Consider the following 55,147-nt stretch of genomic DNA (forward strand, 5'->3'; position numbering starts at 1 on the left):
GCGCAAGCAGTCCGTCACCGTCCTTCTGAAGGCTCTCGGCTACACCACCGAGCAGATCCTCGAGGAGTTCGGCGAGTACGAGTCCATGCGCGCCACCCTGGAGAAGGACCACACCCAGGGCCAGGACGACGCGCTGCTCGACATCTACCGCAAGCTGCGTCCGGGCGAGCCCCCCACGCGTGAGGCCGCGCAGACGCTGCTCGAGAACCTCTACTTCAACCCCAAGCGCTACGACCTCGCGAAGGTCGGCCGCTACAAGGTCAACAAGAAGCTGGGCGCGGACGCTCCGCTCGACGCGGGCGTGCTGACCGTCGAGGACGTCATCTCGACGATCAAGTACCTGGTCAAGCTGCACGCCGGCGAGACCGAGACGGGCGCCGACAACGGCACGACGATCGTCGTCGAGACCGACGACATCGACCACTTCGGCAACCGTCGTCTGCGCAGCGTCGGCGAGCTCATCCAGAACCAGGTCCGCACGGGTCTGGCGCGTATGGAGCGAGTCGTCCGCGAGCGGATGACGACCCAGGACGTCGAGGCGATCACGCCGCAGACCCTGATCAACATCCGGCCGGTCGTCGCCTCCATCAAGGAGTTCTTCGGCACCAGCCAGCTGTCGCAGTTCATGGACCAGAACAACCCGCTGTCGGGTCTCACCCACAAGCGCCGTCTGTCGGCGCTCGGTCCGGGTGGTCTCTCCCGTGAGCGGGCCGGCTTCGAGGTCCGTGACGTGCACCCCTCGCACTACGGCCGCATGTGCCCGATCGAGACGCCCGAAGGCCCGAACATCGGTCTGATCGGCTCGCTCGCCTCCTACGGCCGCGTCAACGCGTTCGGTTTCGTGGAGACGCCGTACCGCCGGGTGACCGACGGTGTCGTCACCGACGAGGTCGACTACCTGACGGCCGACGAGGAGGACCGCTTCGTCATCGCGCAGGCCAACGCCACGCTCGACGACGACATGCGCTTCACCGAGAACCGCGTCCTGGTCCGCCGTCGTGGCGGCGAGGTCGACTACGTCCCCGGTGACGACGTGGACTACATGGACGTCTCGCCGCGCCAGATGGTGTCGGTCGCGACCGCCATGATCCCGTTCCTCGAGCACGACGACGCCAACCGTGCCCTCATGGGCGCGAACATGATGCGTCAGGCCGTGCCGCTCATCAAGAGCGAGGCCCCGCTCGTCGGCACCGGCATGGAGTACCGCTCCGCCGTCGACGCCGGCGACGTGGTCAAGGCCGAGAAGGACGGTGTGGTCCAGGAGGTCTCCGCGGACTACATCACCACGACCAACGACGACGGCACGTACATCACGTACCGCCTGGCCAAGTTCTCGCGCTCCAACCAGGGCACCTCGGTCAACCAGAAGGTCATCGTCAACGAGGGCGACCGGATCATCACCGGTCAGGTCCTCGCCGACGGCCCGGCCACCGAGAACGGCGAGATGGCGCTCGGCAAGAACCTGCTCGTGGCGTTCATGCCGTGGGAGGGTCACAACTACGAGGACGCGATCATCCTGTCGCAGCGCCTCGTGCAGGACGACGTCCTCTCCTCGATCCACATCGAGGAGCACGAGGTCGACGCCCGTGACACCAAGCTCGGCCCCGAGGAGATCACCCGGGACATCCCGAACGTCTCCGAGGAGGTCCTCGCCGACCTCGACGAGCGCGGCATCATCCGCATCGGCGCCGAGGTCGTCGCCGGCGACATCCTGGTCGGCAAGGTCACGCCCAAGGGCGAGACCGAGCTGACCCCGGAGGAGCGCCTGCTGCGCGCGATCTTCGGAGAGAAGGCCCGTGAGGTCCGTGACACCTCGCTGAAGGTGCCGCACGGCGAGATCGGCAAGGTCATCGGCGTCCGCGTCTTCGACCGCGAGGAGGGCGACGAGCTGCCGCCGGGCGTGAACCAGCTGGTTCGCGTCTACGTGGCGCAGAAGCGCAAGATCACCGACGGTGACAAGCTCGCCGGCCGTCACGGCAACAAGGGCGTCATCTCCAAGATCCTGCCCATCGAGGACATGCCGTTCCTCGAGGACGGGACCCCGGTCGACATCATCCTCAACCCGCTGGGCGTGCCGTCCCGAATGAACCCGGGACAGGTGCTGGAGATCCACCTCGGCTGGCTCGCCAGCCGCGGCTGGGACGTCTCCGGTCTCGGCGAGGACTGGGCGCAGCGCCTGCAGGTCATCGGCGCCGACCAGGTCGCCCCGGGCACCAACGTCGCCACCCCGGTGTTCGACGGCGCCCGTGAGGACGAGCTCGCGGGCCTGCTGAACCACACCATCCCGAACCGCGACGGCGAGCGCATGGTGCAGCCGACCGGCAAGGCGAGGCTGTTCGACGGCCGCTCCGGCGAGCCGTTCCCGGACCCGATCTCCATCGGGTACATGTACATCCTCAAGCTCCACCACCTGGTCGACGACAAGCTGCACGCCCGTTCGACCGGTCCGTACTCGATGATCACCCAGCAGCCGCTGGGTGGTAAGGCGCAGTTCGGCGGTCAGCGCTTCGGCGAGATGGAGGTGTGGGCGCTGGAGGCATACGGCGCCGCGTACGCCCTCCAGGAGCTCCTGACCATCAAGTCCGACGACGTCACCGGCCGCGTGAAGGTCTACGAGGCCATCGTCAAGGGCGAGAACATCCCCGAGCCCGGCATCCCCGAGTCCTTCAAGGTGCTCATCAAGGAGATGCAGTCTCTCTGCCTGAACGTGGAGGTGCTGTCCAGCGACGGTATGTCCATCGAGATGCGTGACACCGACGAGGACGTCTTCCGCGCGGCGGAGGAGCTCGGCATCGACCTGTCCCGGCGCGAGCCGAGCAGCGTCGAAGAGGTCTGACGGGAGTCCGGTCCGGAGGTTCGGCGATGAAGATCCCTGAACCTCCGGCCGGCCCCGGGACCCCCGTATCAGACCCCAAGACTTACAACCCTGAGAGGGATTGACGCATAGTGCTCGACGTCAACTTCTTCGACGAGCTCCGGATCGGTCTGGCTACCGCTGACGACATCCGTCAGTGGAGCCACGGCGAGGTCAAGAAGCCCGAGACCATCAACTACCGCACGCTCAAGCCCGAAAAGGACGGACTCTTCTGCGAGAAGATCTTCGGTCCGACCCGGGACTGGGAGTGCTACTGCGGCAAGTACAAGCGTGTCCGCTTCAAGGGCATCATCTGCGAGCGCTGCGGCGTCGAGGTCACTCGCGCCAAGGTGCGTCGTGAGCGGATGGGCCACATCGAGCTGGCCGCTCCCGTCACCCACATCTGGTACTTCAAGGGTGTCCCGAGCCGTCTGGGCTACCTGCTCGACCTGGCTCCCAAGGACCTCGAGAAGGTCATCTACTTCGCGGCGTACATGATCACGTACGTCGACGACGAGCGCCGCACGCGTGACCTGCCGTCGCTGGAGGCGCACGTCTCCGTCGAGCGTCAGCAGATCGAGAACCGTCGCGACTCCGACCTCGAGGCCCGCGCCAAGAAGCTCGAGACCGACCTGGCCGAGCTCGAGGCCGAGGGCGCCAAGGCCGACGTGCGCCGCAAGGTGCGCGAAGGCGCCGAGCGTGAGATGAAGCAGCTGCGCGACCGCGCGCAGCGCGAGATCGACCGTCTCGACGAGGTGTGGACGCGCTTCAAGAACCTCAAGGTCCAGGACCTCGAGGGCGACGAGCTGCTCTACCGCGAGCTGCGTGACCGCTTCGGCACGTACTTCGACGGCTCCATGGGCGCCGCTGCCCTGCAGAAGCGTCTGGAGTCCTTCGACCTCGACGAGGAGGCCGAGCGCCTCCGCGAGATCATCCGCACCGGCAAGGGCCAGAAGAAGACCCGTGCGCTCAAGCGCCTCAAGGTCGTCTCGGCATTCCTGCAGACCAGCAACAGCCCCAAGGGCATGGTGCTCGACTGCGTGCCGGTCATCCCGCCGGACCTGCGTCCGATGGTGCAGCTGGACGGTGGCCGCTTCGCGACCTCCGACCTGAACGACCTGTACCGCCGTGTGATCAACCGCAACAACCGACTGAAGCGGCTTCTCGACCTCGGCGCGCCCGAGATCATCGTGAACAACGAGAAGCGCATGCTCCAGGAGGCCGTCGACGCGCTCTTCGACAACGGCCGTCGTGGTCGCCCGGTCACGGGCCCCGGCAACCGTCCGCTGAAGTCGCTGTCCGACATGCTCAAGGGCAAGCAGGGCCGCTTCCGTCAGAACCTGCTCGGCAAGCGTGTGGACTACTCCGCGCGTTCCGTGATCGTCGTCGGTCCGCAGCTGAAGCTGCACCAGTGCGGTCTGCCGAAGGCGATGGCGCTGGAGCTGTTCAAGCCGTTCGTGATGAAGCGCCTGGTCGACCTGAACCACGCGCAGAACATCAAGAGCGCCAAGCGCATGGTGGAGCGCGGCCGCACCGTCGTGTACGACGTCCTCGAAGAGGTCATCGCCGAGCACCCGGTGCTGCTGAACCGTGCGCCCACCCTGCACCGCCTCGGCATCCAGGCCTTCGAGCCGCAGCTGGTCGAGGGCAAGGCCATCCAGATCCACCCGCTCGTCTGCACCGCGTTCAACGCGGACTTCGACGGTGACCAGATGGCCGTCCACCTGCCGCTCTCCGCGGAGGCGCAGGCCGAGGCCCGCATCCTGATGCTGTCCTCGAACAACATCCTCAAGCCCGCCGACGGCCGTCCGGTGACGATGCCGACCCAGGACATGGTCCTCGGTCTGTTCTTCCTCACCACCGACGGCGAGCTGCGCGACACCAAGGGCGAGGGCCGGTCCTTCGGCTCCACGGCCGAGGCGATCATGGCGTTCGACGCCGGTGAGCTCGCGCTGCAGTCGCCGATCGACATCCGCTTCCCGGTGGGCACCATCCCGCCGCGTGGCTGGACGCCGCCCGCGCAGGAGGAGGGCGACCCCGAGTGGCAGCAGGGTGACACCTTCCGGCTGCGGACGACCCTGGGCCGCGCGCTCTTCAACGAGCTGCTGCCCGAGGACTACCCGTTCGTCGACTACTCGGTGGGCAAGAAGCAGCTCTCCGAGATCGTCAACGACCTGGCCGAGCGCTACCCCAAGGTCATCGTGGCGGCGACGCTCGACAACCTGAAGGCGGCCGGCTTCTTCTGGGCGACCCGTTCCGGTGTCACCGTGGCCATCTCCGACGTCGTCGTCCCCGAGGCGAAGAAGGAGATCGTCCGCGGGTACGAGGCGCAGGACGAGAAGGTCCAGAAGCAGTACGAGCGCGGTCTGATCACCAAGGAAGAGCGCACGCAGGAGCTCATCGCGATCTGGACCAAGGCGACCAACGAGGTCGCCGAGGCGATGAACGCGAACTTCCCCAAGACCAACCCCATCTTCATGATGGTTGACTCGGGCGCCCGAGGAAACATGATGCAGATGCGGCAGATCGCCGGTATGCGCGGTCTGGTGTCGAACGCGAAGAACGAGACCATCCCGCGTCCGATCAAGGCGTCCTTCCGTGAGGGCCTGTCCGTGCTGGAGTACTTCATCTCCACGCACGGCGCCCGTAAGGGTCTGGCGGACACCGCCCTGCGTACCGCCGACTCGGGTTACCTGACCCGTCGTCTGGTGGACGTCTCGCAGGACGTCATCATCCGCGAGGAGGACTGCGGCACCGAGCGCGGTCTGAAGCTGAAGATCGCGATCCGCGGCGAGGACGGCGTCCTGCGCAAGACGGACGACGTCGAGACCAGCGTCTACGCCCGCATGCTCGCCGAGGACGTCGTCATCGACGGCAAGGTGATCGCGCCGGCCAACGTGGACCTGGGCGACGTGCTCATCGACCAGCTGGTGCGCCACGGCGTCGAGGAGGTCAAGACCCGCTCGATCCTGACCTGTGAGTCGCAGGTCGGCACGTGTGCTATGTGCTACGGCCGCTCGCTGGCCACCGGCAAGCTGGTCGACATCGGTGAGGCGGTCGGCATCATTGCCGCCCAGTCCATCGGTGAGCCCGGCACCCAGCTGACGATGCGTACCTTCCACACCGGTGGTGTGGCCGGTGACGACATCACCCAGGGTCTGCCGCGTGTCGTCGAGCTCTTCGAGGCCCGTACCCCGAAGGGCGTCGCCCCGATCTCCGAGGCCTCCGGCCGCGTGCGGATCGAGGAGACCGAGAAGACGAAGAAGATCGTCATCACGCCGGACGACGGCAGCGACGAGACGGCGTTCCCGATCTCGAAGCGCGCCCGTCTCCTGGTCAGCGAGGGCGAGCACGTCGAGGTGGGCCAGAAGCTCACCGTGGGCGCCACCAACCCGCACGACGTGCTGCGCATCCTGGGTCAGCGTGCCGTCCAGGTCCACCTGGTCGGCGAGGTCCAGAAGGTCTACAACTCGCAGGGCGTGTCGATCCACGACAAGCACATCGAGATCATCATCCGGCAGATGCTGCGCCGTGTGACGATCATCGAGTCCGGCGACGCCGAGCTGCTGCCCGGCGAGCTTGTCGAGCGCTCGAAGTTCGAGGTCGAGAACCGTCGTGTGGTGCAGGAGGGCGGTCACCCGGCCTCCGGTCGTCCGCAGCTCATGGGTATCACCAAGGCCTCGCTGGCCACGGAGTCCTGGCTGTCGGCGGCGTCGTTCCAGGAGACGACCAGGGTCCTCACGGACGCGGCGATCAACGCCAAGTCCGACTCCCTGATCGGCCTCAAGGAGAACGTCATCATCGGTAAGCTCATCCCGGCCGGTACGGGTCTGTCCCGCTACCGCAACATCCGGGTCGAGCCGACCGAGGAGGCCAAGGCCGCGATGTACTCGGCCGTCGGCTACGACGACATCGACTACTCGCCGTTCGGCACGGGCTCCGGCCAGGCCGTTCCGCTGGAGGACTACGACTACGGTCCGTACAACCAGTAAGGCGTACGTACGTCTGAGGTACTGAAGGGCGGTCACCCCGGTTGCGGGGTGGCCGCCCTTCGGCGTGAGCGGGTGGGACGCAGCGGGGGAGGACGCATCGGCGGAAGGGGGAGGGGGAGGAGCTCAAGCGCGCGCTGACGGGCCACGGGCGCTCTGACGGGCGGCAAGGCGGCAGGGCCCGGCCGGGGGAGAGCCGTGCCGCCTCCCCAAGCCCCGACGGGGAGCCCCGGGGCTCTTGGACGCCGCTCGCGCTCGCCGCCGCGTCAGGCGCGGCCGTCGTGCCCCGCAGCGGCTACGGGATTCCCAGCTCGAAGATGACGTAGTGCGCGTACCACCCGGACGCGAGCGCCGCCGTCGTGAAGAACACCGCCAGGCTCGGCCACTTCAGCCGGCTCATCGCCGCGGCCGGCGCGAGCAGCAGGGGAAAGGCCGGCAGCAGGTAGCGGCCCGTGTTGCCGAACATCTGCTGGGTGCCCAGCACGGTGATCACGCTCGCCAGCGTGTACGCGACCAGGACAAGCGGCGGCTTCTTGCGCAGCATCAGCGCGATGAGGAACGGCAGTGCCAGCACCACCTGGACGGCGAGAAGGTCCGGGACGGAGAACGCGAACAGGTAGTCGTGGCGGCCGACCGCGGTGTTGGCGAGCACGTCCCAGGTGTACGCGCCGAAGTCGAAGTAGTGCGCCCACCCCTCGCGCTGGAGCGTGAAGTACGCGGTGAGGTCCCCCGAGCTGAGACCGACCCAGGCGACATAGGTGAGCAGGCCGAGCGGGGCGGCGAACATGGCGTAGACAGGCCCCGCCACCCCGTGCTCGCGCCTGCTCTCGCGCCGGGCGAGGGCCACGATCGCCGCGAGGCCGACGGCGCCGATGAGCGCTGCGGACGTGGGCCGGTTGAGCCCGGCCAGGAAGGCGAGCAGTCCGGCCGCCACCCAGCGGCGCTTCATCACGCAGTAGCAGCACCAGGTCGCGATGGCGACGAAGACCGACTCCGAGTAGACCGCCCATTCCACGCCGGCGCCGGGCGCCAGCGCCCACAGGCCGGCCGCGATCGTGCCGGCCCGCACGCCGGCGAGCGTGGAGATCACCGCGTAGACGCCGGCGGCCGCGACGAAGGACGCCGCCACCGACACGAGGATCCCGGAGCCGTACAGCCCGAGGCCGGTGACCTCGGAGACGCTGCGGATCAGGGCCGGGTAGAGCGGGAAGAAGGCGACCGAGTTCTGCTTGACGGTGAACAGCCCGCCCGGGGCGAGCCGCTCCAGCGGGCCGGGGTCGTAACCCTTCTCGGCGACCTGGAGATACCACCAGCCGTCCCAGGTGGCGAGCACGTCCCACCAGTGGGCGCCGCCGCCGAAGCGCGGGTTCTTCTTCTGGTACTCGTCGGCCCACTCCAGGAGCCAGGCGAACACGGTGAGACCCACGAGCTTCGTCACGCCGTAGAGGAGCAGCGGGGGGAGGTACGGTCGTACACCGTCCGGCAGGGTGAGGCGGCGCAGGGTTCCTGACCGCTTCTCCGGCCCGTCGGGCACGGCGGGGTCCGTCGCCGTGTCGCTGGAAGCCGTGCTCATGGCTGGGGTCCCCCCTCGGCCGACCGCCGGGCGTCCAGGGTGGCGGCGCGGCTGTCCGGATGATCGTGAAGTCTGCTCACAAGAGTGTGGTCATAAGATCGCAACAGAGTCGCACATGCGCACCACAGGTGGGGGGAGGACGGGTGTCCGAAGCGCCGAAGACCACGGCGGCGGGGACCGTCTTGTCGGTCGTCATACCCATGTACAACGAGGAAGAGGTGCTGCCCGCGCTCGTCAGCCGGCTGCGCCCGGTCCTCGACGGACTCGGCGTCGAGCACGAGGTCGTGGCGGTGGACGACGGCAGCACCGACCGGACGGCGGAGCTGCTGGCCGCGTTCCGGCTCGGCTGGCCGCAGCTGCGCGTCATCGGCCTGCGCCGCAACTCCGGCCATCAGGCCGCCCTGACCGCCGGGCTGGACCGGTCGGTCGGCGCGTACGTCGTCAGCATCGACGCCGACCTCCAGGACCCGCCCGAGAAGATCCCCGAGATGCTCTCGCTGGCCCGCGCCGAGAGCCTGGACATCGTCTACGGCATCCGGGCCGACCGGGCCAGCGACACCGGCTTCAAGCGGTGGACGGCGGGCCTGTACTACCGCCTCGTGCGCCGTCTGGCGGGCCCGTCGGTGCCGGCCCAGGCCGGTGACTTCCGGCTGCTCAGCAGGGCCGCCGTGGACGCCCTGAAGGCGCTGCCTGACCAGCAGCGCGTCTACCGTCTCCTCGTGCCCTGGCTGGGCTTCCCCAGCGGCGAGGTCACCTACGAGCGGGCGCCGCGGCCGGCCGGGCAGAGCAAGTACCCCCTGGGCCGGATGATCCGGCTCGCCGTCGACAGCGTCACCGGCTTCTCGGCCGCGCCCCTGCGCATCGCCACCTGGCTGGGCGGCTTCGCCTTCCTGGTCTGCCTCGCGCTGATGGTGTACACGCTCAGCGCCCACGCCTTCCAGCACACCGTGCCCGGCTGGACGTCCCTCTTCATCGGCGTGCTGTTCATCGGCGCCGTGCAGCTGGTCTGCGTCGGGCTGCTCGGCGAGTACGTGGGCCGCATCTACACGGCCGTGCAGAACCGTCCGACGTACTTCATCGGCCACGACACGGCGGCGGGCGGCCACCGGTCGGCGGCCGGGACCGGCACCGGCACCGGGACCGGCACCGGCACCGGGACCGGCACCGGCACCGGGACCGGGGCTGGGACCGAGGTCGGGGTCGGGGCCGAAGGGGGCGCCGGCGCCTGCGTGCCGTCTCCCGCGGGGCCGCCGGAGGGGTGCGAGGACGCCGCGGCACGCCGGGAGCAGGGGCTGCGACAGCGTTCGTAAACCTTCGGCGTGTCGGTGACAGGGCCTTTGTTTTGACCGGAGTCGGTGCGCTAGGTACGCTCAGACCTTGTGCCTGGGGTGTGCCCTGGCCCATGTGCGTGTCTTCAGCCGCACCGGGGCCGTAGCAATGGCCACCGTGATCTGCGCCTATTTCTGCCTCGCGGCGGAAGTCCGCGGGTTCGACACACCCGACCGCGTGGGTCGGCGAAGTTCCAGGTTAGCTGTACAAATCGGCACACAGAAACCGGAGAAGTAGTGCCTACGATCCAGCAGCTGGTCCGTAAGGGCCGGCAGGACAAGGTCGAGAAGAACAAGACGCCCGCACTCGAGGGTTCCCCTCAGCGCCGCGGCGTCTGCACGCGCGTGTTCACGACCACCCCGAAGAAGCCGAACTCGGCCCTGCGTAAGGTCGCGCGTGTGCGTCTGACCAGCGGGATCGAGGTCACCGCTTACATTCCGGGTGAGGGACACAACCTGCAGGAGCACTCCATCGTGCTCGTGCGTGGTGGCCGTGTGAAGGACCTGCCGGGTGTTCGCTACAAGATCATCCGCGGCTCCCTCGACACCCAGGGTGTCAAGAACCGCAAGCAGGCCCGCAGCCGCTACGGCGCCAAGAAGGAGAAGTAAGAAATGCCTCGTAAGGGCCCTGCCCCGAAGCGCCCGGTCATCATCGACCCGGTCTACGGTTCTCCTCTTGTCACGTCGCTCATCAACAAGGTGCTGCTGAACGGCAAGCGCTCCACCGCCGAGCGCATCGTCTACGGCGCCATGGAGGGCCTGCGCGAGAAGACCGGCAACGACCCGGTCATCACGCTGAAGCGCGCTCTCGAGAACATCAAGCCGACCATCGAGGTCAAGTCCCGCCGTGTCGGTGGCGCGACCTACCAGGTTCCGGTCGAGGTCAAGCCCGGCCGCGCGAGCACCCTGGCGCTGCGCTGGCTCGTCGGCTACTCCCGCGCCCGTCGCGAGAAGACCATGACCGAGCGCCTGCTCAACGAGCTTCTCGACGCGTCCAACGGCCTCGGCGCCGCTGTGAAGAAGCGCGAGGACACCCACAAGATGGCCGAGTCCAACAAGGCCTTCGCGCACTACCGCTGGTAGTCGCTACCCACATCGAGACCGAGAGAAGACGAAAGCCTTATGGCTACCACTTCACTTGACCTGGCCAAGGTCCGCAACATCGGGATCATGGCCCATATCGACGCGGGCAAGACGACCACCACCGAGCGGATCCTGTTCTACACCGGCGTCTCCTACAAGATCGGCGAGGTCCACGACGGCGCCGCGACCATGGACTGGATGGAGCAGGAGCAGGAGCGTGGCATCACGATCACCTCTGCTGCCACCACCTGTCACTGGCCGCTTGCCGACGTCGACCACACCATCAACATCATCGACACCCCGGGTCACGTCGACTTCACCGTCGAGGTGGAGCGTTCGCTGCGGGTGCTCGACGGCGCTGTGACGGTGTTCGACGGCGTTGCCGGCGTCGAGCCCCAGTCCGAGACCGTGTGGCGTCAGGCGGACCGTTACGGCGTCCCGCGCATCTGCTTCGTCAACAAGCTCGACCGGACCGGCGCCGAGTTCCACCGCTGCGTCGACATGATCAGCAGCCGCCTCGGCGCGCAGCCGATCGTCATGCAGCTCCCGATCGGCGCCGAGGCCGACTTCAAGGGCGTCGTCGACCTGGTCACGATGAAGGCCTTCGTGTGGTCCGCCGAGGCGGAGAAGGGCGAGATGTACGACGTCGTCGACATCCCGTCCACCCACACCGAGGCTGCCGAGGAGTACCGCGGCAAGCTCGTCGAGACCGTCGCCGAGAACGACGACGAGATCATGGAGCTGTACCTGGAGGGCCAGGAGCCTTCCGTGGAGCAGCTGTACGCCGCGATCCGTCGCATCACCATCGCGTCCGGCAAGTCCAAGGACACCACCGTCACCCCGGTGTTCTGCGGCACCGCGTTCAAGAACAAGGGCGTTCAGCCCCTGCTCGACGCGGTCGTGCGCTACCTCCCCTCCCCGCTCGACGTCGAGGCCATCGAGGGCCACGCCGTGAACGACCCGGAGGAGGTCGTCAAGCGCAAGCCGTCCGACGACGAGCCGCTGTCGGCGCTGGCGTTCAAGATCATGAGTGACCCGCACCTCGGCAAGCTCACCTTCGTCCGGGTCTACTCGGGCCGCCTGGAGTCCGGCACTGCCGTGCTGAACTCCGTCAAGGGCAAGAAGGAGCGCATCGGCAAGATCTACCGCATGCACGCGAACAAGCGTGAGGAGATCGCGTCGGTCGGCGCCGGCGACATCATCGCCGTCATGGGTCTGAAGCAGACCACGACCGGTGAGACGCTGTGCGACGACAAGCAGCCGGTGATCCTGGAGTCCATGGACTTCCCGGCTCCGGTCATCCAGGTCGCCATCGAGCCCAAGTCGAAGGGCGACCAGGAGAAGCTGGGCATCGCGATCCAGCGCCTGGCCGAGGAGGACCCGTCGTTCCAGGTCCACTCGGACGAGGAGACCGGCCAGACCATCATCGGCGGCATGGGCGAACTGCACCTCGAGGTGCTGGTCGACCGTATGCGCCGTGAGTTCAAGGTCGAGGCCAACGTCGGCAAGCCGCAGGTCGCCTACCGCGAGACCATCCGCAAGGCGGTCGACCGGGTCGACTACACGCACAAGAAGCAGACCGGCGGCACCGGCCAGTTCGCCAAGGTGCAGATCGCGATCGAGCCGATCGAGGGCGGCGACGCCTCGTACGAGTTCGTGAACAAGGTGACCGGTGGTCGTATCCCGAAGGAGTACATCCCTTCGGTCGACGCCGGTGCGCAGGAGGCCATGCAGTTCGGCATCCTCGCCGGTTACGAGATGACCGGCGTGCGCGTCACCCTGCTCGACGGCGGCTACCACGAGGTGGACTCCTCCGAGCTCGCCTTCAAGATCGCCGGTTCGCAGGCCTTCAAGGAGGCCGCGCGCAAGGCCAGCCCCGTGCTGCTCGAGCCGATGATGGCCGTCGAGGTCACCACGCCCGAGGACTACATGGGCGAGGTCATCGGCGACATCAACTCCCGCCGTGGTCAGATCCAGGCCATGGAGGAGCGGGCCGGCGCCCGTGTCGTCAAGGGCCTGGTGCCCCTGTCGGAGATGTTCGGCTACGTCGGCGACCTCCGCAGCAAGACGTCGGGTCGCGCGAGCTACTCGATGCAGTTCGACTCCTACGCCGAGGTTCCCCGGAACGTCGCCGAGGAGATCATCGCGAAGGCCAAGGGCGAGTAACGCACCGCGTTCACACGCTTTAGGCTTGACTCCGGAGCCTCTGGGGCAACCACCCGCATTCGTCAAGGATCGTGGGTGTTTGCCCCGGCCCCGGGATTTGACAGCAAAGATCACCTGGCGCCGATGAAGCAAGGCGTTCCAGAACCACTCCCAGGAGGACCCCAGTGGCGAAGGCGAAGTTCGAGCGGACTAAGCCGCACGTCAACATCGGCACCATCGGTCACATCGACCACGGTAAGACGACCCTCACGGCCGCCATTACCAAGGTGCTGCACGACGCGTACCCGGACCTGAACGAGGCCTCGGCCTTCGACCAGATCGACAAGGCTCCTGAGGAGCGCCAGCGCGGTATCACCATCTCCATCGCGCACGTCGAGTACCAGACCGAGACGCGTCACTACGCCCACGTCGACTGCCCCGGTCACGCGGACTACATCAAGAACATGATCACGGGTGCGGCGCAGATGGACGGCGCCATCCTCGTCGTCGCCGCCACCGACGGCCCGATGCCGCAGACCAAGGAGCACGTGCTCCTGGCCCGCCAGGTCGGCGTTCCGTACATCGTCGTCGCCCTGAACAAGGCCGACATGGTGGACGACGAGGAGATCCTGGAGCTCGTCGAGCTCGAGGTCCGTGAGCTCCTCTCCGAGTACGAGTTCCCGGGCGACGACCTGCCGGTCGTCAAGGTCTCGGCGCTCAAGGCCCTCGAGGGCGACCCGGAGTGGGCCAAGACCGTCCTGGAGCTCATGGCCGCGGTCGACGAGTCGATCCCGACCCCCGAGCGTGACGTCGACAAGCCGTTCCTCATGCCCGTCGAGGACGTCTTCACGATCACCGGCCGCGGTACGGTCGTCACCGGCCGTATCGAGCGTGGTGTCCTGAAGGTCAACGAGACCGTCGACATCATCGGCATCAAGACCGAGAAGACCACCACCACGGTCACCGGCATCGAGATGTTCCGCAAGCTGCTCGACGAGGGCCAGGCCGGTGAGAACGTCGGTCTGCTGCTTCGTGGCATCAAGCGCGAGGACGTCGAGCGCGGCCAGGTCATCATCAAGCCGGGTTCGGTCACGCCGCACACCGAGTTCGAGGCCCAGGCCTACATCCTGTCGAAGGACGAGGGTGGTCGTCACACCCCCTTCTTCAACAACTACCGTCCGCAGTTCTACTTCCGTACGACGGACGTGACCGGCGTCGTGACCCTCCCCGAGGGCACCGAGATGGTCATGCCGGGTGACAACACCGAGATGAAGGTGGAGCTCATCCAGCCCGTCGCCATGGAAGAGGGCCTGAAGTTCGCCATCCGTGAGGGTGGCCGGACGGTCGGCGCCGGCCAGGTCACCAAGATCAACAAGTAAGTCCTGTTGATCGACCTGGTAGCTCCAGCCTGAGCTGAGCAACCTGAGAGGGCCCGTACGACTCCGGTCGTACGGGCCCTCTCGCATGACGGGCTCCGGGGGTGCGGCCCCATGTGGCCGGGTGCCGGGGATGCGGGTGCGTTCGCGGCGGGGACAGTCGTGGGCCTCCAGCTCGCGCAACGCGGCGGCGATACGGACCGCCCCCTCGGGGAGGCGCGCGGTGGGGCTTTTGATGTCGACGCGGAAGCCCGCGGGCGCGAAAGTGCCGACCGGGGGCACCGTCCGTGAGGGGACGGCGGTGTCGGCGGCCGGCTGGGTCACGAGGAGCGCCGGCCCGGCGCAACGGAATTGCCCAGAAGGTGAGTTCGTGACGTACGCGTCAGGCGGAGACCATCGCGGCCAGTAGCACCAGCAGTCCCACCGGAAAGAGCGTGATCAGCAGCGCCGCGCCCGCCGCCAGGATGCGGGGCATCCGGAGCGAGAGACGGTGCGGCAGCGCCCAGGCGAGGGCGTACAGGCCCATGGCCGTGTAGATCATGCCGCCGTACTGGCCCAGGCCCTCGTGGGCCCGGGTGACGGCGTACTCCGTCGCGAGAATTGGAAGCCCGAACACGGAAGCCGCGAAGGGGGCTCTCCACCACGTCTTGTGCGGCTCGGGGAGCTGGGCGGCTGCGGTCTGCGTCGTCATGGGTGCCATTCCACCGGCGGCGGTGGAACGGCGGTATCGGGGCGCCTACTCATTCACCCGGGACGTTCCACGTGAGTAGCGGTACCCGGGTCGACGTCATGAGCCGAGCCGTGCCCCTGCCGGCCTGATCGGTGGCAGGGGCGGGGCGGGCGCAGGCACGGCTCGAAGCAGAGTCAGTCCGCGGACGTGGGACGTGTCCAGGCGGCCCAGGGACGAGGTCAGGCTGTCGAGGAACACCACCCTGCCCATGTTGTTGTGGGCGTAGAGGAGGTTGCCCGTGGCCTCCTGTCCGCCGATCTCCCGGCGCACCCAGATCACGCCCCTGGTGTCCGGGCCGGGTTCCGAAATCGCGTTGATCACGTCGTCCCAGGTGTCGGCGGGGGTGTGGGCGAAGTCGGCGAAGTAGCGCCGCGTCAGGCGGGCCACCCAGCCTGGGGCCTCGTCGGAGGGGCGCCAGGGGAGGGGCGTGGAAGGGGCGCCCGAGATGGCAGTGTGAAGGGCGACGGTGCAGCCGCGGGCGTTGATGCGGCGCGGCTGGCCCTGGACCCGGGCGACCGCTTCCGACAGGGAGGCGGGTGGGGTGAGATCGGCGAGCGGGTCGGCGGGGGCCGGGTGGAAGGGCGCCGTGCCGTCCTTGGGGACCACGAGCGAGGCCGCCAGCATGGGCGTCCGCGGATATCCCGGTTGGGGCACCGTCCGGCAGGCCAGCATCCAGGCGTATTCCGTCTCGTGCACGGGCTGTGGCGTGGCCGGCTCGACGAGACCGCCGTAGGTGTGCCGGAGCCAGTCCGTCGCCCTTTGTGCCGGCTGCGGAACCTCAGCCATGGCCACGGCCGCCACGAGAGCCACCGGAATCACGCGAGCCGCGCGAGGCCACGCCCGTGTCCCAGGGATAGACCATCATGCGGATCCGCTCACGGTGCTCCACGCCGCGGGACCAGGCAGGCCAGGCCGCCGCGCCCACCGAAGCCCCGGCGAACGCCCCCGACAGCGCCGCGATCGAGTCCGAGTCGCCCGACGACCATGCCGCCCGGCGCAGCGCGGTCACCGGTTCCTCGGGAAAGAGAAGGAAGCAGTACAGGCCCGCCGCGAGCGCTTCCTCGGCGATCCAGCCCGCGCCGACCGCCGCGCACGGGTCCCGCTCCGGATCCGGGGCGCGCAGCGCCGCCTCGAGGGTGTCCAGGGCGCGCAGGCACTCGTCCCAGCCGTGGGCGATGTACGCCGCGGGGTCGGCCGCCCCCGCTCGCTGGGCCAGGTCCCCGAGCCACGCGGCGTGGTAGGTCGTCCGCGACTTCAGGGCGTAGTGGCGCAGCCAGTGGAGGAGTTCCACCGGAGCGCAGTTGTGGGTGAGGAGCCAGACGGCATGGGCCGTCAGGTCGCTCGCGGCGAGCGCGGTGGGATGGCCGTGCGTCAGCGCGGCCTGCAACTGGGCTGCTCCGGCTCGCTGTTCGGCGCTCAGGCCCGGGACCAGACCCACCGGAGCGACCCGCATGTTGGCACCGCACCCCTTGGACCCCAGCACGCTCGCCGCCTGCCACGGCCCGCCGCCTTCGAGCGCGGCACAGGCGTTCAGGCATGTCTGTCCCGGCGCGCGGTTGTTGTCGGGGGAGCGCAGCCACCGCACGAAGTGGGCCCGCAGGGCCGGTTCCAGCGTCTCGGCGGAGAAGACCGCGTCGGCGTCCCGGGTGACGTCCACCAGCGCGTCCCCGACGGCCAGCGCCATCTGGGTGTCGTCGGTCACCAGCGCCACACCGTCGGTGAAGGACAGTTCCAGGTCCCGCCAGGCGCCGTACCGGGAGGCCATCTGCTCCAGCGTGAGGAACTCGGTCGGGTAACCCAGCGCGTCCCCGACGGCCAGGCCGACCATCGAGCCCGTCGCTCCGTTCTTGACCCGGTCCTGGCGCCATTCCTTCCCGGCGAGATCGTCGACGACGATGATGCTCGGCGCCTCGGCGAGGGAGTCGGGAACGACATGGCTGCGGGGACTGAAGGGCGAGTCCCGGATCATCTCGGCGAGGGCCTGGGTGGGCGGAATTCCCCGCCGCTTGGCGTCGCGCAACCGCCTTCCCCACACCCCGAACTCGTTGTGCGCCGCGGGGCTCGCGTCGCTGCGGATCCGGACGCCCCCGGCCGCGTCCTCGTCGTTGGCCCACACATAACCGATCACCCGGTTCTCGGTGTCGGCCACGGCCAGATACCGGACCGGCTTGCCCGTGTGGCGGGCGTAACGCGGCGGCCCGCCCGTCACCACGAACGCCATGTCGGCCTCGAAGCGGGGGTTCTTCTTCGGTTGCGGTTCCATCAGCGTCCGTTCCTAACTACCCGGCAGTACTTCGCCGTAGATCTGATACTGACCGTTTTCGTCCTTGAAAGCCCGGGTGATTTTGTAACTCATCCCCCGACCGAGCAACAACTCCCGTTCGGTCACCCCGAAATCGCTGACCTTCTCGATCCAAGCACCGTGTGTGCCTTCGGGAACACGCAAACGCAGAATCGCGTCCTTTCCCTCGAAACTGGGCACCGGATGGTTTCCGAGCGAACTCGACGTGTATCCCTGATCGGTTATTTTCCGGCCGACGAGGTCCTCGACCCCGTCGAAATCTATGTGGCTGATTCCGGTGCCTCGTACCACCATGACATCCTCCGGAATCGGACTGCCCGCGAGCGCCCGGTCGACCTCGCCGATGTTGCGCAGTACCTCCGGGGTGCCGAAGTCGGCATTGCCACGCAGAAAACCGTTCATCTCCTGGTAGGTGGCTGAGCCGGGCGCGCCCGGGAAGGGCGGCTCCTTGCTGTAGTCCCGCAGGGCGTCCTTCGCCGACTCCGGAAGGTTCTCCACATAGTGATTCCACTGGTCCCGGCCGTAGGAGATCGCCGCGTCCGGATCCTTGAACGACACCGCGCCGTCCGCCAGCTCGGCGGCGCCCACCTCGTGGCGCTGTGCGTCGGTGAGGCCGTCCCAGACGTCGTCCGTGACGTGCGGGGAGTGCCGAAAGCCGCTCCCCGGCGTCCCGCCCTCGAGGTCGCCTATTCCCGGATAGCTCTCGTCAAGGAATTTCTGCGCCGCGGCCGGGTCCACCGCGTCCGCGTGGAGCGCGCGACCGGTCGGTGTCAGGTCCTCGCCGACCCGCATTCCCTTGGACGCCAGGTTCGAGGCGCCGGCCTCCAGCCCTTCCTTCAGCCCCAGGCGGACTCCGGTCCGCGCCAGTCCCGCGCCTTTTGTTCCGAGCAGTTCGGGCAGGAGTCTGCCGGTGAACTCGGAAGGGTCTTTCTTGAAACCGTCCACCGTCGCCTGGACGACGCGTTCGGGATGGGCGGCGGTGGAGACGAGGCCGGCCAGTGTCATGTTGACGTTCTGGATGTATTCGGCCGGATGCGTGAGGTTGTACGGGTCCGTGGGGTTGAGCCCGCGCACGAAGTTCAGCAGCCCCGCCGTGCCCTTGAGGGCTCCGCCGACGACATGCGTGAGCTCCGTGTTGTAGGCCTGATATCCGTCGATCAGGTCGTTGCCGAGCCGGTCCAGCGGCGGTGGTTCGGCGGGGGCGTGGGCGAGCGCCGCCTGGACCTGGGTCTGCGCCTCGCCGGCGATGAGATTGCGCTGCTTGCGGGCCTGGGCGAGTCTGGCCCGCGCCGCCCGCATCGCGTCGATTCCCGGATCGTGGAACGGCTCGGGCTGCGGTCCCGGATCCTGGTCGGCCTTGATCTTGGCGTTGTAGGCGTCGACCTTCTTGTTGTACGCCTCCACGGCGTCCACGGAGGCCTTCTTGCCCTTCTTGTACTGCTCGACGGCCTCCTGGGCCTGCCGCTGGGCCCACTCGACGGTGTCCGCGTAGGCGTCCAGCGCCACGCCGGCCGCCTCGCAGGCGTCGGCCGCGTGCAGCCACTTCATGGGATGCACGCCGAACTTCTCGCGGAAGGTGTCGCCGCCCACGCCCTTCCAGCCGGCCGAGTCGACCTTCTTCATGCCGACGCCGACCTTGTCGAACGCGGCCTGGAAGTCCTTGAGGTGCTTGGCGCTCGCCCGGATCTTCGCGGGGTTGCCGTGGACGAGTTCGTTCGCCTGCTCGGTCTGGCCGAGCTGTTGCTCCCCGGGGGTGGCGCCGAGGTCGGAGGCGAGTTCGTCGCCGAAGTCCTCCACCGCGTCGGCGGCGTCGTGCAGGCCTATGCGGTCGAGCCCGTCGCCGGCCTTGTCGGTGACGTAGTCGATGCCCTCGCCGAGCTTCTTCTTGCCCTCGTCGACGAGATTCTCGCCGTACTCCAGGCCGCTGTTCAGACCGCCCTTGATGTCGTCGACGATCCCCATCAGCCCGCCCCGCCCTGCTGCTGCGCGGCCTGGGCCGCCTGCGCGCGTTCCTCGGGCGAGGGGCCGAAGGTGTCGTCCAGCATCTTGTCGTACTCGGCGTCCGAGACCCCGAACGTGTCGTGCAGGTTCTCGGGGTTGAGCCCGAGAGGACCGACGGTCTTCGACGTCATCACATCGCGGCCGGCGTCCTTCCAGCCCTGCTTGATGTTCTCGCCCGCCCGGTCGAAGGACTCCTGGCTGTAGTCGACCTCCCCGCTGAAGACGCCGGAGGTGGCGATGTCGCCCCAGCCCATCCGGGTCACCTCGTCCTCGGAGGCGTACGGATTGCCGATGAGGGAGTTGGTGACCACCTTGAACGTGCCGCCGACGTATTCCTCGGTCTCGTGGAGGGTGCCGGCCGCGAGGCCGGTCTTGACGGCGAACCCGTTGCCCTCGTTGATCAGGGAACGCACCCCCCATTCCCAGCGCTCGCAGAACGAGCGGAAGGTCTCGGTCAGCCCGTCGTGCCCGAGGTCCAGCCCCGAGAGGGACAGATCGCCGAAGCCCCGCCCCGCACCGGCCATGCCGACCATGCCGAGTTCCTTGAGCTCGCCCAGCGCCTCGGTCAGACCCCTGGCGATCAGCTCCAGACCGACGGCCTTGAGGTCCGGCTCGCCGGCCCCGCTCATCGGCGGGCCGCCGTTCACGGGCACCCACGCGCCGTTCGCCGGCACGCCGCCGCCGATCAGTTGCTCCTCACCGCCGCTCACCGGGCACCCCCTGCTCACGATCCACGGCCACCTCGTCCGGTACGACGCCGGAGACAGGCGGGAACACCGCGCCGTCCGGGCCGTCCGCGCAGTCCAGCGCCACCCCGCACGGCATCCCTGCCGCAGGCACGGCCACGTCCAGCAGTCGGGAGCCGAGGATCGTCTGGTAGGCCCACTCGCGGTGGTACTCGCCCCGCGCCAGGGCGTACCGGGACAGCGCCTGTTCGTCGGAGAAGGCCAGGATGAACCGGACGCCGCCCAGGTCGGCGGTGAGCAGGCCCCGTTCGCTGTCGGGGCCGGGGCCGTCGCCCAGGGGGACCAGGACGGCCGTCCGGCGGAACTCCTCCAGAAGATCGGCGAACCACCGCCGCCGGGCCTCGGCCTCCGGGTCGTCCGCGGCCGCCGGTGCGGCCACAGGTTCCGGTGCGGCCACAGGTTCCGGCGCGGGCGGCGCCGCTCGTCCCTCGGACGGCTCCCGCGGCGGGGCCGTCATCTCCGCGTAGTCCTCGAGACGTGACCTGGGAACCCCGTTCCCGGGCGGACCGCTCGCCTTGCCCCCGTACTCAAACATGCCGTCGATTATGGCGAGGACCTGTCACCGGAGGTCGCTCCGGGGCGCGCGGGCACCCGGCTCGCACACACTCTCCACACCCTGCGTTTGACCTGCGTCACGTCCGGGGTATTGTCTCCGGCCCGATTGGCGGAGGGCGTGCCCCATATGGCAGACTGTCGGAGTTGCTCGGTCGAGTGTTGATGCTGTGCGCCTCCCGCCGGGAGGACCGGAAGCGAGTCCCACAGTACTCGTCGCCCTAACTGCCTGATGGCAGCGCTGGGGCGGACGTACGGGAATCTTTCGGGAAGTGCAGTGCGGCACCGGCCAGGCGCCCGGTGGGCCTTCCGCCCCCGGCTTGCGGTTCCGGTAGGGCCGTGTGCATTCCGCAGGGATGTTCGAACAAGGGGCATCTGTGTCAGCGGGAGAGCGACACGCCCGACCGCGTGGGTCGGAGGAGAAGGTGAAATGGAACATCGGGTTCCGGAGCGGACAAAGAGACAGGACTACTGAGTAGCCATGGCGGGACAGAAGATCCGCATCCGGCTCAAGGCCTACGACCACGAGGTCATCGACTCCTCGGCGAAGAAGATCGTCGAGACGGTGACCCGCACTGGTGCGTCGGTCGCGGGCCCGGTGCCGCTGCCCACTGAGAAGAACGTGTACTGCGTCATCAAGTCGCCGCACAAGTACAAGGACTCGCGCGAGCACTTCGAGATGCGCACGCACAAGCGCCTGATCGACATTCTCGACCCGACCCCCAAGACCGTTGACTCTCTGATGCGACTCGACCTCCCGGCCGGTGTCGACATCGAGATCAAGCTCTGAGGCCGGTGATCTGAGATATGACCAAGCAGATCAAGGGCATCCTGGGCGAGAAGCTCGGCATGACGCAGGTGTGGGACGAGAACAACCGCGTTGTTCCCGTCACCGTCGTCAAGGCCAGCCCCAACGTCGTGACCCAGGTCCGTACGAACGACAGCGACGGCTACGAGTCCGTCCAGATCGCCTTCGGCGAGATCGACCCGCGCAAGGTGAACAAGCCCCTCAAGGGCCACTTCGCCAAGGCCGACGTCACTCCCCGTCGCCACCTCGTCGAGATCCGCACCGCGGACGCCTCCGAGTACACGCTGGGCCAGGAGATCACCGCTGAGGTGTTCGAGGCCGGCGTGAAGGTCGACGTGACCGGCAAGAGCAAGGGCAAGGGCTTCGCCGGTGTCATGAAGCGTCACAACTTCAAGGGCCTCGGCGCCGGACACGGCACCCAGCGCAAGCACCGCTCGCCCGGTTCCATCGGTGGCTGCGCCACCCCGGGCCGCGTGTTCAAGGGCCTCCGCATGGCGGGTCGCATGGGCAACGAGCGTGTCACCACCCAGAACCTGACCGTCCACGCCGTTGACGCGGAGAAGGGTCTGCTGCTCATCAAGGGCGCCGTCCCCGGTCCGAACGGCGGCCTCGTCCTGGTCCGCACCGCGGCCAAGGGGGCCTGAGGTAACCGATGAGCACTGTTGACATCCTTTCGCCTGCCGGCGAGAAGACCGGTAGCGTCGAGCTCCCCGCGGAGATCTTCGGCGTGGAGAAGGTCAGCATCCCGCTGATCCACCAGGTCGTCGTCGCGCAGAACGCGGCTGCCCGTCAGGGCACGCACAAGACCAAGACCCGCGGCGAGGTTCGCGGTGGCGGTAAGAAGCCTTACCGCCAGAAGGGCACCGGCCGCGCCCGTCAGGGCTCGACCCGCGCCCCGCAGTTCGCCGGCGGTGGCGTCGTCCACGGCCCGCAGCCGCGTGACTACTCGCAGCGGACCCCGAAGAAGATGAAGGCTGCCGCTCTGCGTCACGCCCTCACCGACCGGGCCCGCCACAACCGCATTCACGTCGTCACCGGCGTGATCGAGGGCGAGACCCCCTCCACGAAGGCCGCTCGCACGCTGTTCGGCAAGATCTCGGAGCGCAAGAACCTGCTCCTGGTCGTCGACCGCGCCGACGAGGCCGCGTGGCTGTCCGCCCGCAACCTGCCCCAGGTGCACATCCTGGAGCCGGGCCAGCTGAACACGTACGACGTGATCGTCTCGGACGACGTGGTCTTCACCCAGGCCGCTCTGGAGTCCTTCGTGTCCGGCCCGAACAAGGCCAACGACACCGAAGGGAGTGACGCCTGATGGCTACGCGTCACCCGAGCATCGCCTCCAAGGCGGCCAAGGCCGCCAAGGCCGCGCGCGTCGCCAAGGCGAAGCGCCACGAGGCCGAGGGCAAGAACACCGTCGTCACCGCGCCCAGCAAGGCGTACACGGACCCCCGTGACGTCCTGCTGAAGCCGGTCGTGTCGGAGAAGAGCTACGCGCTCCTCGACGAGAACAAGTACACGTTCATCGTCGACCCCAACGCCAACAAGACCCAGATCAAGCAGGCCGTCCAGGCGGTCTTCTCGGTCAAGGTCACCGGGGTCAACACGATCAACCGCATCGGCAAGCGCAAGCGCACCAAGACCGGTTTCGGTCAGCGTGCCGGCACGAAGCGCGCGATCGTGACCCTTGCCGAGGGCGACCGTATCGACATCTTCGGCGGTCCGACCGCCTGATGGCGGTCCGGATCGTCCGATATCGGACGAGGACTGAATAATGGGAATCCGCAAGTACAAGCCGACTACGCCGGGCCGTCGTGGCTCCAGCGTCGCCGACTTCGTCGAGGTCACGCGGTCCACGCCGGAGAAGTCGCTGGTCCGCCCGCTGCACAGCAAGGGCGGCCGTAACAACGCCGGTCGTGTGACCGTTCGCCACCAGGGTGGCGGACACAAGCGCGCCTACCGAGTGATCGACTTCCGTCGTCACGACAAGGACGGCGTGCCGGCGAAGGTCGCGCACATCGAGTACGACCCCAACCGCACCGCGCGCATCGCGCTGCTGCACTACGCCGACGGCGAGAAGCGCTACATCCTCGCCCCGCGCAACCTGCAGCAGGGTGACCGCGTCGAGAACGGTCCCGGGGCCGACATCAAGCCGGGCAACAACCTGGCGATCCGCAACATCCCGGTCGGTACGACGCTTCACGCGATCGAGCTCCGTCCGGGTGGCGGCGCCAAGTTCGCCCGCTCCGCCGGCGCCTCCGTGCAGCTGCTCGCGAAGGAGGGCTCGATGGCCCACCTCCGCATGCCGTCCGGTGAGATCCGCCTGGTCGACCAGCGCTGCCGCGCCACGGTCGGCGAGGTCGGCAACGCCGAGCAGAGCAACATCAACTGGGGCAAGGCCGGCCGTAAGCGCTGGCTGGGCGTCCGCCCGACCGTCCGCGGTGTGGCGATGAACCCGGTTGACCACCCCCACGGTGGTGGTGAGGGCAAGACCTCCGGTGGTCGCCACCCGGTCAGCCCCTGGGGTCAGAAGGAAGGTCGTACTCGTTCGCCGAAGAAGGCTTCGAACAAGTACATCGTCCGCCGCCGCAAGACGAACAAGAAGCGCTAGGAGCGGGTTTAGATGCCGCGCAGTCTCAAGAAGGGGCCCTTCGTCGACGGACACCTCGTGAAGAAGGTGGACGCCCAGAACGAAGCCGGTTCCAAGAACGTCATCAAGACCTGGTCCCGTCGCTCGATGATCATCCCCAGCATGCTGGGTCACACGATCGCGGTGCACAACGGCAAGACCCACATTCCGGTGTTTGTCACCGAGTCGATGGTCGGCCACAAGCTCGGCGAGTTCTCGCCGACGCGCACCTTCCGGGGTCACGTCAAGGACGACCGGAAGTCGAAGCGCCGCTAACAGCGGGGTGGAATGACCATGACAGACACTGGAAGGACAACCATGGAAGCCAGGGCCCAGGCGCGGTACATCCGCGTCACGCCCATGAAGGCCCGCCGGGTGGTGGACCTTATCCGTGGCATGGACGCCACGGAGGCTCAGGCGGTCCTGCGTTTCGCCCCGCAGGCCGCGAGCGTGCCGGTCGGCAAGGTGCTGGACAGCGCCATCGCCAACGCCGCGCACAACTACGACCACACTGACGCCGACAGCCTCTTCATCTCCGAGGCCTACGTCGACGAGGGCCCGACCCTGAAGCGGTTCCGTCCGCGCGCCCAGGGCCGCGCCTACCGGATCCGCAAGCGGACCAGCCACATCACCGTGGTCGTCAGCAGCAAGGAAGGGACCCGGTAATGGGCCAGAAGGTTAACCCGCATGGGTTCCGGCTCGGCATCACCACGGACTTCAAGTCCCGTTGGTACGCCGACAAGTCGTACAAGGATTACGTCGGCGAGGACGTCGCCATCCGTCGGATGATGACGTCCGGCATGGAGCGCGCAGGCATCTCGAAGGTGGAGATCGAGCGCACCCGTGACCGCGTCCGCGTCGACATCCACACCGCGCGTCCGGGCATCGTCATCGGCCGCCGCGGCGCCGAGGCCGACCGTATCCGCGGCGACCTGGAGAAGCTGACCAAGAAGCAGGTCCAGCTGAACATCCTCGAGGTCAAGAACCCCGAGGTCGACGCTCAGCTGGTGGCTCAGGCCGTCGCCGAGCAGCTCTCCTCCCGCGTCTCCTTCCGTCGGGCCATGCGTAAGAGCATGCAGTCCGCCATGAAGGCCGGCGCCAAGGGCATCAAGATCCAGTGCGGTGGCCGCCTCGGCGGCGCCGAGATGTCCCGCTCGGAGTTCTACCGCGAGGGCCGCGTGCCCCTGCACACCCTCCGCGCGAACGTGGACTACGGCTTCTTCGAGGCCAAGACGACCTTCGGCCGCATCGGCGTGAAGGTCTGGATCTACAAGGGCGACGTCAAGAACATCGCCGAGGTCCGCGCCGAGAACGCCGCCGCCCGCGCCGGCAACCGTCCGGCTCGTGGCGGCGCCGACCGCCCGGCCGGCCGTGGTGGCCGCGGTGGCGAGCGTGGCGGTCGCGGTCGTAAGCCGCAGCAGGCTCCCGCTGCCGAGGCCCCCAAGGCCGAGGCTCCGGCGGCTGCCGCTCCGGCTGAGAGCACCGGAACGGAGGCCTGACCGACATGCTGATCCCCCGTAGGGTCAAGCACCGCAAGCAGCACCACCCGAAGCGCCGTGGTCAGGCCAAGGGCGGTACGACGGTCTCGTTCGGCGAGTACGGCATTCAGGCCCTCACGCCGGCGTACGTGACCAACCGCCAGATCGAGGCGGCCCGTATCGCGATGACCCGCCACATCAAGCGTGGCGGCAAGGTCTGGATCAACATCTACCCGGACCGCCCGCTCACGAAGAAGCCCGCCGAGACCCGCATGGGTTCCGGTAAGGGTTCTCCCGAGTGGTGGATCGCGAACGTGCACCCGGGACGGGTCATGTTCGAGCTGTCCTACCCCAACGAGAAGATCGCCCGTGAGGCCCTCACTCGCGCAGCCCACAAGCTGCCGATGAAGTGCCGGATCGTCAAGCGCGAGGCAGGTGAAGCGTGATGTCGGCCGGTACCAAGGCGTCCGAGCTGCGCGAACTGGGTGACGAGGAGCTTCTGGCGAAGCTCCGCGAAGCCAAGGAAGAGCTGTTCAACCTCCGCTTCCAGGCGGCGACGGGTCAGCTCGAGAACCACGGTCGGCTCAAGGCCGTCCGTAAGGACATCGCGCGGATCTACACCCTGATGCGTGAGCGCGAGCTGGGCATCGAGACGGTGGAGAGCGCCTGATGAGCGAGAGCAACGTGACTGAGAACACCGAGGCCCGTGGCTTCCGGAAGACCCGTGAGGGTCTGGTCGTCAGCGACAAGATGGACAAGACCGTCGTCGTCGCCGTCGAGGACCGTGTGAAGCACGCGCTGTACGGCAAGGTCATCCGCCGTACGAACAAGCTCAAGGCTCACGACGAGCAGAACGCCGCGGGCGTCGGCGACCGTGTCCTCCTCGCGGAGACCCGGCCGCTGTCCGCGACGAAGCGCTGGCGCGTCGTCGAGATCCTCGAGAAGGCCAAGTAATTCTCCTGCGGCCCTAATCACATAGGGGCCCCGCAGGACAGTTCCGCCAGGCTCGGCAGGGGCTCACCTCATGACGAGGCGGCCCCTGCCGGGAACCGGCAGACAAACAGGAGATAGACGTGATCCAGCAGGAGTCGCGACTGCGTGTCGCCGACAACACTGGTGCGAAGGAGATCCTTTGCATCCGTGTGCTCGGTGGCTCCGGTCGCCGCTACGCGGGCATCGGTGACGTCATCGTCGCCACCGTCAAGGACGCGATCCCCGGTGGCAACGTGAAGAAGGGTGACGTCGTCAAGGCGGTCATCGTTCGCACCGTCAAGGAGCGCCGCCGTCCGGACGGCTCGTACATCCGCTTCGACGAGAACGCCGCCGTCATTCTGAAGAACGACGGCGACCCTCGCGGCACCCGCATCTTCGGCCCGGTCGGGCGCGAGCTGCGCGAGAAGAAGTTCATGAAGATCATCTCGCTGGCTCCGGAGGTGCTGTAAGCATGAAGATCAAGAAGGGCGACCTGGTCCAGGTCATCACCGGTAAGGACAAGGGCAAGCAGGGCAAGGTCATCGCGGCCTTCCCCCGCGAGGACCGCGTCCTGGTCGAGGGTGTCAACCGGGTCAAGAAGCACACGAAGGCCGGTCCGACCGCCAAGGGCTCGCAGGCCGGCGGCATCGTGACCACCGAGGCCCCGATCCACGTGTCCAACGTTCAGCTGGTCGTGGAGAAGGACGGCAACAAGGTCGTCACGCGCGTCGGTTACCGCTTCGACGACGAGGGCAACAAGATCCGCGTTGCCAAGCGGACGGGTGAGGACATCTGATGGCTACCACCACCACTCCGCGTCTGAAGACGAAGTACCGCGAGGAGATCGCGGGCAAGCTGCGTGAGGAGTTCTCCTACGAGAACGTCATGCAGATCCCCGGCCTCGTGAAGATCGTGGTCAACATGGGTGTGGGCGACGCCGCCCGCGACTCCAAGCTGATCGAGGGCGCCATCCGCGACCTCACCACGATCACCGGTCAGAAGCCGGCCGTCACCAAGGCCCGCAAGTCCATCGCGCAGTTCAAGCTGCGTGAGGGTCAGCCGATCGGCGCCCACGTCACGCTTCGTGGCGACCGCATGTGGGAGTTCCTGGACCGCACCCTGTCGCTCGCGCTTCCGCGCATCCGCGACTTCCGTGGTCTGTCCCCCAAGCAGTTCGACGGCCGTGGCAACTACACCTTCGGTCTCACGGAGCAGGTCATGTTCCACGAGATCGACCAGGACAAGATCGACCGTGTCCGGGGTATGGACATCACCGTGGTCACCACGGCGACCAACGACGCTGAGGGCCGCGCGCTCCTTCGTCACCTCGGCTTCCCCTTCAAGGAGGCGTGAGCGAGATGGCGAAGAAGGCTCTGATCGCAAAGGCTGCTCGTAAGCCCAAGTTCGCTGTGCGCGCGTACAACCGCTGCCAGCGTTGCGGCCGTCCCCACTCCGTGTACCGCAAGTTCGGCCTCTGCCGTGTGTGCCTTCGTGAGATGGCTCACCGTGGCGAGCTGCCGGGCGTGACCAAGAGCTCCTGGTAAACCCCCTTTTTAGGGGTTCCAGAGGCTCTCGGTAAGCAATGGGCGTGTCAGGGGCCCATCCCTCCATGGCTTAGGCTGGGAGGGTTGGGCGCCCTGACGGTCGCCCGTACGACTTACTACGCCGTAGGTCCACCGCGCCGCACCCGTCCCGTCTCGGATCGGGGAGAGGGATGGCGCACCAGGAAACCCCGGCGAGAGAGGCCACAGGCCAATTCATGACCATGACTGATCCGATCGCAGACATGCTGACGCGTCTGCGGAACGCGAACTCGGCGTACCACGACTCCGTGACGATGCCGGCATCGAAGATCAAGTCTCACATCGCGGAGATCCTCCAGCAGGAGGGCTTCATCACGGGCTGGAAGGTCGAGGACGCCGAGGTCGGCAAGAACCTCACCCTCGAGCTCAAGTTCGGCCCGAACCGTGAGCGCTCCATCGCGGGCATCAAGCGGATCTCCAAGCCCGGTCTCCGGGTTTACGCGAAGTCCACCTCCCTGCCCAAGGTGCTCGGTGGCCTCGGCGTGGCGATCATCTCCACGTCGCACGGTCTCCTCACCGACAAGCAGGCCGGCAAGAAGGGCGTAGGCGGAGAAGTTCTCGCCTACGTCTGGTAGCGGAAGGGAACGGAGGAAACAGCTATGTCGCGCATTGGCAAGCTCCCCATCACGGTTCCCGCCGGAGTGGACGTCACCATCGACGGCCAGACGGTCTCGGTCAAGGGCCCCAAGGGCTCGCTGACCCACACCGTCGTTGCGCCGATCGAGATCGCCAAGGCTGAGGACGGCGTCCTGAACGTCACTCGCCCCAACGACGAGCGTCAGAGCAAGGCCCTGCACGGCCTGTCCCGCACGCTGGTGGCGAACATGATCACCGGCGTGACCGAGGGTTACGTGAAGAAGCTCGAGATCAGTGGTGTCGGTTACCGCGTGACCGCGAAGGGCTCGAACCTCGAGTTCGCGCTCGGTTACAGCCACCCGATCACCGTCGAGGCGCCCGAGGGCATCACCTTCAAGGTGGAGACCCCGACCCGCTTCCAGGTCGAGGGCATCGACAAGCAGAAGGTCGGCGAGGTTGCGGCCAACATCCGCAAGCTGCGCAAGCCCGACCCGTACAAGGCCAAGGGCGTCAAGTACGAGGGCGAAGTCATCCGCCGCAAGGTCGGAAAGGCGGGTAAGTAAGCCATGGCATACGGACAGAAGATCCTCAAGGGCGACGCTTACAAGCGTGCCGCGATCAAGCGTCGCCACATCCGGATCCGTAAGCACATCTCGGGTACGGCGGAGCGTCCGCGCCTGGTCGTGACGCGCTCCAACCGCCACATCGTGGCTCAGGTCATCGACGACATCAAGGGTCACACCCTGGCGTCGGCGTCGACCCTGGACACCACGATCCGCGGTGGTGAGGCCGACAAGTCCTCGCAGGCCAAGCAGGTCGGCGCCCTGGTCGCCGAGCGCGCCAAGGCCGCCGGTGTCGAGGCTGTCGTGTTCGACCGTGGTGGTAACCAGTACGCCGGGCGCATCGCCGCCCTGGCGGACGCCGCCCGCGAAGCCGGACTCAAGTTCTGAGTCGGTTCCGTAGCTAGCGGAAACAGAGAGAGGTAATTCCAATGGCTGGACCCCAGCGCCGCGGTGGCGGTGCCGGTGGCGGCGAGCGGCGGGACCGGAAGGGCCGTGACGGCGGCGCTGCTGCCGCCGAGAAGACCGCGTACGTTGAGCGCGTCGTCGCGATCAACCGTGTCGCCAAGGTTGTGAAGGGTGGTCGTCGCTTCAGCTTCACCGCGCTGGTCGTGGTGGGCGACGGTGACGGCACCGTGGGTGTCGGATACGGCAAGGCCAAGGAGGTGCCGGCCGCCATCGCCAAGGGCGTTGAGGAGGCCAAGAAGCACTTCTTCAAGGTCCCGCGCATCCAGGGCACCATCCCGCACCCGATCACGGGCGAGAAGGCCGCGGGCGTCGTCCTGCTCAAGCCTGCTTCCCCCGGTACCGGCGTCATCGCCGGCGGTCCGGTGCGTGCCGTGCTCGAGTGCGCCGGCGTGCACGACATCCTGTCGAAGTCGCTCGGCTCGTCGAACGCGATCAACATCGTGCACGCGACCGTGGAGGCCCTGAAGGGCCTGCAGCGTCCCGAGGAGATCGCGGCTCGCCGTGGTCTGCCCCTCGAGGACGTCGCTCCCGCGGCTCTGCTTCGTGCGCGTGCCGGGGCTGGTGCTGCGTAATGGCTCAGCTCAAGATCACGCAGACGAAGTCGTACATCGGCAGCAAGCAGAACCACCGTGACACCCTGCGTTCGCTCGGGCTCAAGCGCCTGAACGACGTGGTCGTCAAGGAGGACCGCCCCGAGTTCCGCGGCATGGTGCACACCGTCCGCCACCTCGTGACGGTCGAGGAGGTCGACTGATCATGGCGGAGAACAACCCGCTCAAGATCCACAACCTCCGTCCCGCCCCGGGCGCCAAGACCGCCAAGACCCGTGTGGGTCGTGGTGAGGCGTCGAAGGGTAAGACGGCCGGTCGTGGTACCAAGGGCACGAAGGCCCGCTACCAGGTTCCGGAGCGCTTCGAGGGTGGCCAGATGCCCCTCCACATGCGTCTTCCGAAGCTGAAGGGCTTCAAGAACCCGTTCAAGACCGAGTTCCAGGTCGTGAACCTCGAGAAGCTGGCCGCGCTGTACCCGGAGGGTGGCGAGGTCACCGTCGAGGGTCTCGTCGCCAAGGGCGCCGTGCGCAAGAACAGCCTCGTCAAGGTCCTGGGCCAGGGCGAGATCTCCGTGGCGCTGCAGGTGACGGTCGACGCCGTCTCCGGCTCCGCCAAGGAGAAGATCACCGCCGCCGGCGGTACCGTCACCGAGCTCATCTGATCACCTCAGGCGTCTCGATGACTTGATCGATCCCGACCGGGGATACCCCACAAATGGGGTATCCCCGGTTGGTCGTTCCTAGGGCAGGTGTGTCGCGGGTATGGTGACCAGCACTGCCCACTTTTCACAAGGTTCCCTCAAGAGGGCACCTTGAGCGGCAGTCGACCGTTACTCATGTCGTTGTCGTAAGTCGTTGTTCCTTATTGGACCCTCAAGACCGTCACCCTTGACGCAGATGCGCGGGGGTCGCAGGAGGCACCGTGCTCACCGCGTTCGCCCGGGCGTTCAGGACGCCCGACCTGCGCAAGAAGCTGCTCTTCACGCTCGGGATCATCGTCGTCTACCGGGTCGGCACGCACATCCCGATCCCCGGCGTCGACTACACCTCCGTTCAGCGCTGTGTGGACGAAGCTTCCGGCCAGCAGGGAATCTTCGGTCTGGTGAACATGTTCAGCGGCGGCGCGCTGCTGCAGATCACCATCTTCGCGCTGGGGATCATGCCGTACATCACGGCGAGCATCATTCTCCAGCTGCTGACCGTGGTCATCCCGCGCCTGGAAGCCCTGAAGAAGGAGGGCCAGGCCGGCACCGCGAAGATCACGCAGTACACGCGGTACCTCACGGTGGCCCTCGCCATCCTGCAGGGCACGGGCCTGGTGGCCACCGCCCGCAGCGGCGCCCTGTTCTCCGGCTGCTCGGTCGCCTCGAGCATCGTCCCGGACCGTGCGATCTTCACCACGATCGTGATGGTCGTCTGCATGACCGCCGGCACCGCCATGGTCATGTGGCTCGGTGAGCTCATCACCGACCGCGGCATCGGCAACGGCATGTCGATCCTGATGTTCATCTCGATCGCCGCGACGTTCCCCTCCGCGCTGTGGGCCATCAAGAAGCAGGGCACGCTGGCGGACGGCTGGATCGAGTTCGGCACCGTCGTCCTGGTCGGCCTGGTCATGGTCGGCCTGGTGGTCTTCGTCGAGCAGGCCCAGCGCCGCATCCCCGTGCAGTACGCGAAGCGCATGATCGGCCGCCGGTCCTACGGCGGCACCTCGACGTACATCCCGCTCAAGGTGAACCAGGCCGGTGTGATCCCGGTCATCTTCGCCTCGTCGCTGCTGTACATCCCGGCCCTGGTCGCCCAGTTCTCCAGCGGGACGTCCAGCTGGAAGACGTGGATCGAGACCAACCTGACCAAGGGCGATCACCCGATCTACATCGTCACGTACTTCCTGCTGATCGTCTTCTTCGCGTTCTTCTACGTGGCTATCTCCTTCAACCCCGAGGAAGTAGCCGACAACATGAAGAAGTATGGTGGCTTCATCCCGGGCATCCGGGCTGGTCGGCCGACCGCTGAGTACCTGTCGTACGTGCTCAACCGGATCACCTGGCCGGGTTCGCTGTATCTGGGTCTGATCGCTCTCGTACCGACGATGGCGTTGGTTGGTTTCAATGCGAACCAGAACTTCCCGTTCGGCGGGACCAGCATCCTGATCATCGTGGGTGTGGGTCTCGAGACGGTGAAGCAGATCGAGAGCCAGCTCCAGCAGCGCAATTACGAAGGGTTCCTCCGCTGATGCGTATCGTCCTCGTCGGGCCGCCGGGTGCCGGTAAGGGAACGCAGGCCGCGTTCCTGGCCAGGAACCTGTCGATCCCGCACATCTCCACGGGCGACCTCTTCCGGGCCAACATCAGCCAGCAGACGGAGCTCGGCAAGCTCGCGAAGTCCTACATGGACGCGGGCAACCTGGTGCCGGACGAGGTCACGATCGCGATGGCCAAGGACCGCATGGAGCAGCCGGACGCCGAGGGCGGTTTCCTGCTGGACGGCTTCCCGCGCAACGTGTCCCAGGCCGAGGCGCTGGACGAGGTGCTGCAGAGCGAGAGCATGAAGCTGGACGCGGTGCTGGACCTGGAAGTCCCCGAGGAAGAGGTCGTCAAGCGGATCGCCGGGCGGCGGGTCTGCCGCAAGGACTCCAGCCATGTCTTCCACGCCACCTACAGCCCGCCGAAGAGCGAGGGCGTCTGCGACGTCTGCGGCGGTCAGCTGTACCAGCGGGACGACGACTCCGAGGAGACGGTCCGGACCCGGCTGGAGGTCTACCACACGCAGACCGAGCCGATCATCGACTACTACAAGGCGCAGGGCCTGGTCGTCACCATCTCCGCGCTGGGCAAGGTCGACGAGGTCACGTCCCGCGCCATGGACGCCCTCCGGCGCGACGAGGACGGCAAGTAGAGGCGTTCGAAGCACAGCGGGGAAGCCCCCATCGTCCACCAGGGCGATGGGGGCTTCTCTGCTTCGGCGAGCCGGGCGCGGTGCGCGCGCGCCGCGGACGAGGGTTTCCGGCGCTTCGGCGTACGTCAGTGCGTACGCGTATTCTGGTGTGCCGCGATACCAGTGGCCCAGGAGGCGCAGACCGTCATGGTGCAGATCAAGACCCCCGAGCAGATCGCCAAGATGCGGGCGGCGGGGCTTGTCGTCGCCGCCATCCACGCGGCGACGCGGGAAGCGGCGGTGCCCGGGGCGACCACGAAGGACCTCGACGACGTCGCCCGCAAGGTGCTGGCGGAGAACGGCGCGAAGTCGAACTTCCTGGGATACGGCGGTTTCCCGGCGACGATCTGCACCTCGGTGAACGACGTGGTGGTCCACGGCATCCCGTCCGACGAGGTCGTCCTGAAGGACGGCGACATCATCTCCATCGACTGCGGCGCGATCGTGGACGGCTGGCACGGCGACGCCGCGTTCACGGCTTTCGTGGGCGGCGGTCACGCCCCGGAGCTGGTCGAGCTGTCGCGGGTCACCGAGGAGTCGATGTGGGCGGGGATCGCCGCGATGAAGCCGGGCAACCGCCTGGTGGACGTCTCGCGCGCGATCGAGACCTACATCCGCCGTCAGCCCAAGCCCGGCGGCGGCCGCTACGGCATCGTCGAGGACTACGGCGGCCACGGCATCGGCACCGAGATGCACATGGACCCGCACCTGCTGAACTACGTCGACCGCCGGCGGGGCAAGGGGCCGAAGCTGGTGCCGGGCTTCTGCCTCGCCATCGAGCCGATGGTGTCCCTCGGCACCCCGCGCACCGAGGTGCTCGAGGACGACTGGACGGTCATCACGACGGACGGCACCTGGTCCTCCCACTGGGAGCACTCGGTGGCGCTGACGGAGGCGGGCCCGCTGGTGCTGACCGCTCCCGACGGGGGCCGGGCGAAGCTGGCAGAGCACGGGATCGAGGCCGCCCCGGATCCGCTCGCCTAGGCCGGAGGGCGGGCCGTGTCGCTTAAGGATCTCCCCGGTGGGGCAGACTTCTCGATTCGTGTTTCCGTCGGGCCTGACGTAGACTGACGCGTCGACTCTCGTGCACCCGCATGTCCGCATGCACCCCGCAAGGGAAGGGTGGAGGAGTCGATCAAGGTAGTCGATTCGAAGGGCGAAGCGTGGCCAAGAAGCAAGGTGCCATCGAGATCGAGGGCACTGTCGTCGAGTCTCTTCCGAACGCCATGTTCAAGGTCGAGCTCCAGAACGGCCACCAGGTCCTGGCACACATCAGCGGCAAGATGCGTATGCACTACATCCGTATCCTCCCTGACGACCGGGTCGTGGTGGAGCTGTCTCCGTACGACCTGACGCGTGGCCGGATCGTCTACCGCTACAAGTAGATCTTGCCCAGGCTCCGTGCGCTCTCCCGCGCGCGGGGTTGCCGGCAACTGACCCGGAGAACCTCACATCCCATGAAGGTCAAGCCGAGCGTCAAGAAGATCTGCGACAAGTGCAGGGTGATCCGCCGTCACGGTCGGGTCATGGTCATTTGCGAGAACCCGCGCCACAAGCAGCGCCAGGGCTGATCGCTCAGGGATCACACCCTCTGCACCACATCGCAGAGACTTCGCGCGACGCGAGCTGAATATGTTCATACGCAGGGCCCGGGCGGTCGTACCGCCTGACACCCCCGGTTCGGAGGCCGGGGACCCAGTCCGTACCAAATCTTCCGCAGTGAAGAGGACGGCGGCTGGGAGTCGGTCCTGTGGCAGACCTCCGAAGATCAAACTGGAGCCATTGAATGGCACGCGTTTCCGGTGTTGACATCCCGCGCGAAAAGCGTGTGGAGGTCGCCCTCACCTACGTGTTCGGCATCGGCCGGACCCTTTCCCAGGAGACGCTGGCAGCGACCGGCGTCGACCCGAACACCCGCGTTCGCGACCTCTCCGAGGAGCAGCTCGTCGCGATCCGCGAGTACGTGGACGCCAACATCAAGACCGAGGGTGACCTCCGTCGCGAGATCCAGGCCGACATCCGCCGCAAGGTCGAGATCGGCTGCTACCAGGGTCTCCGTCACCGTCGCGGTCTGCCGGTCCGCGGTCAGCGCACCAGCACGAACGCTCGTACCCGCAAGGGCCCGCGTCGCGCCATCGCCGGCAAGAAGAAGCCGGGCAAGAAGTAGTCCTCAGCGGACCACGCTTCATCAGCGGTCTTCGCTGTAGGACCGACCACCTCCCCGTAGGAGTTTGTAGATGCCCCCCAAGGGTCGTCAGGGCGCTGCCAAGAAGGTGCGCCGCAAGGAAAAGAAGAACGTCGCACACGGCCAGGCGCACATCAAGAGCACGTTCAACAACACGATCGTGTCCATCACGGACCCGGCCGGAAACGTGATCTCCTGGGCCTCCGCCGGCCACGTCGGCTTCAAGGGCTCGCGCAAGTCCACGCCGTTCGCCGCGCAGATGGCCGCCGAGTCGGCTGCCCGTCGCGCGCAGGAGCACGGCATGCGCAAGGTCGACGTCTTCGTCAAGGGCCCGGGCGCCGGTCGTGAGACCGCCATCCGCTCCCTGCAGGCCACGGGCCTCGAGGTCGGCTCCATCCAGGACGTCACCCCGACCCCCCACAACGGCTGCCGTCCGCCGAAGCGCCGCCGCGTCTGACGCACGGTCGTCGCAGGTTTTCTCGGGTTTCGGGCGGCACGTCCTGTTCCAGGCGTGCCGCCCGTACCCTTGCAGTACCGAGTCGGGCGTCAAATAGCGGGCGCCCCTGACTGAAGGATCTCTCCATGCTGATCGCTCAGCGTCCCTCGTTGACCGAAGAGGTCGTCGACGAATTCCGCTCCCGGTTCGTGATCGAGCCGCTGGAGCCGGGCTTCGGCTACACCCTCGGCAACTCCCTCCGCCGGACCCTCCTGTCGTCGATCCCGGGTGCGGCGGTCACGTCCATCCGCATCGACGGCGTGCTGCACGAGTTCACCACCGTGCCGGGCGTCAAGGAGGACGTCACCGACCTGATCCTCAACATCAAGCAGCTGGTCGTCTCCTCGGAGCACGACGAGCCGGTCGTGATGTACCTGCGCAAGCAGGGCCCGGGTCTGGTCACCGCCGCCGACATCGCGCCCCCGGCCGGTGTCGAGGTGCACAACCCCGACCTCGTCCTCGCCACGCTCAACGGCAAGGGCAAGCTGGAGATGGAGCTGACCGTTGAGCGCGGTCGCGGTTACGTCTCCGCCGTGCAGAACAAGCAGGTGGGCCAGGAGATCGGCCGTATCCCGGTCGACTCGATCTACTCGCCGGTTCTCAAGGTCACGTACAAGGTCGAGGCGACGCGTGTCGAGCAGCGCACCGACTTCGACAAGCTGATCGTCGACGTCGAGACCAAGCAGGCGATGCGTCCCCGCGACGCCATGGCCTCCGCCGGTAAGACGCTGGTCGAGCTCTTCGGTCTCGCCCGTGAGCTCAACATCGACGCCGAGGGCATCGACATGGGCCCGTCCCCGACGGACGCCGCCCTCGCCGCTGATCTCGCCCTGCCGATCGAGGAGCTCGAGCTCACCGTTCGGTCGTACAACTGCCTCAAGCGTGAGGGCATCCACTCCGTGGGTGAGCTCGTGGCGCGTTCCGAGGCCGACCTGCTCGACATCCGCAACTTCGGTGCGAAGTCGATCGACGAGGTCAAGGCGAAGCTGGCCGGCATGGGCCTGGCCCTCAAGGACAGCCCGCCCGGATTCGACCCGACCGCCGCCGCCGACGCCTTCGGCGCCGACGACGACGCGGACGCGGGCTTCGTGGAGACCGAGCAGTACTAAGAGCTCGGGCCATTCGGTTCGATCTTGGGTGCGGGTGCGCTGTGCTTGATCGCGCAGTTCCCCGCGCCCCTTCCGGGCGACGGCCCCTTCGGGGCCTGTCGTCCGGATCTTCGACAGACGACCGTCTGCTCGGATACTGACCCCGGTACCTGGTACGGCCGGGGCAGACACCTAGGAGAAACACCATGCCGAAGCCCACCAAGGGCGCCCGTATGGGCGGCAGCGCCGCGCACGAGAAGATCCTCCTCGCGAACCTCGCGAAGGCGCTTTTCGAGCACGGCCGCATCACCACCACCGAGGCGAAGGCGCGCAAGCTGCGTCCGTACGCCGAGCGTCTGGTCACCAAGGCGAAGAAGGGCGACCTTCACAACCGCCGTCAGGTGCTCCAGGTCATCACGGACAAGAGCATCGTGCACACGCTCTTCACCGAGATCGGCCCGCGCTACGAGAACCGCCCCGGTGGCTACACCCGCATCACCAAGATCGGTAACCGTCGTGGCGACAACGCGCCCATGGCCGTCATCGAGCTGGTCGAGGCGCTGACCGTCGCGCAGCAGGCGACGGGCGAGGCCGAGGCCGCCACGAAGCGCGCGGTCAAGGAGTCCGAGGCGGCCAAGGTCGAGGAGACCCCGGCCGACGAGGCTCCCGCCGAGGAGTCGAAGGACGCGTAAGCGTTCTGCCGGGGCTGTGCGTTCGCGGCTGCGGGTTCGCCGTGGCCGCTCGCGCAGTTCCCCGCGCCCCCCTGGGGCGATTGCGGGTCCGCTTCTTTCGAGGAGCGGGCCCGCTTTTGTGCTGCTGAGAGGATCTGAACGTGAGTGACGAAGCACAGCCCGGGTTCGTGCGGGTGCGGCTGGACCTTGCCTACGACGGCAGCGAGTTCTCCGGGTGGGCCAAGCAGGCCGGGGGACGGCGGACCGTGCAGGGGGAGATCGAGGACGCGCTGCGGACCGTCACCCGCTCGGGCGGGACGACGTACGAGCTGACCGTGGCCGGGCGCACCGACGCCGGGGTGCACGCGCGGGGTCAGGTCGCCCATGTCGACCTGCCGGAGGCGGTGTGGCGTGAGCACCACGAGAAGCTGCTCAAGCGGCTCGCCGGGCGCTTGCCGAAGGACGTGCGGGTGTGGGCCCTGCGAGAGGCGCCGAGCGGGTTCAACGCGCGGTTCTCGGCGATCTGGCGGCGGTACGCCTACCGGGTCACCGACAATCCGGGAGGCGTCGATCCGCTGCTGCGGGGGCACGTCCTGTGGCACGACTGGCCGCTCGACGTGGACGCCATGAACGAGGCGGCCCGGCAGCTGCTCGGCGAGCACGACTTCGCCGCGTACTGCAAGAAGCGTGAGGGGGCGACGACCATCCGCACGCTCCAGGAGCTGAGTCTGACGAAGGGCGACGACGGGATCGTCACCGCCACCGTCCGGGCCGACGCCTTCTGCCACAACATGGTGCGTTCGCTGATCGGGGCGCTGCTGTTCGTGGGGGACGGGCACCGGGGGCCGGAGTGGCCCGCCAAGGTGCTCGCCGCCGGCGTCCGGGACTCGGCCGTGCACGTCGTGCGGCCGCACGGGCTGACGCTGGAGGAGGTCGGCTACCCGGCGGACGGGCTGCTCGCCGCGCGCAGCAAGGAGGCGCGCAACCGGCGGACCCTGCCCGCTGCCGGGTGCTGCTGACCCGGCCCTGCGCCCGCGCCCGCGGGCGGCCCGGGCCGGCCGGTCAGCTCTCGGCGGCCGCCGACGCCTGGGTCTCGCCGCGGCGGCGGAGCTGCTGGAACGCGAACTCGGCCAGGTCGTCGCCGGTGGTGAAGACGGCGGTGTCCTTGGTGGTGACGTCCTTGCCGTTCGCGAAGCCGGTGATCGTGAAGTAGGCGTACCGGCCGTAGGAGTTGGTCGTGGAGCGGCAGATCGCGCCGTTGCAGAAGGCCTTGACGCCCCCGCCGGCGAGGGCCTTGACGATGCTCTTGCCGTCGGACTGGCTCTTGACCTTGGAGGCCTGTGCCTCGGTGTCGAAGACGGCCACGCCGACCGTGACCGCAATGCCGTCCCTGACGTAGGTGACGCGCATCATGCGGGTGCAGCCGTTGGCGGCGAGGACCTTGCCCAGGGTGCCCGCGGCGCCCGTGGCGCACGAGGTGCTGTCGGCCTTCGCGCCCTTCTTGTACACGGCGGAGCCCATGGTCAGCTGCTTGCCGGGGAAGAGCAGGTCCGGGCCGTTGGGGGCGGTGTCCTTGGCCTTGCTGGAGACGAACTCCTTCGGGTCCAGCGGGGGCGGTGCGCTGGTCGGCGCGAACGACGGGGCGGTGGACGCGCTCGGCAGGTCGGCGGTCGCGGGCAGCGAGGACGTGGGCCGGTTCGCCTTGTCGTCGTTCGCCGACACCACGCCCATGGCGACGGCGGTGCCGATGCCGAGCGTGGCGAGCGCGCCGCCGCCTATGAACAGCAGCCGGCGGCGTTTGTTGCGCGTCTCGGACGCCTCGGCGAGCGCGGCCCAGTCCGGGGTGCTGCCGTCATCGCCGGCGCCCCACGGCTGCTGGGAGTTCGGTTTCCACGGATCCCACTGGGACTGAGGTCCCCCCTGCCCATAGCTCATGGGGCGCATCTTAGACGGGGTGCGGGGTGTGCTGTTCCGTGCCGAGGGGCCCCGGAAGCGGGTGGATTCCGGGGTCGGGGGCGGGCAAACGCGACATCTCCGGGTGCTTGGTGCGGCGTTCTCCCAGGCCGCTCTCCGGCATGTGGCACGGGCCACTCCGCAGGGGCGTTCCCTGGGCGTCCATGGGCGTTCCAGGGTCTTTCCGGGCGCGATCCCGGGGTCTGCGGGGGGTCTGAGGGGGGTCTTCGGGGGGTGTTTCCCGCGCCGATCGGGCTCGTTTTGACCCCGCCATGGAGACGCGGGTATCCTGCATCTTCGTTGTGTATTGGCGCGCTCTTCTCACGGGACGGGCCCTTACACCGGTCCACCGGGCCGATGACCAGCGACCAGCACGCGGTTTGCGTCACCGCAGTGCGGTCTGGGCTGTCGTGATCGTCTTCGGTGACCTTGTCAGGACCAATTCACTGAAGAAGCGAAGGCTACGAACCGTGCGTACGTACAGCCCCAAGCCCGGCGATGTGACGCGCCAGTGGCACGTCATCGACGCTCAGGACATCGTCCTGGGCCGTCTCGCCACCACTGCCGCGTCCCTCCTCCGGGGCAAGCACAAGCCGATCTACGCGCCCCACGTCGACACCGGTGACTTCGTCATCATCATCAACGCCGACAAGGTGCACCTCTCCGGCAACAAGCGGACCCAGAAGATGGCGTACCGCCACTCCGGCTACCCGGGCGGTCTGCGCTCCGTGCGCTACGACGACCTGCTCGCGAACAACCCCGAGAAGGCCGTCGAGAAGGCCGTCAAGGGCATGCTCCCCAAGAACACGCTGGGCCGTCAGATGCTCTCGAAGCTGAAGGTCTACAAGGGTGACGTGCACCCGCACGCGGCGCAGCAGCCCGTGCCGTTCGAGATCACCCAGGTCGCGCAGTAATTCCGGCCACACCCCTAGCTGAAAAGAACTGAGGAGAACCGTGGCCGAGACCACTGCCGAGCAGCCGCTCGAAGAGACCGAGCTCGTCGACATCGAGAGCTACACCACCGAGTCCGAGGTCCCCGTCGAGGGTGAGTACACCTCGGAGTCCCTGGCCTCCCGCTTCGGCGAGGCCCAGCCGGCGGCCGGCCTGGGCCGTCGCAAGAACGCCATCGCCCGCGTCCGGATCGTCCCGGGCTCCGGCAAGTGGAAGATCAACGGGCGCACGCTCGAGGACTACTTCCCGAACAAGGTGCACCAGCAGGAAGTCAACGAGCCCTTCAAGGTGCTCGAGCTCGACAACCGCTACGACGTCATCGCCCGTATCTCGGGTGGCGGTGTCTCCGGTCAGGCCGGTGCGCTCCGTCTCGGTGTCGCCCGCGCGCTGAACGAGGCCGACGTCGACAACAACCGCGGCGCCCTCAAGAAGGCCGGCTTCCTCACGCGTGACGACCGCGCGGTCGAGCGCAAGAAGGCCGGTCTCAAGAAGGCCCGCAAGGCCCCGCAGTACAGCAAGCGCTAAGCTTCGCTGCCTGCTCGTACGTATCCCGGAGCGGGTCTTCTCGCCTCACTCGTACGTACTCCGAACGCCCCGGCGGCACGCCACAGTGTCGTCGGGGCGTTCGTTTTATCGCAGTCGTGGGCGTATAACGGCACAAGGTGCTCAAAGGCTTGTGCGATGGGATGCCCGCGGCATCCAATGCCTGGATGCGGGAGCGGCCGCGGGCCGGCTGACCGGCGACCGGGCCCGCACGGCCTGTGAAACTGACGCTTCCTCAGGAGGACAAGTGGGACGACTCTTCGGCACGGACGGCGTGCGCGGTGTCGCCAACGCGGATCTGACGGCGGAGATGGCCCTCGGCCTGTCCGTCGCGGCGGCGCACGTGCTGGCCGAGGCGGGCACCTTCGCGGGTCACCGGCCGGTGGCCGTCGTCGGACGGGACCCGCGCGCGTCCGGGGAGTTCCTGGAAGCCGCCGTGGTGGCGGGTCTGGCGAGCGCGGGCGTGGACGTGCTGAAGGTCGGCGTGCTGCCGACGCCGGCGGTCGCGTACCTCACCGGCGTGCTCGGCGCGGACCTCGGCGTGATGCTCTCGGCCAGCCACAACGCGATGCCCGACAACGGCGTCAAGTTCTTCGCCCGCGGCGGTCACAAGCTCGCCGACGAGCTCGAGGACGCCATCGAGACCGTCTACGAGGAGCACCGCACCGGCGCGCCCTGGGACCGGCCGACCGGCGCCGGCGTCGGTCGCGTGCGCAGCTACGACGAGGGGTTCGACCGGTACGTCGCCCACCTCATCGCCGTCCTGCCCAACCGGCTCGACGGGCTGCGGATCGTCCTCGACGAGGCGCACGGCGCTGCGGCGCGGGTGTCGCCCGAGGCGTTCACCCGGGCCGGCGCGGAGATCGTGACCATCGGGGCCGAGCCGGACGGGCTCAACATCAACGACGGCTGCGGGTCGACCCACCTGGACAAGCTGAAGGCCGCGGTCATCGAGCACGGCGCCGCCCTCGGCATCGCGCACGACGGTGACGCGGACCGGTGCCTCGCCGTGGACCACACGGGTGAGGAGATCGACGGCGACCAGATCCTCGCCGTGCTGGCGCTGTCCATGCGGGAGCGGGGCGTGCTGCGCTCGGACACCGTCGTCGCGACCGTCATGTCCAACCTGGGCTTCAAGCTGGCCATGGAACGCGAGGGGATCCACCTCGTGCAGGCCGCGGTCGGCGACCGGTATGTGCTCGAGGAGATGAAGCAGCACGGGTACGCGCTCGGCGGCGAGCAGTCCGGGCACGTGATCATCCTCGACCACGCGACGACCGGCGACGGCACGCTGACCGGGCTGATGCTGGCGGCTCGCGTCGCGCAGACGGGGCGGTCTCTGCGTGAGCTGGCCTCCGTGATGGAGCGGCTGCCGCAGGTGCTGATCAATGTGCCGGACGTCGACAGGTCCCGGGTCGGGGACTCGGCCGAGCTGGCGACTGCCGTCGGTGAGGCGGAGCGGGAACTCGGCTCCACCGGGCGGGTGTTGCTGCGGCCTTCCGGGACCGAGCCGCTGGTTCGGGTGATGGTCGAGGCGGCGGACATCGATCAGGCGCGGGCGGTCGCGGGGCGGCTGGCGGATGTGGTGAAGTCCGCGCTGGGCTAGCCGGGGGCGGGCCGGGGCAACTGCGTAGTTCCCCGCGCCCCTGAGGGGTGGGTTCTGTGTGTGGTGGGGTGCGGGTGCGTTGTGGCTGGTCGCGCAGTTCCCCGCGCCCCTTGGGGGGCCGACCCGGGCGGGGTTGGGCAGGCTCAGTGTTGTTTTGACCAGGCCCATTTTTGGGTGAGGAGGGTCAGGGTGCCGGCCAGGATGATGCCCAGGAGGTTCAGCAGGAGTTGTTGGGCCGAGCCCCAGGTCTGGGTCATGTCGCCGTAGCTGAGGGCCACCGCCGCGTTCGCCGCTGCCGGGACCGTCGTCACCGAGATCGCCACGCCCACCAGGGCGCCAGACTTCGCCGAGGTCAGGGAGAGGGTGCCGGCGATTCCGGCGAGTACGGCGACGATGAAGGAGAAGGCGTCGGGCGCGTAGACGAAGCCGGTCTGCGGGCGGTCCCCCTCCAGTTGGTCCTCGCTGAACTGGCCCAGCGCGTCCATGAAGAGGCTGAAGCCCACGGTGACCGCCATGGCCACGGCGAAGCCCACCAGGAGCGCGATCAGTGAGCGCAGGGCCAGGCGGGGGGCGCGCTGCACGATCGCCGTGCAGATGCCGGCGAGCGGGCCGAACTCCGGGCCGACCGCCATCGCGCCGACGACGAGGACCGCGTTGTCGAGCACCACGCCGCAGGCCGCGATCATCGTGGCCAGCGTGATGAAGGCGAGGTAGGTGACGGAGAGCGTCGAGTCCTCGTGGGTGGCGTCGGTCAGGTGCTCCCACAGGACCGCGTCCGCGCCTTCGCCGGGGGCCTCTGCCTCGGCCTTGTCCGCGCGCAGGGAGAGCGACAGGTCGATGTTCTCCACGGCGATCGAGCCGGTCTCCTCCAGCCCCAACTCCTGCAGCGCGGACAGGAGTTCGTCGCCGGCCTCGCGGGCCACGTCGCACAGGACGACGTCGCCGGCCGGGTTGCGGGCGGCCTGGGGCAGGACCACGAGGTGGGTGGCCCCGACGGTCCGCTCGATCAGACGGACCACGTCGTCGGTCCGTTCCGCCGGGGTGATGAGGCGCAGGTGCAGCATGGGGGCAGGGTAGTCGTCAGAGTTTGCGCAGGCGCAGCCGCTGGACCTTGTGGTCCGGGCCCTTGCGGACCACGAGGCCGGCCCGGCCGCGGGTGGGGGCGATGTTCTCCACCAGGTTGGGCTTGTTGATGGTGCGCCAGAGTGCGCGGGCGTAGTCGAGGGCCTCCTCCTCGGAGACCTGGGTGTACTTGCGGAAGTACGAGTCCGGGTTCTGGAAGGCGGTCTGACGCAGTTTCCGGAACCGGCTGAGGTACCAGCGCTCGATGTCCTCGGTGCTCGCGTCGACGTACACGCTGAAGTCGAAGTAGTCGGCGAGGCCGACGCGGGTGCGGCCGTCGTTGCCGGGCAGGGCGGGCTGCAGGACGTTCAGGCCCTCGACGATGAGGATGTCGGGGCGGCGGACGGTGAGCTTCCGGTCCGGCATGATGTCGTAGATCAGGTGGGAGTAGACGGGGGCTGTGACCTCGTCTTTTCCTGCCTTGATGTCGGCGACGAAGCGGGTCAGCGCGCGGCGGTCGTAGGACTCGGGGAAGCCCTTGCGGGACATCAGGCCGCGGGCTTCGAGTTCGCGGGTGGGCAGCAGAAAGCCGTCCGTGGTGACCAGTTCCACGCGCGGGTGCTCCGGCCAGCGCGAGAGCAGCGCCTGCAGCAGGCGGGCGACCGTCGACTTGCCGACGGCGACCGATCCGGCGACGCCTATCACGAAGGGGGTGCCGGACTGGGAGCCCTTCTCGCCCAGGAAGGTGTTCAGGGCGCCGCGCAGGCCGTCGGTGGCGCCCACGTAGAGGTTGAGGAGGCGGGAGAGCGGGAGGTAGATGTCCCGCACCTCGTCGAGGTCGATGACGTCGCCCAGGCCGCGCAGCTTCTCGACCTCCTCGGCGGTCAGCGGCAGCGGGGTCTTCTCCCGCAGCGCGCTCCACTCGGATCGGGTGAGGTCGACGTAGGGAGTCGCCTCCGGCCTGTGCCGGTGGGCGCTCCGGGGCATCGGGGAGACCGGAGAGATCACAGTCCATTGTTAACGGAGTTTGAACGCGATGGCGGGTGGGTTCCGTCACGCCGTCGGCGGGCGGCCGCTCGGACGTCCGCCGGGGAGTCCGCTCGGGTCGGCGCGCTGGGCGCGGACGGGCCTCGTGCGGCGGTGGGAATTTCCGGAATCGGGCACGCGGAGGCTCTTTTGGGGCGCGCTTCGGCCGTAGGCTGCCGCGCATGTGCGGAATCGTGGGATACGTGGGGTCTCAGTCGGCGCTCGACGTCGTGATGGCCGGACTGAAGCGGCTGGAGTACCGGGGCTACGACTCGGCGGGCGTCGCCGTGCCGGCCGACGGGGGGCTCGCCGCGGCGAAGAAGGCGGGCAAGCTCGTCAATCTGGAGAAGGAGCTGACGGAGCGGCCCTTGCCGGCCGGGACGACGGGCATCGGGCACACCCGGTGGGCCACGCACGGCGGGCCCACCGACGCCAACGCCCATCCGCACCTCGACAACGCCGGACGCGTCGCCGTCGTGCACAACGGGATCATCGAGAACTTCGCGGAGCTGCGGGCCGAACTGGCCGAGCGGGGACACGAGCTGCTGTCCGAGACCGACACCGAGGCCGTCGCCCATCTGCTCGCCGAGGAGTTCTCCGTGACCTCCGACCTGGCGGAGGCGATGCGGCTGGTGTGCCGACGGCTGGAGGGCGCGTTCACGCTGGTCGCGGTGCACGCCGACGAGCCGGACGTGGTGGTCGGGGCGCGCCGCAACTCGCCGTTGGTGGTGGGCGTCGGCGAGGGCGAGGCCTTTCTCGCCTCGGACGTCGCCGCGTTCATCGCGCACACCCGGTCGGCGATCGAGCTGGGCCAGGACCAGGTGGTGGAGCTGCGCCGGGACGCGGTGACCGTCACCGGGTTCGACGGCCGGCCGGCCCAGGTGCGGTCGTACCACGTCGACTGGGACGCGTCGGCGGCGGAGAAGGGGGGCTACGACTACTTCATGCTGAAGGAGATCGCCGAGCAGCCCAAGGCCGTGGCCGACACCCTGCTGGGACGGATCGACGCCGGCGGTTCGCTGACGCTCGACGAGGTGCGCATCCCGGCGCGGGAGCTGCGCGAGATCGACAAGATCGTCGTCGTCGCCTGCGGAACGGCCTTCCACGCCGGGCTGATCGCCAAGTACGCCATCGAGCACTGGACGCGCATTCCGTGCGAGGTGGAGCTGGCCAGCGAGTTCCGCTACCGGGACCCGATCCTGGACCCGCGCTCGCTGGTCATCGCCATCTCCCAGTCCGGCGAGACGATGGACACGCTGATGGCGCTGCGCCACGCGCGGGACCAGGGGTCGAAGGTGCTCGCCATCTGCAACACCAACGGGTCGACCATCCCCCGTGAGTCGGACGCCGTGCTCTACACGCACGCGGGGCCGGAGGTGGCCGTCGCCTCCACCAAGGCGTTCCTGACCCAGCTGGTGGCGTGCTATCTGGTCGCCCTCTATCTCGGGCAGGTGCGCGGCACCAAGTGGGGGGACGAGATCCGGGCCGTCGTCCGGGACCTGGCGCGGATCTCCGGCGAGGTGGAGCGGGTGCTGGAGACCATGGAGCCGGTGCGGGCGCTGGCCCGGTCGCTGGCCGACAAGGACACCGTGCTGTTCCTCGGCCGGCACGTGGGCTATCCCGTCGCGCTGGAGGGCGCGCTCAAGCTGAAGGAGCTCGCCTACATGCACGCGGAGGGGTTCGCGGCGGGGGAGCTGAAGCACGGGCCGATCGCCCTCATCGAGGAGGACCTGCCCGTGGTGGTGGTCGTGCCGTCGCCGCGCGGCAGGTCCGTCCTGCACGACAAGATCGTCTCCAACATCCAGGAGATCAGGGCGCGGGGGGCGCGGACCATCGTGATCGCGGAGGAGGGGGACGAGGCGGTCGTGCCGTACGCAGACCACCTGGTGCGGATCCCCGCCACGCCGGTGCTGTTGCAGCCGCTGGTGGCGACGGTGCCGTTGCAGGTGTTCGCGTGCGAGCTCGCGACCGCGCGCGGCAACGAGGTGGATCAGCCGCGCAACCTCGCGAAGTCGGTCACCGTGGAGTAGGGGCCGCCGGGGAGTGGACGGCCGGTCGCTCGCCGGGGAGCGAGGGCCGCCGGGGGGAGCGGGGGGCTCGTGCCGTGGGCGTGTGGGGGGCGTTGCGTGGCCGCCCCCCCCACACACACGGCGGCTCAGCTCCGGGTGCGGCGTCTGCGGGCCGTGAACAGCTTCCAGGCGGCGAAGAGCAGCGGCAGTTCCATGATCCAGACGCCGGTGACCGCGTCCCACTCCGGGTCCGCCATCGCGGACTCGTCGGCGGTGATGACCCCGCAGAGCACGCCCCAGGCCGCCGCGAGCAGGGCCACCAGCCAGAAGGCGGCGGTCCAGCCCCGCACCGAGCCGCCGGTGCCGGCCGCCCGGGCCGTCGGGGGCTGCTTGCGCGGCTGCGGGATGTGCTCCGGTTCGCGGGCCGGCATCCGGACGACCGCCTCGCCGGGCACGGCCGCGTCCAGCGCCGCGATGCGGTCCGGCGTGACGCCCTTGTACAGGGTCGGCTCCACGGTGACCGAGAAGCCGTCGTGGCCGGTGAGCGTACGGGCGCCGTCGGGCCGCGTGGTCATCGCCGCGCAGGCGTCGTGGCGGACGGTGACCGGGCCCCTCGGGGTGAGCAGGCTGACGCCCTCCGGGCCGATGACCAGGGTGACGTCCTCGTTCTCCAGGGACTGGTGGCGGGTGCCGGTGACGGCGGCCGTCGAGAACTGCGGGGCGAGGGTGAGGCCCGCCCAGTCGACGCCGCGGCCCGGCGCCTGCAGCAGTGCGTTGTCCCACGCCTGGCGGGCGACCTCGTGCAGGTCCTGCGTCGTCACCGCGTTCAGCTCGGCCCGGTGCTGGTCGGGGGTGAGGAGAGGGTGTCCGAGCAGCAGGCTCAGCGCGTACGAGGGGAGCACCGCGGCGCCGAGGTCGGGGGCGTCGTACACCTTGAGGAGCTTGGCCCGGACGGAGTCCAGCTCGGCCTGCTCGATGCGGCCCGCGCGCAGCCGCGCGAGGGTGTCGACGAAGCCGCCGACGACCGCGTCCTGCTTCTGCGGCAGGGCGTCGGCGTACGCGGTGAGGGTGGCGTACTCGGCGTCGCGCGGACTGTAGTCGGCCTCCGCGGAGTAGGAGTAGCCGCCCTCCTGGCGCAGGTCCTGGAAGAGGGCCCGGCCGAGGACGTCCGCGAAGACGCTGGCCGCGGTGGAGCGGCGCAGCACCGAGGTGAGGACCACGTGTCCGTCGTCGCCGCCGATGTACGCCGGGGTGACGGGCAGGGCGCTGGTCGCGGCCGGGGCGGGAAGGCGGGAGCCCCGCGGGAGGGTCAGGTCCAGGCCCTCGGGGACGCGGTCGCTGGTGATCCACAGCACCGCGTTGTCCCTGGTGAAGCGGGTTTCCGCCCAGTGACGGACCTGATCGCGGGTGAGGCTGAAGGCGCCCAGCTCGCTGTAGCTGGACAGGCCGTAGCTCTGGGCGCCGTACCGCCACAGCGGCATCTGGTGCTGGGGCCCGCCGCCGCGGCCGGCCGCCTCCGTGCGCAGGATCTCCCGCTCGGTCTCCAGCCGCTCCATCGGCAGGTCCCGCAGGCCGGCGCACACGCTGTTCAGGTACTCGACCACCTCCTCCTCGCTGCCGTGCACGTGGAAGAGGGTGTACGCGTTCGCCGTCGCGCCGTTGTAGTGCAGGTCGGAAAGGCCCAGGCGGTGCAGGGCGAGGTGCTCGACGAGGTGGGTGACTCCGGCGGTGGCCAGCGTCTCGTCGGCGCGGCCCACCCGGAAGAAGAGGCCGGCGGTGATCTCCTTGCCGGAGGCGGGGGCGTAGAGGGTGGGCACGCCGTTCGTGGTGGTGTGCGAGACGAGGCCCTCGAGAGCGGCGAGGGCGTCCATGTCGTCCAGGCCGTCGTGCTCGTGCAGGTTCGTGGTCATCGGGCGCCGCCTCCACGGGTTTCCAGTGCGGCCTTGCGGAAGCCGAGGAACGCCGACTTCTGGTCGGGCAGGTACTGCCACGGGTATTCCGTGGCGCGGTCGCCGAGGAAGGCGAAGTGCGGGGCCGCGTCCGCGTAGTGCCCGCCCAGCGAGAAGGCGAACGCGAACGCGCTGTGCGCGCCGACGGTGTTCCAGTCGGGCCGGTGGCCGGGGTGCAGCACGGAGACCTGGGCGGCGAAGCGCAGGTCGTCGCGGACCGGCACGCCGCGCAGGTAGGCGGCGTCCTCGCCGCTCGGCAGGTCCAGCCAGTGCTCGATGTGGGCGAGGGCCACCACGGCGGCGGCGTTCGATCCGTCGGGGGCGCCGGTGGCGCACTCCCGGGCGAAGCCGTGCGCCGCCTCCCAGGATCCGCCCCACTTCGGGCACAGCTGCTGCAGCAGCTGCGTCTGCGCGCGGTAGTGGTGCGGGTGGTGCGCGGACAGCCGGTCGTAGCGGCGGCGCGCCTCTGCCTGCCCCAGCTCCAGACCGCGCGCGGTCGTCAGCCGGACGGTCCAGGCGGGGGCGTAGGAGGGCTGCTCGGCGCAGACCTCGATCAGCAGCTGCTCGGCCCGTCGCAGCCAGTCGTGGAACTGGGTGAACTGGTCCCGCGAGACGTCCTTGGCGCGGGCGCCGCTGCGGATGTCCCAGCCGATGTGCACGTACCGCTCGGCGAGCAGGGTGCGGGGCAGCGGGTCCGCGGGCGATTCGGCCGCCGCCCGCTCCAGGCAGCCCTCGACGCCGGCGGTGTCGGCGAGGAGGGTGGAGGCCGAGGAGATCTTGTCGGCGGAGCCGAGCCCCGCGAAGCAGGCCCGTACGGCCGGCCAGTCCCCCGCCTGCGCGGCGGTGCGCAGCGGGATCAGCTCGGGTGTGTTGTCGTACGGGTCGAACGTCGGCCCCGAAGAGCCCATGAGTCCGCCGTTGGTCATGCTGCTGGTCTTGCTGGTCATGCCCCCCCGCCCCCTGGCGTCGCCTCCGCGGCGCGCGGGCTGGCCCCCCAAGGCGCGCGGCGGTGAAAGTCCGCTGTGAAACTCTGCTGTCGACTTGACGTGATGTGACGCGATCAAGTCGCCGCAGGCTAGCACCAGGCGGTGACACCGAGGCCCTAGGGTGCTCGGCATGAGCATCATCGGGGTCGGTATCGACGTGGCCGAGATCGAGCGCTTCGCGGCGTCCATGCAACGCACGCCCGGGCTCGCCGAGCGGCTGTTCCTGCCGAGCGAGTTGCTGCTGCCGAGCGGGGAGCGCAGGGGTCCGGCCTCGCTGGCGGCCCGGTTCGCGGCGAAGGAGGCCCTGGCCAAGGCGCTCGGGGCCCCGCCCGGGCTGCTGTGGACCGACGCCGAGGTGTACGTCGAGGACAGCGGGCGGCCCCGCTTGCGGGTGCGGGGGAGCGTGGCCGCCCGGGCGGCCGAACTGGGCGTACGGGGATGGCATGTGTCGCTGAGTCACGACGCGGGCGTCGCCTCGGCGGTGGTGGTGGCCGAGGGGTGAGGCGCGGGTGAGACGCGGGTGAGGCGCGCGGGTGCGGCGGCGGGGGAGACCGGGGCAGACTCGACCGTATGCGTACTGCCTACTGCGTCGAGACCGTCCGTCGTGCCGAGCGGGAGCTGATGGCCCGGGTCCCGGAGGGCGCCCTCATGCAACGGGCCGCCGCCGGGCTCGCCGCCGCCTGCGCCGACCTGCTGGGCCGGGTGTACGGACGCCGGATCGTGCTGCTGGTCGGCAGCGGCGACAACGGGGGCGACGCCCTGTACGCCGGGGCGCGGCTCGCCCGGCGCGGGGCGGGGGTGACCGCCGTCCTCCTCGCGCCCGGGCGGACCCATCCCGGGGGGCTGACGGCGGTGCGCCGGGCCGGCGGCACGACCGTGACGCCCGAAGAGGCCGGCGACTTCGTCCGCCGGGCCGACCTGGTGCTCGACGGGATCGTCGGCATCGGCGGCAAGGGCGGTCTGCGGCCGGAGGCGGCGGATCTCGCGGCGCTCGTCGAGCGGGCCGGGGCCCCCGTCGTCGCCGTCGACCTGCCCAGCGGCGTGGACGCGGACACCGGGGAGGTGCACGGGAGCGGGATGCGCGCCGACGTCACCGTCACCTTCGGCACGCACAAGCCGGCACTGCTCGTCGATCCCGCGCGCGCGTACGCCGGTTCGGTGCGGTTCGTCGACATCGGGCTCGGCGACCTGCTGCCCGCCGTGCCGGAGCTTGAGGCGCTGCAGCACGCGGACACGGCCGCCCTGCTGCCGACGCCGGGCGGGGAGAGCGACAAGTACCGGCGGGGCGTCGTCGGGATCGCCGCCGGGTCGGCCCGGTATCCGGGGGCCGCCGTGCTCGCCGTCGCGGGCGCGCTGCGCGGCGGCGCGGGGGCCGTGCGGTACGTCGGACCGGCCGGGGACGCGGTCCTCGCGCGGTTCCCCGAGACGCTCGTGTCGGAGCGGGGGCCCGCGCACGCCGGACGGGTGCAGGCGTGGGTCGTCGGTCCGGGCGCCGGGGACGACGCGGCGACGGTCGCCGAGGTGCTGGCCGCCGAGGTGCCCGTGCTGATCGACGCCGACGGACTGCGGCTGGCGGACGCCGACGCGGTGCGGGGGCGTGCCGCGCCGACGCTGATGACTCCGCACGCCGGGGAGGCGGCCGCGCTGCTGGGCGTGGCACGGGAGCAGGTGGAGGGCGCCCGGCTGGCCTCGGTGCGGGAGCTGGCGGCGCGGTACCGGGCGACGGTGCTGCTGAAGGGGTCGACGACGCTGGTGGCCGACGCGGGCGGCGAGGGCGCGGTCCGGGTCAACGCCACCGGGACGGCGTGGCTCGCCACGGCCGGCAGCGGGGACGTGCTGTCGGGGCTCGCGGGTTCGTTGCTGGCCGCCGGACTGGGGGCGCTGGACGCGGGGAGCGTCGGGGCGTACCTGCACGGCCTGGCGGGCCGGTACGCGGCGGACGGGGCGCCGGCCGGGGCGCACGACGTGGCCGCGGCGATCCCGCGTGCCTGGCGTGACGTGCGCGACTGAGGCGCCCTAAGGAGACCGGGGCGAATGAGGCGACTGCGGTCGTCTCCTGTGCCGGGCCCGGCCGGCGAGGTGTGCCGGTGGCCTGCCCGTGGCCTGCTGGTGGGCGGCGCCGACGGTCCTGTACCGGCCCCGGGCGAGAGCGGCTTCGGGGTGCGCTGCCTGACGGGGCGCCCGGGCGGGGCGCGGGGTGGGGCGTCGGCCCGGTGCCGGGAACGTCGTCCGGCCGCTCTGCGACACTGGGCGCGATGAGTGAGACTGCCAAGCCGCCCGCCGCCCCGCTGCGCGCACACGCCGAGATCGACCTGGCCGCGCTGCGGGCCAACGTGCGTAGCCTGCGCGCCAAGGCGCCGGGCGCGGCGTTCATGGCCGTGGTGAAGGCGGACGGATACGGACACGGCGCCGCCCCCTGCGCCCGCGCCGCCGTCGAGGCGGGCGCCGCCTGGGTCGGCGCCGCCACGCCCGAGGAGGCCCTCGCGCTGCGCGCGCACGCCGGACTGCCCGCGGACGTCCGGATCATGTGCTGGCTGTGGACGCCGGGCGGGCCCTGGCGGGAGGCCGTCGAGGCCGGTCTCGACGTGTCGCTGAGCGGGCTCTGGGCGCTGCGGGAGGCCGTCGACGGCGCCCGGGCCGCCGGGCGGGCCGCCCGGGTGCAGCTCAAGGCCGACACCGGGCTCGGACGCAACGGATGCCAGCCCGCCGACTGGCCCGAGCTCGTCGGGGAGGCGCTGCGCGCCGAGCGCGAGGGACTGGTGCGGATCACCGGCCTCTGGTCGCACCTCGCCTGCGCCGACGAGCCCGGGCACCCCTCCGTCGCCGCCCAGGTCGAACGGTTCCGCGAGATGACGGCGTACGCCGAGCGGCAGGGCGCCCGGCCCGAGGTACGGCACATCGCCAACTCCCCGGCCACGCTCACCCTTCCGGAGACCCACTTCGACCTGGTCCGCCCCGGGGTCGCGATGTACGGCCTCTCGCCCGGCCCCGAGCTGGGCTCCGCCGCCGACCTCGGACTGCGGCCGGTGATGACCCTCTCGGCGTCGCTGGCCCTGGTGAAGCACGTCCCCGGCGGGCACGGCGTGAGCTACGGCCACCACTACGTCACCCCGGGCGAGACGACGCTCGGACTGGTGCCCCTCGGGTACGCCGACGGCGTGCCCCGGCACGCCTCCGGGACCGGCCCGGTGCTGGTGGGCGGCAAGTGGCGGACGGCCGCCGGCCGCATCGCGATGGACCAGTTCGTCGTCGACCTCGGCGGGGACGATCCGGGCCCCGGCGCGGAGGCGGTCCTCTTCGGACCGGGCGACCGCGGCGAACCGACGGCGCAGGACTGGGCGCAGGCGGCCGGAACCATCGGGTACGAGATCGTCACGCGCATCGGATCGCGCGTTCCCCGCGTCTATGTGAATGAGTGAGCGGACCGGGTAACCCGCAGTCAGTGCACGGACATCGGCCCAGGAGGAGCGGCACGTGAGCGAGAGCAGCGCGGAGGCGGTGGCGAGCGCCGCCACGGCGGTCGCCGCCGCCTCCGCGACGGGGGCGGCAGGAGGGTGGCGCCGGGCGACCGGCATCGCGGGCGCCGCGATAGGCGTGATCGCCGCGGGCGCCGCGGCCGGCGTCGCCCTGGAGCGGATGACCGTGGGGCGGGGCATGCGGGCCAAGGCCCGGCTGGCGCTCGACTCGGCGGGACCGTACGGCGGGCTGCGCGGCGCCCCGGGCAAGGCGTACGCCGACGACGGCACCGAGCTGTACTACGAGGTCGACGACGTCGAGCCGCAGGGCGGCCCGGCGAACCGGCGGCGCAGGCTCTTCGGGCGCAAGGCGCCGCTGCCCGTCACCGTCGTCTTCAGTCACGGCTACTGCCTCAACCAGGACTCCTGGCACTTCCAGCGGGCGGCCCTGCGGGGCGTCGTGCGGACCGTGCACTGGGACCAGCGCAGTCACGGCAGGTCCGGACGCGGCAACGCCCAGACCCACGACGGCGTGCCGGTCACCATCGACCAGCTGGGACGCGATCTGCGGGCCGTCGTCGACGCGGCCGTGCCGGAGGGGCCGATCGTGCTGGTCGGGCATTCCATGGGCGGGATGACGGTGATGGCCCTGGCCGCCCTGTACCCCGAGCTGATCCGCGAGCGGGTCGTCGCCACCGCGTTCGTCGGCACGTCGTCCGGGCGGCTCGGCGAGGTCAACTTCGGACTGCCGGTCGCCGGCGTGAACGCGGTCCGGCGGGTGCTGCCGGGCGTGCTGCGGGCGCTCGGGCAGCAGGCGGCCCTGGTGGAGAAGGGGCGCCGGGCGACCGCCGATCTGTTCGCCGGGATCATCAAGCGGTACTCGTTCGCGTCCCGTGACGTGGACCCGGCGGTGGCGCGGTTCGCCGAGCGGATGATCGAGAGCACGCCGATCGACGTGGTCGCCGAGTTCTACCCGGCCTTCACCGACCACGACAAGACCGAGGCGCTCGCCTGTTTCACGGACATGCCGGTGCTGGTGCTGGCCGGCATCGGGGACCTGGTGACGCCGAGCGAGCACAGCGAGGCGATCGCCGACATGCTGCCGGACGCCGAACTGGTCCTCGTCCCCGACGCCGGGCACCTCGTGATGCTGGAGCACCCGGAAGTGGTCACCGACCGCCTCGCCGACCTGCTCACCCGCGCGGGCGCCGTGCCGGCAGGGGCTACCGTGGGAGGTTATGGAGACACCAGCAGCGCCGCACCACCCGGCTGACCTTCGGATCACCGTCAATTCCCCCGAGCAGATGCGGGACTTCGGCCGTCGACTGGCCAAGGTGCTGCGCGCCGGCGATCTCGTGATGCTGAGCGGGGAGCTCGGGGCGGGCAAGACGACGCTCACCCGCGGGCTCGGCGAGGGGCTGGGGGTCCGGGGCGCGGTCACCTCCCCGACGTTCGTGATCGCCCGGGTGCACCCGGCGCTCGGGGACGGTCCGCCGCTGGTCCACGTCGACGCGTACCGCCTGGGCGGCGGGCTCGACGAGATGGAGGACCTCGACCTCGACGTGTCGCTGCCCGAGTCGGTGATCGTCGTGGAGTGGGGCGAGGGCAAGGTCGAGGAACTGACCGACGACCGGCTCCAGATCCGCATTCACCGCGCGGTCGGCGACACGGACGACGAGGTGCGGCATGTGACGGTGTCGGCGCTCGGGCGGCGATGGGCCTCCGCGGACCTCGGCGTGCTGTCGGCCTGACGTGCTCCGGACCGCCTTGGGGGACGGCCCGGGGGAGTGCCGGCCCGGGCCCTGCTGCCGGCCCCGGGGTGTGCTCCGGTCGGGGCGCCGCCGTGCCGGGGTGCGCCGGTCGGACGGGTCCGACGTGACGCGGTGAAGGTTCCGACAACGTGTCGGCAAAATGTTGCGTTCCGTGTCGG

General features: G+C 69.2%; 59 protein-coding genes (1 of these 59 cut by a window edge). 47 read left to right on the top strand and 12 right to left on the bottom strand.

Annotated elements, in window-relative coordinates; all coding sequences use genetic code 11:
- On the top strand, nt 1-2,836 hold the 3' portion of the coding sequence (rpoB, locus tag ABT300_RS00560; RefSeq protein WP_351669959.1) for a DNA-directed RNA polymerase subunit beta. Its footprint begins 650 nt before the window's first position; 2,836 of the gene's 3,486 nt are visible here — the last part of the coding sequence; the start codon falls outside the window, past its left edge; the stop codon is at nt 2,834-2,836.
- 110 nt (nt 2,837-2,946) lie between these two features.
- A complete protein-coding gene (locus tag ABT300_RS00565) occupies nt 2,947-6,846 on the top strand; it encodes a DNA-directed RNA polymerase subunit beta' (RefSeq protein ID WP_351669962.1) in 3,900 nt (1,299 codons plus the stop codon).
- A 292-nt stretch (nt 6,847-7,138) separates the two neighbouring features.
- Here the strand turns inward: ABT300_RS00565 and ABT300_RS00570 are convergent, their stop codons facing one another.
- A complete protein-coding gene (locus ABT300_RS00570) occupies nt 7,139-8,416 on the bottom strand; it encodes a putative hexosyltransferase (RefSeq protein WP_351669965.1) in 1,278 nt (425 codons plus the stop codon).
- 143 nt (nt 8,417-8,559) lie between these two features.
- Between ABT300_RS00570 and ABT300_RS00575 the strand changes: the two genes are divergently transcribed.
- From ABT300_RS00575 to tuf, 5 genes are all read left to right on the top strand, one after another.
- Nucleotides 8,560-9,726 carry a glycosyltransferase family 2 protein gene (locus tag ABT300_RS00575; protein ID WP_351669968.1) on the top strand — a complete coding sequence of 389 codons (1,167 nt, stop codon included), beginning with the start codon at nt 8,560-8,562 and terminating at the stop codon, nt 9,724-9,726.
- Between the two features lie 255 nt (nt 9,727-9,981).
- Complete coding sequence (rpsL, locus tag ABT300_RS00580; protein ID WP_003948652.1) at nt 9,982-10,353, top strand: 30S ribosomal protein S12; 372 nt, start codon at nt 9,982-9,984, stop codon at nt 10,351-10,353.
- Nucleotides 10,354-10,356: 3 nt separating this feature from the next.
- Complete coding sequence (gene rpsG, locus ABT300_RS00585) at nt 10,357-10,827, top strand: 30S ribosomal protein S7 (protein WP_030788318.1); 471 nt, start codon at nt 10,357-10,359, stop codon at nt 10,825-10,827.
- Nucleotides 10,828-10,866: 39 nt separating this feature from the next.
- Complete coding sequence (gene fusA / locus ABT300_RS00590; RefSeq protein ID WP_351669971.1) at nt 10,867-12,993, top strand: elongation factor G; 2,127 nt, start codon at nt 10,867-10,869, stop codon at nt 12,991-12,993.
- A 164-nt stretch (nt 12,994-13,157) separates the two neighbouring features.
- The gene (gene tuf, locus ABT300_RS00595; protein WP_351669974.1) at nt 13,158-14,351 is read left to right on the top strand and encodes an elongation factor Tu; all 1,194 of its coding nucleotides are present in this window, start codon (nt 13,158-13,160) and stop codon (nt 14,349-14,351) included.
- Nucleotides 14,352-14,730: 379 nt separating this feature from the next.
- On the opposite strand, the gene ABT300_RS00605 is transcribed toward tuf, so the two are convergent.
- The 6 genes from ABT300_RS00605 to ABT300_RS00630 form a co-directional block, all read right to left on the bottom strand.
- A complete protein-coding gene (locus ABT300_RS00605) occupies nt 14,731-15,039 on the bottom strand; it encodes a hypothetical protein (protein WP_351669977.1) in 309 nt (102 codons plus the stop codon).
- Nucleotides 15,040-15,135: 96 nt separating this feature from the next.
- Nucleotides 15,136-15,774 (bottom strand): toxin glutamine deamidase domain-containing protein, encoded by a 639-nt coding sequence (locus ABT300_RS00610; protein ID WP_351669980.1) that lies wholly within the window; start codon nt 15,772-15,774, stop codon nt 15,136-15,138.
- 82 nt (nt 15,775-15,856) lie between these two features.
- Entirely contained in the window at nt 15,857-16,975 is a 1,119-nt protein-coding gene (locus ABT300_RS00615) for an ADP-ribosylglycohydrolase family protein (protein ID WP_502977854.1), read from the bottom strand.
- A gap of 378 nt (nt 16,976-17,353) precedes the next feature.
- Complete coding sequence (locus ABT300_RS00620) at nt 17,354-19,342, bottom strand: putative T7SS-secreted protein (RefSeq protein ID WP_351669983.1); 1,989 nt, start codon at nt 19,340-19,342, stop codon at nt 17,354-17,356.
- Nucleotides 19,342-20,109, bottom strand: coding sequence for a hypothetical protein (locus ABT300_RS00625; protein ID WP_351669986.1), 768 nt, complete (start codon nt 20,107-20,109; stop codon nt 19,342-19,344). Before ABT300_RS00625 ends, ABT300_RS00620 begins: the two co-directional genes overlap by 1 nt.
- Complete coding sequence (locus tag ABT300_RS00630) at nt 20,078-20,662, bottom strand: hypothetical protein (RefSeq protein ID WP_351669989.1); 585 nt, start codon at nt 20,660-20,662, stop codon at nt 20,078-20,080. The genes ABT300_RS00625 and ABT300_RS00630 overlap by 32 nt, the downstream gene beginning before the upstream one ends.
- Nucleotides 20,663-21,160: 498 nt before the next feature.
- On the opposite strand from ABT300_RS00630, the gene rpsJ reads away from it, so the two are divergent.
- The 31 genes from rpsJ to truA all read left to right on the top strand — a co-directional run bounded on the left by rpsJ (nt 21,161) and on the right by truA (nt 38,696).
- The gene (rpsJ, locus tag ABT300_RS00635; protein ID WP_003948644.1) at nt 21,161-21,469 is read left to right on the top strand and encodes a 30S ribosomal protein S10; all 309 of its coding nucleotides are present in this window, start codon (nt 21,161-21,163) and stop codon (nt 21,467-21,469) included.
- A 17-nt stretch (nt 21,470-21,486) separates the two neighbouring features.
- Nucleotides 21,487-22,131: a 50S ribosomal protein L3 gene (rplC, locus tag ABT300_RS00640; protein ID WP_057584680.1), complete on the top strand. Its 645-nt coding sequence runs from the start codon at nt 21,487-21,489 to the stop codon at nt 22,129-22,131.
- Nucleotides 22,132-22,139: 8 nt separating this feature from the next.
- Nucleotides 22,140-22,799: a 50S ribosomal protein L4 gene (rplD, locus tag ABT300_RS00645; RefSeq protein WP_334577817.1), complete on the top strand. Its 660-nt coding sequence runs from the start codon at nt 22,140-22,142 to the stop codon at nt 22,797-22,799.
- Nucleotides 22,799-23,218, top strand: a complete 420-nt coding sequence (rplW, locus tag ABT300_RS00650; RefSeq protein WP_057584678.1) for a 50S ribosomal protein L23 — start codon at nt 22,799-22,801, stop codon at nt 23,216-23,218. Before rplD ends, rplW begins: the two co-directional genes overlap by 1 nt.
- A gap of 40 nt (nt 23,219-23,258) precedes the next feature.
- Entirely contained in the window at nt 23,259-24,095 is an 837-nt protein-coding gene (gene rplB, locus ABT300_RS00655; RefSeq protein WP_351669995.1) for a 50S ribosomal protein L2, read from the top strand.
- A gap of 12 nt (nt 24,096-24,107) precedes the next feature.
- A complete protein-coding gene (gene rpsS / locus ABT300_RS00660; protein WP_018528354.1) occupies nt 24,108-24,389 on the top strand; it encodes a 30S ribosomal protein S19 in 282 nt (93 codons plus the stop codon).
- A 42-nt stretch (nt 24,390-24,431) separates the two neighbouring features.
- Nucleotides 24,432-24,779, top strand: coding sequence for a 50S ribosomal protein L22 (rplV, locus tag ABT300_RS00665; RefSeq protein ID WP_003974262.1), 348 nt, complete (start codon nt 24,432-24,434; stop codon nt 24,777-24,779).
- Nucleotides 24,779-25,612 carry a 30S ribosomal protein S3 gene (rpsC, locus tag ABT300_RS00670; protein WP_351669999.1) on the top strand — a complete coding sequence of 278 codons (834 nt, stop codon included), beginning with the start codon at nt 24,779-24,781 and terminating at the stop codon, nt 25,610-25,612. The genes rplV and rpsC overlap by 1 nt, the downstream gene beginning before the upstream one ends.
- Before the next feature lie 5 nt (nt 25,613-25,617).
- The gene (gene rplP, locus ABT300_RS00675; RefSeq protein WP_006140905.1) at nt 25,618-26,037 is read left to right on the top strand and encodes a 50S ribosomal protein L16; all 420 of its coding nucleotides are present in this window, start codon (nt 25,618-25,620) and stop codon (nt 26,035-26,037) included.
- Nucleotides 26,037-26,261, top strand: coding sequence for a 50S ribosomal protein L29 (rpmC, locus tag ABT300_RS00680; protein ID WP_003998824.1), 225 nt, complete (start codon nt 26,037-26,039; stop codon nt 26,259-26,261). The genes rplP and rpmC overlap by 1 nt, the downstream gene beginning before the upstream one ends.
- Nucleotides 26,261-26,545 carry a 30S ribosomal protein S17 gene (rpsQ, locus tag ABT300_RS00685; protein ID WP_152888004.1) on the top strand — a complete coding sequence of 95 codons (285 nt, stop codon included), beginning with the start codon at nt 26,261-26,263 and terminating at the stop codon, nt 26,543-26,545. The genes rpmC and rpsQ overlap by 1 nt, the downstream gene beginning before the upstream one ends.
- A 119-nt stretch (nt 26,546-26,664) precedes the next feature.
- Nucleotides 26,665-27,033: a 50S ribosomal protein L14 gene (gene rplN, locus ABT300_RS00690; RefSeq protein ID WP_003998823.1), complete on the top strand. Its 369-nt coding sequence runs from the start codon at nt 26,665-26,667 to the stop codon at nt 27,031-27,033.
- A 2-nt stretch (nt 27,034-27,035) separates the two neighbouring features.
- Entirely contained in the window at nt 27,036-27,359 is a 324-nt protein-coding gene (gene rplX / locus ABT300_RS00695) for a 50S ribosomal protein L24 (protein WP_030039760.1), read from the top strand.
- A complete protein-coding gene (rplE, locus tag ABT300_RS00700; RefSeq protein ID WP_030788262.1) occupies nt 27,359-27,916 on the top strand; it encodes a 50S ribosomal protein L5 in 558 nt (185 codons plus the stop codon). The genes rplX and rplE overlap by 1 nt, the downstream gene beginning before the upstream one ends.
- A gap of 5 nt (nt 27,917-27,921) precedes the next feature.
- Nucleotides 27,922-28,107: a type Z 30S ribosomal protein S14 gene (locus tag ABT300_RS00705; RefSeq protein WP_030890724.1), complete on the top strand. Its 186-nt coding sequence runs from the start codon at nt 27,922-27,924 to the stop codon at nt 28,105-28,107.
- Nucleotides 28,108-28,322: 215 nt separating this feature from the next.
- On the top strand, nt 28,323-28,721 hold the full coding sequence (rpsH, locus tag ABT300_RS00710; protein ID WP_030788259.1) for a 30S ribosomal protein S8: 399 nt from the start codon (nt 28,323-28,325) through the stop codon (nt 28,719-28,721).
- Between the two features lie 24 nt (nt 28,722-28,745).
- Nucleotides 28,746-29,285 (top strand): 50S ribosomal protein L6, encoded by a 540-nt coding sequence (gene rplF / locus ABT300_RS00715; RefSeq protein ID WP_319192016.1) that lies wholly within the window; start codon nt 28,746-28,748, stop codon nt 29,283-29,285.
- Between the two features lie 3 nt (nt 29,286-29,288).
- Nucleotides 29,289-29,672, top strand: coding sequence for a 50S ribosomal protein L18 (rplR, locus tag ABT300_RS00720; protein WP_057584673.1), 384 nt, complete (start codon nt 29,289-29,291; stop codon nt 29,670-29,672).
- 41 nt (nt 29,673-29,713) lie between these two features.
- Nucleotides 29,714-30,322 (top strand): 30S ribosomal protein S5, encoded by a 609-nt coding sequence (gene rpsE / locus ABT300_RS00725; RefSeq protein WP_013001409.1) that lies wholly within the window; start codon nt 29,714-29,716, stop codon nt 30,320-30,322.
- The gene (rpmD, locus tag ABT300_RS00730; protein WP_030788246.1) at nt 30,322-30,504 is read left to right on the top strand and encodes a 50S ribosomal protein L30; all 183 of its coding nucleotides are present in this window, start codon (nt 30,322-30,324) and stop codon (nt 30,502-30,504) included. The genes rpsE and rpmD overlap by 1 nt, the downstream gene beginning before the upstream one ends.
- A 2-nt stretch (nt 30,505-30,506) precedes the next feature.
- The gene (gene rplO, locus ABT300_RS00735; protein ID WP_319164309.1) at nt 30,507-30,962 is read left to right on the top strand and encodes a 50S ribosomal protein L15; all 456 of its coding nucleotides are present in this window, start codon (nt 30,507-30,509) and stop codon (nt 30,960-30,962) included.
- Between the two features lie 260 nt (nt 30,963-31,222).
- Nucleotides 31,223-32,536 carry a preprotein translocase subunit SecY gene (gene secY / locus ABT300_RS00740; protein WP_351670009.1) on the top strand — a complete coding sequence of 438 codons (1,314 nt, stop codon included), beginning with the start codon at nt 31,223-31,225 and terminating at the stop codon, nt 32,534-32,536.
- The gene (locus tag ABT300_RS00745) at nt 32,536-33,198 is read left to right on the top strand and encodes an adenylate kinase (protein ID WP_351670012.1); all 663 of its coding nucleotides are present in this window, start codon (nt 32,536-32,538) and stop codon (nt 33,196-33,198) included. Before secY ends, ABT300_RS00745 begins: the two co-directional genes overlap by 1 nt.
- Before the next feature lie 186 nt (nt 33,199-33,384).
- Nucleotides 33,385-34,221, top strand: coding sequence for a type I methionyl aminopeptidase (gene map, locus ABT300_RS00750; protein ID WP_351670015.1), 837 nt, complete (start codon nt 33,385-33,387; stop codon nt 34,219-34,221).
- A gap of 179 nt (nt 34,222-34,400) precedes the next feature.
- Nucleotides 34,401-34,622 (top strand): translation initiation factor IF-1, encoded by a 222-nt coding sequence (gene infA, locus ABT300_RS00755; RefSeq protein WP_003948620.1) that lies wholly within the window; start codon nt 34,401-34,403, stop codon nt 34,620-34,622.
- Nucleotides 34,623-34,694: 72 nt separating this feature from the next.
- A complete protein-coding gene (gene rpmJ / locus ABT300_RS00760; RefSeq protein WP_003998809.1) occupies nt 34,695-34,808 on the top strand; it encodes a 50S ribosomal protein L36 in 114 nt (37 codons plus the stop codon).
- A 215-nt stretch (nt 34,809-35,023) separates the two neighbouring features.
- On the top strand, nt 35,024-35,404 hold the full coding sequence (gene rpsM / locus ABT300_RS00765; RefSeq protein WP_020132619.1) for a 30S ribosomal protein S13: 381 nt from the start codon (nt 35,024-35,026) through the stop codon (nt 35,402-35,404).
- Nucleotides 35,405-35,474: 70 nt separating this feature from the next.
- A complete protein-coding gene (rpsK, locus tag ABT300_RS00770) occupies nt 35,475-35,879 on the top strand; it encodes a 30S ribosomal protein S11 (RefSeq protein ID WP_010354218.1) in 405 nt (134 codons plus the stop codon).
- Nucleotides 35,880-36,004: 125 nt separating this feature from the next.
- Nucleotides 36,005-37,027: a DNA-directed RNA polymerase subunit alpha gene (locus tag ABT300_RS00775; RefSeq protein ID WP_003966937.1), complete on the top strand. Its 1,023-nt coding sequence runs from the start codon at nt 36,005-36,007 to the stop codon at nt 37,025-37,027.
- 185 nt (nt 37,028-37,212) lie between these two features.
- The gene (rplQ, locus tag ABT300_RS00780) at nt 37,213-37,698 is read left to right on the top strand and encodes a 50S ribosomal protein L17 (RefSeq protein ID WP_319277126.1); all 486 of its coding nucleotides are present in this window, start codon (nt 37,213-37,215) and stop codon (nt 37,696-37,698) included.
- 140 nt (nt 37,699-37,838) lie between these two features.
- Entirely contained in the window at nt 37,839-38,696 is an 858-nt protein-coding gene (gene truA / locus ABT300_RS00785) for a tRNA pseudouridine(38-40) synthase TruA (protein WP_351670018.1), read from the top strand.
- A 43-nt stretch (nt 38,697-38,739) separates the two neighbouring features.
- On the opposite strand, the gene ABT300_RS00790 is transcribed toward truA, so the two are convergent.
- Complete coding sequence (locus ABT300_RS00790) at nt 38,740-39,612, bottom strand: hypothetical protein (RefSeq protein WP_351670021.1); 873 nt, start codon at nt 39,610-39,612, stop codon at nt 38,740-38,742.
- Between the two features lie 488 nt (nt 39,613-40,100).
- Here ABT300_RS00790 and rplM point away from each other — a divergent pair, with 488 nt between their 5' ends.
- The 3 genes from rplM (at nt 40,101) to glmM (ending at nt 42,730) form a co-directional block, all read left to right on the top strand.
- Nucleotides 40,101-40,544, top strand: coding sequence for a 50S ribosomal protein L13 (rplM, locus tag ABT300_RS00795; protein WP_020132189.1), 444 nt, complete (start codon nt 40,101-40,103; stop codon nt 40,542-40,544).
- A gap of 40 nt (nt 40,545-40,584) precedes the next feature.
- Nucleotides 40,585-41,106, top strand: coding sequence for a 30S ribosomal protein S9 (rpsI, locus tag ABT300_RS00800; protein ID WP_107442401.1), 522 nt, complete (start codon nt 40,585-40,587; stop codon nt 41,104-41,106).
- Between the two features lie 265 nt (nt 41,107-41,371).
- The gene (glmM, locus tag ABT300_RS00805) at nt 41,372-42,730 is read left to right on the top strand and encodes a phosphoglucosamine mutase (RefSeq protein WP_351670024.1); all 1,359 of its coding nucleotides are present in this window, start codon (nt 41,372-41,374) and stop codon (nt 42,728-42,730) included.
- 143 nt (nt 42,731-42,873) lie between these two features.
- Here the strand turns inward: glmM and ABT300_RS00810 are convergent, their stop codons facing one another.
- Together ABT300_RS00810 and coaA are read right to left on the bottom strand one after the other, a co-directional pair.
- Complete coding sequence (locus ABT300_RS00810; protein ID WP_351670027.1) at nt 42,874-43,794, bottom strand: DUF389 domain-containing protein; 921 nt, start codon at nt 43,792-43,794, stop codon at nt 42,874-42,876.
- 16 nt (nt 43,795-43,810) lie between these two features.
- The gene (gene coaA, locus ABT300_RS00815) at nt 43,811-44,779 is read right to left on the bottom strand and encodes a type I pantothenate kinase (RefSeq protein WP_351670030.1); all 969 of its coding nucleotides are present in this window, start codon (nt 44,777-44,779) and stop codon (nt 43,811-43,813) included.
- Nucleotides 44,780-45,000: 221 nt separating this feature from the next.
- On the opposite strand from coaA, the gene glmS reads away from it, so the two are divergent.
- Complete coding sequence (gene glmS / locus ABT300_RS00820) at nt 45,001-46,848, top strand: glutamine--fructose-6-phosphate transaminase (isomerizing) (protein WP_351670033.1); 1,848 nt, start codon at nt 45,001-45,003, stop codon at nt 46,846-46,848.
- A gap of 125 nt (nt 46,849-46,973) precedes the next feature.
- Here glmS and ABT300_RS00825 read toward each other — a convergent pair whose 3' ends face one another.
- Both ABT300_RS00825 and ABT300_RS00830 read right to left on the bottom strand, forming a co-directional pair.
- Nucleotides 46,974-48,737: a M16 family metallopeptidase gene (locus ABT300_RS00825; protein WP_351670036.1), complete on the bottom strand. Its 1,764-nt coding sequence runs from the start codon at nt 48,735-48,737 to the stop codon at nt 46,974-46,976.
- Complete coding sequence (locus tag ABT300_RS00830; protein ID WP_351670039.1) at nt 48,734-49,723, bottom strand: hypothetical protein; 990 nt, start codon at nt 49,721-49,723, stop codon at nt 48,734-48,736. Before ABT300_RS00830 ends, ABT300_RS00825 begins: the two co-directional genes overlap by 4 nt.
- 169 nt (nt 49,724-49,892) lie before the next feature.
- Between ABT300_RS00830 and ABT300_RS00835 the strand changes: the two genes are divergently transcribed.
- From ABT300_RS00835 to tsaE, 5 genes are all read left to right on the top strand, one after another.
- The gene (locus ABT300_RS00835; RefSeq protein WP_351670042.1) at nt 49,893-50,264 is read left to right on the top strand and encodes a holo-ACP synthase; all 372 of its coding nucleotides are present in this window, start codon (nt 49,893-49,895) and stop codon (nt 50,262-50,264) included.
- 68 nt (nt 50,265-50,332) lie between these two features.
- On the top strand, nt 50,333-51,772 hold the full coding sequence (locus ABT300_RS00840) for an NAD(P)H-hydrate dehydratase (RefSeq protein WP_351670045.1): 1,440 nt from the start codon (nt 50,333-50,335) through the stop codon (nt 51,770-51,772).
- Nucleotides 51,773-52,017: 245 nt separating this feature from the next.
- Nucleotides 52,018-53,181, top strand: coding sequence for an alanine racemase (alr, locus tag ABT300_RS00845; RefSeq protein ID WP_351670048.1), 1,164 nt, complete (start codon nt 52,018-52,020; stop codon nt 53,179-53,181).
- A 55-nt stretch (nt 53,182-53,236) separates the two neighbouring features.
- On the top strand, nt 53,237-54,490 hold the full coding sequence (locus ABT300_RS00850; RefSeq protein ID WP_351670051.1) for an alpha/beta fold hydrolase: 1,254 nt from the start codon (nt 53,237-53,239) through the stop codon (nt 54,488-54,490).
- Entirely contained in the window at nt 54,456-54,968 is a 513-nt protein-coding gene (tsaE, locus tag ABT300_RS00855) for a tRNA (adenosine(37)-N6)-threonylcarbamoyltransferase complex ATPase subunit type 1 TsaE (protein WP_057584656.1), read from the top strand. Before ABT300_RS00850 ends, tsaE begins: the two co-directional genes overlap by 35 nt.
- Nucleotides 54,969-55,147 lie beyond the last annotated feature (179 nt).

Origin of the sequence: Streptomyces sp. NPDC001027 (assembly GCF_040299045.1) — a bacterium.
Lineage (GTDB): Bacteria > Actinomycetota > Actinomycetes > Streptomycetales > Streptomycetaceae > Streptomyces.

Excerpts from the sequence above, each read along its gene's own strand:
- rplB (WP_351669995.1), top strand. The coding sequence starts at position 23,259 with ATGGGAATCCGCAAGTACAAGCCGACTACGCCGGGCCGTCGTGGCTCC.
- rplO (WP_319164309.1), top strand. The coding sequence starts at position 30,507 with ATGGCGGAGAACAACCCGCTCAAGATCCACAACCTCCGTCCCGCCCCG.
- rplQ (WP_319277126.1), top strand. The coding sequence starts at position 37,213 with ATGCCGAAGCCCACCAAGGGCGCCCGTATGGGCGGCAGCGCCGCGCAC.
- coaA (WP_351670030.1), bottom strand. The coding sequence starts at position 44,779 with ATGCCCCGGAGCGCCCACCGGCACAGGCCGGAGGCGACTCCCTACGTC.
- alr (WP_351670048.1), top strand. The coding sequence starts at position 52,018 with ATGAGTGAGACTGCCAAGCCGCCCGCCGCCCCGCTGCGCGCACACGCC.
- rpmJ (WP_003998809.1), top strand. The coding sequence starts at position 34,695 with ATGAAGGTCAAGCCGAGCGTCAAGAAGATCTGCGACAAGTGCAGGGTG.
- rpsM (WP_020132619.1), top strand. The coding sequence starts at position 35,024 with ATGGCACGCGTTTCCGGTGTTGACATCCCGCGCGAAAAGCGTGTGGAG.
- ABT300_RS00745 (WP_351670012.1), top strand. The coding sequence starts at position 32,536 with ATGCGTATCGTCCTCGTCGGGCCGCCGGGTGCCGGTAAGGGAACGCAG.
- rpmC (WP_003998824.1), top strand. The coding sequence starts at position 26,037 with ATGTCGGCCGGTACCAAGGCGTCCGAGCTGCGCGAACTGGGTGACGAG.
- rplR (WP_057584673.1), top strand. The coding sequence starts at position 29,289 with ATGGCATACGGACAGAAGATCCTCAAGGGCGACGCTTACAAGCGTGCC.
- rplD (WP_334577817.1), top strand. The coding sequence starts at position 22,140 with ATGAGCACTGTTGACATCCTTTCGCCTGCCGGCGAGAAGACCGGTAGC.
- ABT300_RS00775 (WP_003966937.1), top strand. The coding sequence starts at position 36,005 with ATGCTGATCGCTCAGCGTCCCTCGTTGACCGAAGAGGTCGTCGACGAA.
- ABT300_RS00810 (WP_351670027.1), bottom strand. The coding sequence starts at position 43,794 with ATGCTGCACCTGCGCCTCATCACCCCGGCGGAACGGACCGACGACGTG.
- ABT300_RS00570 (WP_351669965.1), bottom strand. The coding sequence starts at position 8,416 with ATGAGCACGGCTTCCAGCGACACGGCGACGGACCCCGCCGTGCCCGAC.
- rplF (WP_319192016.1), top strand. The coding sequence starts at position 28,746 with ATGTCGCGCATTGGCAAGCTCCCCATCACGGTTCCCGCCGGAGTGGAC.
- ABT300_RS00835 (WP_351670042.1), top strand. The coding sequence starts at position 49,893 with ATGAGCATCATCGGGGTCGGTATCGACGTGGCCGAGATCGAGCGCTTC.
- ABT300_RS00605 (WP_351669977.1), bottom strand. The coding sequence starts at position 15,039 with ATGACGACGCAGACCGCAGCCGCCCAGCTCCCCGAGCCGCACAAGACG.
- rplP (WP_006140905.1), top strand. The coding sequence starts at position 25,618 with ATGCTGATCCCCCGTAGGGTCAAGCACCGCAAGCAGCACCACCCGAAG.
- rplC (WP_057584680.1), top strand. The coding sequence starts at position 21,487 with ATGACCAAGCAGATCAAGGGCATCCTGGGCGAGAAGCTCGGCATGACG.
- rpsJ (WP_003948644.1), top strand. The coding sequence starts at position 21,161 with ATGGCGGGACAGAAGATCCGCATCCGGCTCAAGGCCTACGACCACGAG.
- rplX (WP_030039760.1), top strand. The coding sequence starts at position 27,036 with ATGAAGATCAAGAAGGGCGACCTGGTCCAGGTCATCACCGGTAAGGAC.
- ABT300_RS00825 (WP_351670036.1), bottom strand. The coding sequence starts at position 48,737 with ATGACCACGAACCTGCACGAGCACGACGGCCTGGACGACATGGACGCC.
- ABT300_RS00830 (WP_351670039.1), bottom strand. The coding sequence starts at position 49,723 with ATGACCAGCAAGACCAGCAGCATGACCAACGGCGGACTCATGGGCTCT.
- tsaE (WP_057584656.1), top strand. The coding sequence starts at position 54,456 with ATGGAGACACCAGCAGCGCCGCACCACCCGGCTGACCTTCGGATCACC.
- ABT300_RS00790 (WP_351670021.1), bottom strand. The coding sequence starts at position 39,612 with ATGAGCTATGGGCAGGGGGGACCTCAGTCCCAGTGGGATCCGTGGAAA.
- rpsQ (WP_152888004.1), top strand. The coding sequence starts at position 26,261 with ATGAGCGAGAGCAACGTGACTGAGAACACCGAGGCCCGTGGCTTCCGG.
- rplW (WP_057584678.1), top strand. The coding sequence starts at position 22,799 with ATGGCTACGCGTCACCCGAGCATCGCCTCCAAGGCGGCCAAGGCCGCC.
- rpsS (WP_018528354.1), top strand. The coding sequence starts at position 24,108 with ATGCCGCGCAGTCTCAAGAAGGGGCCCTTCGTCGACGGACACCTCGTG.
- rplV (WP_003974262.1), top strand. The coding sequence starts at position 24,432 with ATGGAAGCCAGGGCCCAGGCGCGGTACATCCGCGTCACGCCCATGAAG.
- rpsH (WP_030788259.1), top strand. The coding sequence starts at position 28,323 with ATGACCATGACTGATCCGATCGCAGACATGCTGACGCGTCTGCGGAAC.
- ABT300_RS00620 (WP_351669983.1), bottom strand. The coding sequence starts at position 19,342 with ATGGGGATCGTCGACGACATCAAGGGCGGTCTGAACAGCGGCCTGGAG.
- rpsC (WP_351669999.1), top strand. The coding sequence starts at position 24,779 with ATGGGCCAGAAGGTTAACCCGCATGGGTTCCGGCTCGGCATCACCACG.
- glmS (WP_351670033.1), top strand. The coding sequence starts at position 45,001 with ATGTGCGGAATCGTGGGATACGTGGGGTCTCAGTCGGCGCTCGACGTC.
- ABT300_RS00840 (WP_351670045.1), top strand. The coding sequence starts at position 50,333 with ATGCGTACTGCCTACTGCGTCGAGACCGTCCGTCGTGCCGAGCGGGAG.
- rpsE (WP_013001409.1), top strand. The coding sequence starts at position 29,714 with ATGGCTGGACCCCAGCGCCGCGGTGGCGGTGCCGGTGGCGGCGAGCGG.
- ABT300_RS00705 (WP_030890724.1), top strand. The coding sequence starts at position 27,922 with ATGGCGAAGAAGGCTCTGATCGCAAAGGCTGCTCGTAAGCCCAAGTTC.
- rpsG (WP_030788318.1), top strand. The coding sequence starts at position 10,357 with ATGCCTCGTAAGGGCCCTGCCCCGAAGCGCCCGGTCATCATCGACCCG.
- rplE (WP_030788262.1), top strand. The coding sequence starts at position 27,359 with ATGGCTACCACCACCACTCCGCGTCTGAAGACGAAGTACCGCGAGGAG.
- map (WP_351670015.1), top strand. The coding sequence starts at position 33,385 with ATGGTGCAGATCAAGACCCCCGAGCAGATCGCCAAGATGCGGGCGGCG.
- rpmD (WP_030788246.1), top strand. The coding sequence starts at position 30,322 with ATGGCTCAGCTCAAGATCACGCAGACGAAGTCGTACATCGGCAGCAAG.
- fusA (WP_351669971.1), top strand. The coding sequence starts at position 10,867 with ATGGCTACCACTTCACTTGACCTGGCCAAGGTCCGCAACATCGGGATC.
- ABT300_RS00630 (WP_351669989.1), bottom strand. The coding sequence starts at position 20,662 with ATGTTTGAGTACGGGGGCAAGGCGAGCGGTCCGCCCGGGAACGGGGTT.
- rpsK (WP_010354218.1), top strand. The coding sequence starts at position 35,475 with ATGCCCCCCAAGGGTCGTCAGGGCGCTGCCAAGAAGGTGCGCCGCAAG.